The sequence below is a fragment of the Acidovorax sp. SUPP1855 genome, from assembly GCF_030158955.1.
Lineage (GTDB): Bacteria > Pseudomonadota > Gammaproteobacteria > Burkholderiales > Burkholderiaceae_C > Paracidovorax.
Genome location: NZ_BQXI01000016.1, coordinates 56,068 through 110,097, shown reverse-complemented (window position 1 = coordinate 110,097; position 54,030 = coordinate 56,068). Strand labels below are relative to the sequence as shown.

At 63.0% G+C, this 54,030-nt stretch carries 60 protein-coding genes and 3 tRNA genes (2 of these 63 cut by a window edge); 21 read left to right on the top strand and 42 right to left on the bottom strand.

Annotation, left to right across the window (positions count from 1 at the left end):
- From infB to AVMA1855_RS15425, 6 genes are all read right to left on the bottom strand, one after another.
- On the bottom strand, nt 1–921 hold the beginning of the coding sequence (gene infB, locus AVMA1855_RS15450) for a translation initiation factor IF-2 (protein WP_272568710.1). Its footprint begins 1,929 nt before the window's first position; only the first 921 of its 2,850 coding nucleotides appear in the window; it begins with the start codon at nt 919–921; its stop codon lies off the left edge, out of view.
- 23 nt (nt 922–944) lie between these two features.
- Nucleotides 945–2,429 carry a transcription termination factor NusA gene (nusA, locus tag AVMA1855_RS15445; RefSeq protein WP_272568708.1) on the bottom strand — a complete coding sequence of 495 codons (1,485 nt, stop codon included), beginning with the start codon at nt 2,427–2,429 and terminating at the stop codon, nt 945–947.
- Nucleotides 2,430–2,505: 76 nt separating this feature from the next.
- Nucleotides 2,506–3,096, bottom strand: a complete 591-nt coding sequence (gene rimP, locus AVMA1855_RS15440; RefSeq protein WP_272568705.1) for a ribosome maturation factor RimP — start codon at nt 3,094–3,096, stop codon at nt 2,506–2,508.
- Nucleotides 3,097–3,348: 252 nt separating this feature from the next.
- Complete coding sequence (locus AVMA1855_RS15435) at nt 3,349–3,729, bottom strand: thioredoxin family protein (protein WP_284426378.1); 381 nt, start codon at nt 3,727–3,729, stop codon at nt 3,349–3,351.
- 17 nt (nt 3,730–3,746) lie between these two features.
- A complete protein-coding gene (locus AVMA1855_RS15430) occupies nt 3,747–5,030 on the bottom strand; it encodes a c-type cytochrome (RefSeq protein WP_284426377.1) in 1,284 nt (427 codons plus the stop codon).
- Nucleotides 5,027–5,794: a c-type cytochrome gene (locus AVMA1855_RS15425; protein ID WP_284426376.1), complete on the bottom strand. Its 768-nt coding sequence runs from the start codon at nt 5,792–5,794 to the stop codon at nt 5,027–5,029. The genes AVMA1855_RS15430 and AVMA1855_RS15425 overlap by 4 nt, the downstream gene beginning before the upstream one ends.
- Before the next feature lie 184 nt (nt 5,795–5,978).
- On the opposite strand from AVMA1855_RS15425, the gene AVMA1855_RS15420 reads away from it, so the two are divergent.
- The gene (locus AVMA1855_RS15420; protein WP_284426375.1) at nt 5,979–7,439 is read left to right on the top strand and encodes an aminotransferase-like domain-containing protein; all 1,461 of its coding nucleotides are present in this window, start codon (nt 5,979–5,981) and stop codon (nt 7,437–7,439) included.
- A 78-nt stretch (nt 7,440–7,517) separates the two neighbouring features.
- On the opposite strand, the gene AVMA1855_RS15415 is transcribed toward AVMA1855_RS15420, so the two are convergent.
- From AVMA1855_RS15415 to AVMA1855_RS15400, 4 genes are all read right to left on the bottom strand, one after another.
- A complete protein-coding gene (locus AVMA1855_RS15415) occupies nt 7,518–9,611 on the bottom strand; it encodes an alpha/beta hydrolase domain-containing protein (RefSeq protein WP_284426384.1) in 2,094 nt (697 codons plus the stop codon).
- A gap of 186 nt (nt 9,612–9,797) precedes the next feature.
- Nucleotides 9,798–10,838 carry a Bug family tripartite tricarboxylate transporter substrate binding protein gene (locus AVMA1855_RS15410; protein WP_284426374.1) on the bottom strand — a complete coding sequence of 347 codons (1,041 nt, stop codon included), beginning with the start codon at nt 10,836–10,838 and terminating at the stop codon, nt 9,798–9,800.
- A gap of 80 nt (nt 10,839–10,918) precedes the next feature.
- Nucleotides 10,919–11,347 carry an AtuA-related protein gene (locus AVMA1855_RS15405; protein ID WP_284426373.1) on the bottom strand — a complete coding sequence of 143 codons (429 nt, stop codon included), beginning with the start codon at nt 11,345–11,347 and terminating at the stop codon, nt 10,919–10,921.
- A gap of 23 nt (nt 11,348–11,370) precedes the next feature.
- Complete coding sequence (locus AVMA1855_RS15400) at nt 11,371–12,723, bottom strand: acyclic terpene utilization AtuA family protein (protein ID WP_284426372.1); 1,353 nt, start codon at nt 12,721–12,723, stop codon at nt 11,371–11,373.
- Between the two features lie 81 nt (nt 12,724–12,804).
- Here AVMA1855_RS15400 and AVMA1855_RS15395 point away from each other — a divergent pair, with 81 nt between their 5' ends.
- A complete protein-coding gene (locus AVMA1855_RS15395; RefSeq protein ID WP_284412133.1) occupies nt 12,805–13,707 on the top strand; it encodes a LysR family transcriptional regulator in 903 nt (300 codons plus the stop codon).
- Between the two features lie 348 nt (nt 13,708–14,055).
- Here the strand turns inward: AVMA1855_RS15395 and AVMA1855_RS15390 are convergent, their stop codons facing one another.
- Complete coding sequence (locus tag AVMA1855_RS15390; protein WP_284426371.1) at nt 14,056–14,415, bottom strand: hypothetical protein; 360 nt, start codon at nt 14,413–14,415, stop codon at nt 14,056–14,058.
- Nucleotides 14,416–14,569: 154 nt separating this feature from the next.
- Here AVMA1855_RS15390 and AVMA1855_RS15385 point away from each other — a divergent pair, with 154 nt between their 5' ends.
- From AVMA1855_RS15385 to AVMA1855_RS15370, 4 genes are all read left to right on the top strand, one after another.
- The gene (locus AVMA1855_RS15385; protein ID WP_284406272.1) at nt 14,570–14,881 is read left to right on the top strand and encodes a hypothetical protein; all 312 of its coding nucleotides are present in this window, start codon (nt 14,570–14,572) and stop codon (nt 14,879–14,881) included.
- A 43-nt stretch (nt 14,882–14,924) separates the two neighbouring features.
- Entirely contained in the window at nt 14,925–15,206 is a 282-nt protein-coding gene (locus AVMA1855_RS15380) for a hypothetical protein (RefSeq protein ID WP_272568689.1), read from the top strand.
- A gap of 111 nt (nt 15,207–15,317) precedes the next feature.
- Entirely contained in the window at nt 15,318–15,494 is a 177-nt protein-coding gene (locus AVMA1855_RS15375) for a DUF3606 domain-containing protein (protein ID WP_284402243.1), read from the top strand.
- 8 nt (nt 15,495–15,502) lie between these two features.
- The gene (locus AVMA1855_RS15370; RefSeq protein WP_284406270.1) at nt 15,503–15,676 is read left to right on the top strand and encodes a hypothetical protein; all 174 of its coding nucleotides are present in this window, start codon (nt 15,503–15,505) and stop codon (nt 15,674–15,676) included.
- A 425-nt stretch (nt 15,677–16,101) separates the two neighbouring features.
- On the opposite strand, the gene AVMA1855_RS15365 is transcribed toward AVMA1855_RS15370, so the two are convergent.
- The 6 genes from AVMA1855_RS15365 to tolB all read right to left on the bottom strand — a co-directional run bounded on the left by AVMA1855_RS15365 (nt 16,102) and on the right by tolB (nt 20,625).
- On the bottom strand, nt 16,102–16,719 hold the full coding sequence (locus AVMA1855_RS15365) for a DUF4124 domain-containing protein (protein ID WP_284426370.1): 618 nt from the start codon (nt 16,717–16,719) through the stop codon (nt 16,102–16,104).
- A 221-nt stretch (nt 16,720–16,940) separates the two neighbouring features.
- Nucleotides 16,941–17,016, bottom strand: a tRNA-Lys gene (locus AVMA1855_RS15360).
- A gap of 69 nt (nt 17,017–17,085) precedes the next feature.
- Entirely contained in the window at nt 17,086–17,865 is a 780-nt protein-coding gene (locus AVMA1855_RS15355; RefSeq protein WP_284426383.1) for a tRNA threonylcarbamoyladenosine dehydratase, read from the bottom strand.
- A 47-nt stretch (nt 17,866–17,912) separates the two neighbouring features.
- Nucleotides 17,913–18,707 carry a tol-pal system protein YbgF gene (ybgF, locus tag AVMA1855_RS15350; RefSeq protein ID WP_284426369.1) on the bottom strand — a complete coding sequence of 265 codons (795 nt, stop codon included), beginning with the start codon at nt 18,705–18,707 and terminating at the stop codon, nt 17,913–17,915.
- Nucleotides 18,707–19,258 (bottom strand): peptidoglycan-associated lipoprotein Pal, encoded by a 552-nt coding sequence (gene pal, locus AVMA1855_RS15345; RefSeq protein WP_284402253.1) that lies wholly within the window; start codon nt 19,256–19,258, stop codon nt 18,707–18,709. Before pal ends, ybgF begins: the two co-directional genes overlap by 1 nt.
- 47 nt (nt 19,259–19,305) lie before the next feature.
- Nucleotides 19,306–20,625, bottom strand: a complete 1,320-nt coding sequence (gene tolB / locus AVMA1855_RS15340) for a Tol-Pal system beta propeller repeat protein TolB (protein WP_272569667.1) — start codon at nt 20,623–20,625, stop codon at nt 19,306–19,308.
- Between the two features lie 122 nt (nt 20,626–20,747).
- Here tolB and msbA point away from each other — a divergent pair, with 122 nt between their 5' ends.
- The gene (msbA, locus tag AVMA1855_RS15335; protein WP_284426368.1) at nt 20,748–22,529 is read left to right on the top strand and encodes a lipid A export permease/ATP-binding protein MsbA; all 1,782 of its coding nucleotides are present in this window, start codon (nt 20,748–20,750) and stop codon (nt 22,527–22,529) included.
- A 48-nt stretch (nt 22,530–22,577) separates the two neighbouring features.
- Here the strand turns inward: msbA and AVMA1855_RS15330 are convergent, their stop codons facing one another.
- From AVMA1855_RS15330 to mltG, 6 genes are read right to left on the bottom strand one after another with little or no spacing between them, the layout of a single operon-like run.
- Entirely contained in the window at nt 22,578–23,258 is a 681-nt protein-coding gene (locus AVMA1855_RS15330) for an ankyrin repeat domain-containing protein (protein WP_284406266.1), read from the bottom strand.
- Nucleotides 23,255–24,067, bottom strand: coding sequence for a TatD family hydrolase (locus AVMA1855_RS15325; RefSeq protein ID WP_284426367.1), 813 nt, complete (start codon nt 24,065–24,067; stop codon nt 23,255–23,257). Before AVMA1855_RS15325 ends, AVMA1855_RS15330 begins: the two co-directional genes overlap by 4 nt.
- 60 nt (nt 24,068–24,127) lie before the next feature.
- The gene (locus AVMA1855_RS15320; protein ID WP_272568678.1) at nt 24,128–24,487 is read right to left on the bottom strand and encodes a PilZ domain-containing protein; all 360 of its coding nucleotides are present in this window, start codon (nt 24,485–24,487) and stop codon (nt 24,128–24,130) included.
- A 19-nt stretch (nt 24,488–24,506) separates the two neighbouring features.
- Nucleotides 24,507–25,514 (bottom strand): DNA polymerase III delta subunit-related protein, encoded by a 1,008-nt coding sequence (locus tag AVMA1855_RS15315; RefSeq protein ID WP_284426366.1) that lies wholly within the window; start codon nt 25,512–25,514, stop codon nt 24,507–24,509.
- Complete coding sequence (gene tmk, locus AVMA1855_RS15310; RefSeq protein ID WP_284426382.1) at nt 25,511–26,191, bottom strand: dTMP kinase; 681 nt, start codon at nt 26,189–26,191, stop codon at nt 25,511–25,513. Before tmk ends, AVMA1855_RS15315 begins: the two co-directional genes overlap by 4 nt.
- Nucleotides 26,192–26,220: 29 nt before the next feature.
- Nucleotides 26,221–27,222: an endolytic transglycosylase MltG gene (gene mltG / locus AVMA1855_RS15305; protein ID WP_284426365.1), complete on the bottom strand. Its 1,002-nt coding sequence runs from the start codon at nt 27,220–27,222 to the stop codon at nt 26,221–26,223.
- Nucleotides 27,223–27,268: 46 nt separating this feature from the next.
- Between mltG and ygfZ the strand changes: the two genes are divergently transcribed.
- Nucleotides 27,269–28,186, top strand: coding sequence for a CAF17-like 4Fe-4S cluster assembly/insertion protein YgfZ (gene ygfZ / locus AVMA1855_RS15300; protein WP_284426364.1), 918 nt, complete (start codon nt 27,269–27,271; stop codon nt 28,184–28,186).
- A gap of 70 nt (nt 28,187–28,256) precedes the next feature.
- Here the strand turns inward: ygfZ and AVMA1855_RS15295 are convergent, their stop codons facing one another.
- Nucleotides 28,257–28,502: a hypothetical protein gene (locus tag AVMA1855_RS15295; protein WP_284426363.1), complete on the bottom strand. Its 246-nt coding sequence runs from the start codon at nt 28,500–28,502 to the stop codon at nt 28,257–28,259.
- Nucleotides 28,503–29,135: 633 nt separating this feature from the next.
- Between AVMA1855_RS15295 and AVMA1855_RS15290 the strand changes: the two genes are divergently transcribed.
- The 5 genes from AVMA1855_RS15290 (at nt 29,136) to AVMA1855_RS15270 (ending at nt 31,798) form a co-directional block, all read left to right on the top strand.
- Entirely contained in the window at nt 29,136–29,813 is a 678-nt protein-coding gene (locus AVMA1855_RS15290; RefSeq protein WP_284426362.1) for a hypothetical protein, read from the top strand.
- Nucleotides 29,814–29,818: 5 nt separating this feature from the next.
- Complete coding sequence (locus tag AVMA1855_RS15285; RefSeq protein WP_284426361.1) at nt 29,819–30,442, top strand: RES family NAD+ phosphorylase; 624 nt, start codon at nt 29,819–29,821, stop codon at nt 30,440–30,442.
- A gap of 33 nt (nt 30,443–30,475) precedes the next feature.
- Complete coding sequence (locus AVMA1855_RS15280) at nt 30,476–30,688, top strand: hypothetical protein (RefSeq protein ID WP_284426360.1); 213 nt, start codon at nt 30,476–30,478, stop codon at nt 30,686–30,688.
- A gap of 124 nt (nt 30,689–30,812) precedes the next feature.
- Nucleotides 30,813–31,136, top strand: coding sequence for a hypothetical protein (locus tag AVMA1855_RS15275; protein ID WP_284426359.1), 324 nt, complete (start codon nt 30,813–30,815; stop codon nt 31,134–31,136).
- The gene (locus tag AVMA1855_RS15270; RefSeq protein WP_284426358.1) at nt 31,133–31,798 is read left to right on the top strand and encodes a relaxase/mobilization nuclease domain-containing protein; all 666 of its coding nucleotides are present in this window, start codon (nt 31,133–31,135) and stop codon (nt 31,796–31,798) included. The genes AVMA1855_RS15275 and AVMA1855_RS15270 overlap by 4 nt, the downstream gene beginning before the upstream one ends.
- A gap of 98 nt (nt 31,799–31,896) precedes the next feature.
- Here the strand turns inward: AVMA1855_RS15270 and AVMA1855_RS15265 are convergent, their stop codons facing one another.
- Together AVMA1855_RS15265 and AVMA1855_RS15260 are read right to left on the bottom strand one after the other, a co-directional pair.
- Nucleotides 31,897–32,361, bottom strand: a complete 465-nt coding sequence (locus tag AVMA1855_RS15265) for a hypothetical protein (RefSeq protein ID WP_284426357.1) — start codon at nt 32,359–32,361, stop codon at nt 31,897–31,899.
- Entirely contained in the window at nt 32,358–32,756 is a 399-nt protein-coding gene (locus tag AVMA1855_RS15260) for a hypothetical protein (protein ID WP_284426356.1), read from the bottom strand. The genes AVMA1855_RS15265 and AVMA1855_RS15260 overlap by 4 nt, the downstream gene beginning before the upstream one ends.
- A gap of 46 nt (nt 32,757–32,802) precedes the next feature.
- On the opposite strand from AVMA1855_RS15260, the gene AVMA1855_RS15255 reads away from it, so the two are divergent.
- Entirely contained in the window at nt 32,803–33,063 is a 261-nt protein-coding gene (locus tag AVMA1855_RS15255) for a hypothetical protein (protein ID WP_284426355.1), read from the top strand.
- A gap of 31 nt (nt 33,064–33,094) precedes the next feature.
- Nucleotides 33,095–34,129, top strand: coding sequence for a DUF6236 family protein (locus AVMA1855_RS15250; protein WP_284426354.1), 1,035 nt, complete (start codon nt 33,095–33,097; stop codon nt 34,127–34,129).
- A 205-nt stretch (nt 34,130–34,334) separates the two neighbouring features.
- On the opposite strand, the gene AVMA1855_RS15245 is transcribed toward AVMA1855_RS15250, so the two are convergent.
- Nucleotides 34,335–34,577, bottom strand: coding sequence for a hypothetical protein (locus AVMA1855_RS15245; RefSeq protein WP_284426353.1), 243 nt, complete (start codon nt 34,575–34,577; stop codon nt 34,335–34,337).
- A 279-nt stretch (nt 34,578–34,856) separates the two neighbouring features.
- Between AVMA1855_RS15245 and AVMA1855_RS15240 the strand changes: the two genes are divergently transcribed.
- The 4 genes from AVMA1855_RS15240 to AVMA1855_RS15225 all read left to right on the top strand — a co-directional run bounded on the left by AVMA1855_RS15240 (nt 34,857) and on the right by AVMA1855_RS15225 (nt 38,310).
- Nucleotides 34,857–36,599 (top strand): sigma factor, encoded by a 1,743-nt coding sequence (locus tag AVMA1855_RS15240; RefSeq protein ID WP_284426352.1) that lies wholly within the window; start codon nt 34,857–34,859, stop codon nt 36,597–36,599.
- 272 nt (nt 36,600–36,871) lie between these two features.
- Nucleotides 36,872–37,354: a hypothetical protein gene (locus tag AVMA1855_RS15235; protein WP_284426351.1), complete on the top strand. Its 483-nt coding sequence runs from the start codon at nt 36,872–36,874 to the stop codon at nt 37,352–37,354.
- Nucleotides 37,351–37,641 (top strand): hypothetical protein, encoded by a 291-nt coding sequence (locus AVMA1855_RS15230; protein WP_284426350.1) that lies wholly within the window; start codon nt 37,351–37,353, stop codon nt 37,639–37,641. Before AVMA1855_RS15235 ends, AVMA1855_RS15230 begins: the two co-directional genes overlap by 4 nt.
- Nucleotides 37,642–37,974: 333 nt before the next feature.
- Nucleotides 37,975–38,310 carry a hypothetical protein gene (locus AVMA1855_RS15225; protein WP_284426349.1) on the top strand — a complete coding sequence of 112 codons (336 nt, stop codon included), beginning with the start codon at nt 37,975–37,977 and terminating at the stop codon, nt 38,308–38,310.
- Nucleotides 38,311–38,461: 151 nt separating this feature from the next.
- Here the strand turns inward: AVMA1855_RS15225 and AVMA1855_RS15220 are convergent, their stop codons facing one another.
- On the bottom strand, nt 38,462–39,256 hold the full coding sequence (locus AVMA1855_RS15220; RefSeq protein WP_284426348.1) for a hypothetical protein: 795 nt from the start codon (nt 39,254–39,256) through the stop codon (nt 38,462–38,464).
- A 52-nt stretch (nt 39,257–39,308) separates the two neighbouring features.
- Complete coding sequence (locus tag AVMA1855_RS15215; RefSeq protein WP_284426347.1) at nt 39,309–39,584, bottom strand: hypothetical protein; 276 nt, start codon at nt 39,582–39,584, stop codon at nt 39,309–39,311.
- Nucleotides 39,585–39,734: 150 nt separating this feature from the next.
- Here AVMA1855_RS15215 and AVMA1855_RS15210 point away from each other — a divergent pair, with 150 nt between their 5' ends.
- Nucleotides 39,735–39,983, top strand: coding sequence for a helix-turn-helix transcriptional regulator (locus AVMA1855_RS15210; RefSeq protein ID WP_284426346.1), 249 nt, complete (start codon nt 39,735–39,737; stop codon nt 39,981–39,983).
- A gap of 80 nt (nt 39,984–40,063) precedes the next feature.
- A complete protein-coding gene (locus AVMA1855_RS15205) occupies nt 40,064–42,208 on the top strand; it encodes a KAP family P-loop NTPase fold protein (RefSeq protein WP_284426345.1) in 2,145 nt (714 codons plus the stop codon).
- Between the two features lie 39 nt (nt 42,209–42,247).
- On the opposite strand, the gene AVMA1855_RS15200 is transcribed toward AVMA1855_RS15205, so the two are convergent.
- The 13 genes from AVMA1855_RS15200 to AVMA1855_RS15140 form a co-directional block, all read right to left on the bottom strand.
- Nucleotides 42,248–43,708, bottom strand: coding sequence for a hypothetical protein (locus AVMA1855_RS15200; protein ID WP_284426344.1), 1,461 nt, complete (start codon nt 43,706–43,708; stop codon nt 42,248–42,250).
- On the bottom strand, nt 43,708–44,673 hold the full coding sequence (locus AVMA1855_RS15195) for an MvdC/MvdD family ATP grasp protein (protein WP_284426343.1): 966 nt from the start codon (nt 44,671–44,673) through the stop codon (nt 43,708–43,710). The genes AVMA1855_RS15200 and AVMA1855_RS15195 overlap by 1 nt, the downstream gene beginning before the upstream one ends.
- The gene (locus AVMA1855_RS15190; RefSeq protein ID WP_284426342.1) at nt 44,663–44,887 is read right to left on the bottom strand and encodes a hypothetical protein; all 225 of its coding nucleotides are present in this window, start codon (nt 44,885–44,887) and stop codon (nt 44,663–44,665) included. Before AVMA1855_RS15190 ends, AVMA1855_RS15195 begins: the two co-directional genes overlap by 11 nt.
- A gap of 429 nt (nt 44,888–45,316) precedes the next feature.
- On the bottom strand, nt 45,317–45,892 hold the full coding sequence (locus AVMA1855_RS15185; RefSeq protein WP_284426341.1) for a hypothetical protein: 576 nt from the start codon (nt 45,890–45,892) through the stop codon (nt 45,317–45,319).
- Between the two features lie 49 nt (nt 45,893–45,941).
- Nucleotides 45,942–47,567, bottom strand: a complete 1,626-nt coding sequence (locus AVMA1855_RS15180; RefSeq protein WP_284426340.1) for a site-specific integrase — start codon at nt 47,565–47,567, stop codon at nt 45,942–45,944.
- 74 nt (nt 47,568–47,641) lie between these two features.
- Nucleotides 47,642–47,717, bottom strand: a tRNA-His gene (locus AVMA1855_RS15175).
- Between the two features lie 51 nt (nt 47,718–47,768).
- Nucleotides 47,769–49,691 carry a SurA N-terminal domain-containing protein gene (locus AVMA1855_RS15170; RefSeq protein WP_284426339.1) on the bottom strand — a complete coding sequence of 641 codons (1,923 nt, stop codon included), beginning with the start codon at nt 49,689–49,691 and terminating at the stop codon, nt 47,769–47,771.
- 59 nt (nt 49,692–49,750) lie between these two features.
- Nucleotides 49,751–49,826 (bottom strand) — tRNA-Val (locus AVMA1855_RS15165).
- Between the two features lie 18 nt (nt 49,827–49,844).
- The gene (locus tag AVMA1855_RS15160) at nt 49,845–50,117 is read right to left on the bottom strand and encodes an HU family DNA-binding protein (RefSeq protein WP_007858657.1); all 273 of its coding nucleotides are present in this window, start codon (nt 50,115–50,117) and stop codon (nt 49,845–49,847) included.
- Nucleotides 50,118–50,465: 348 nt separating this feature from the next.
- On the bottom strand, nt 50,466–51,035 hold the full coding sequence (gene pgsA / locus AVMA1855_RS15155) for a CDP-diacylglycerol--glycerol-3-phosphate 3-phosphatidyltransferase (RefSeq protein WP_284406258.1): 570 nt from the start codon (nt 51,033–51,035) through the stop codon (nt 50,466–50,468).
- Between the two features lie 54 nt (nt 51,036–51,089).
- Nucleotides 51,090–53,138, bottom strand: coding sequence for an excinuclease ABC subunit UvrC (uvrC, locus tag AVMA1855_RS15150; protein ID WP_284426338.1), 2,049 nt, complete (start codon nt 53,136–53,138; stop codon nt 51,090–51,092).
- Nucleotides 53,139–53,199: 61 nt separating this feature from the next.
- A complete protein-coding gene (locus AVMA1855_RS15145) occupies nt 53,200–53,970 on the bottom strand; it encodes an aspartate/glutamate racemase family protein (RefSeq protein ID WP_284426337.1) in 771 nt (256 codons plus the stop codon).
- On the bottom strand, nt 53,967–54,030 hold the 3' end of the coding sequence (locus tag AVMA1855_RS15140; RefSeq protein ID WP_284426336.1) for a M55 family metallopeptidase. It continues 755 nt past the right edge of the window; the window shows 64 of its 819 coding nt (coding positions 756–819); the start codon falls outside the window, past its right edge — the gene reads right to left on this strand; it ends in the stop codon at nt 53,967–53,969. Before AVMA1855_RS15140 ends, AVMA1855_RS15145 begins: the two co-directional genes overlap by 4 nt.

The following is a 54,030-nucleotide window of genomic DNA, read 5'->3' as shown; positions in this document are numbered from 1 at the left end:
CTTGACCTCCTTGTTGCCGCCTGCGGGCGCGGCCGGTGCACGGGCACCGGGCGCAGCGGCCGGCTTGTGCAGCGTGCCCTTCTTGGCATCGGCACCGGCGGGCTTGGCGGCCGCGGGAGCCGGCTTGGGCTCCTCGGGCTTCTTGGCCACGAGCACCTTCTTGGGCGCAGCCATCATGGCTCGGATCGCCTCGGCTTCGGCCAGGGCCTTGCGGCGGCGTTCGTCCAGATCGACGGCGCGCGCGGTTTCCTCGGCCGCACGGGCCTTGGACTCCTCTTCGGCCTTGGCGCGGGCTTCGGCCTGGGCGGCCTGGCGTGCACTGGCTTCCGCCGCCTGCTCGCGAGAGGCCTCCTGCTTTTCCGCCTGCATCTGGGCCTTGCGGCTTTGCTCTTGCGCGGCGTAGGCGGCAGCACGCTCTTCGGCTTCGCGCTCGCGCTGTTCGCGGGCTTCCCGCTCGCGGCGCTTTTCGTTCAGCTCGGCTTCCTGGTGACCGATCAGCTCGGCCTGGCGGCGCGCTTCCTCTTCGCGGCGCACGAGGTCCTGCGATTCCGGAGACATCACGGTTTCCGCGGCTTCGGCAGCCTCGTCGGAGCCGGCGTCGGAGGCGCCCTCGCCTCCTTCGTCGCGCTTGATGAAAGTGCGCTTCTTGCGCACTTCCACCTGGATCGTGCGCGCCTTGCCGGTGGCGTCGGCCTGCTTGATCTCGCTGGTGGATTTTTTCGTCAAGGTGATCTTCTTGCGATCGGCCGAGGCGGTGCCGTGGCTGGCCTGCAGGAAGGCCAGCAGCTTTTGCTTGTCCGTTTCGGTCAAGGCATCGGTCGGGGCGGCCTTGGCCACCCCGGCAGACTTGAGCTGGTCGAGCAGGGTTTCTGGCGATTTCTTGAGTTCAGTGGCGAACTCGGCGACTGTGTTACTGGACATATTTGGTTCGTACCTCCCCTGACCTACTCTTGCCCCGCGAACCAATGTTCGCGCGCCTTCATGATCAAGGCTTTGGCATCTTCTTCAGACTGGCCGGTCAGGGCGGTCAGTTCGTCAAGGCCTAAGTCGGCCAGATCATCCCGGGTGTTCACGCCGCCTTCGGCGAGCTTGCCGATCAACTCGGGCGTGAGGCCCTCGAGATCGCGCAGGTTCTGCGAAACGCCGTCCACGCTTTCCTCTCGGGCAATTTCCATGGTGAGCAGCGCATCCTTGGCGCGGGCACGCAGCTCGTTCACGGTTTCTTCGTCGAAGCTTTCGATCTCCAGCATTTCCTGCAGCGGCACGTAGGCCACCTCTTCGAGGCTGGCGAAGCCTTCCTCGATCAGGATGTTGGCGATTTCCTCGTCCACATCGAGCTTTTCCATGAACAGCTTGCGGGCCGTGTCGGTCTCGTTGGCCTGCTTTTGCGCACTTTCAGCCGCGTCCATGATGTTGATCTTCCAGCCCGTCAGGTCGGAAGCCAAGCGCACATTCTGGCCACCGCGGCCGATGGCGATGGCGAGGTTTTCCTCGTCCACCACCACGTCCATGGCGTGTTTCTCTTCGTCCACCACGATGGACGACACGTTGGCCGGCGCCAGCGCGCCGATCACGAACTGGGCGGGGTCTTCCGACCACAGCACGATGTCCACCCGCTCGCCGGCCAGCTCGTTGGTGACGGCGTTGACACGCGTGCCACGCACGCCCACGCAGGTGCCGATGGGATCGACGCGCTTGTCGTGCGACAGCACCGCGATCTTGGCGCGGCTGCCGGCATCGCGTGCGCAGCTCTTGATCTCCAGCAGGCCCTGCTCGATCTCGGGCACTTCGTTGCGGAACAGCTCGATCATGAACTCTGGCGCCGAGCGCGAGAGGATGATGGGCGCACCGCGCAGCGTGAGGTCGACTTCCATGATCATGGCGCGCACACGGTCGCCATTGCGAAGGTTTTCCTTGGGGATCATCTCGGAGCGGCGCAGGCGGCCTTCCACCCGGCCCGACTCGACGATGATGTCGCCCTTGTCCATGCGCTTGACGGTGCCGGTGAAGATCTTTTCGCCGCGCGACATGAAGTCGTTGAGCAGCATCTCGCGCTCGGCGTCGCGGATCTTCTGCAGGATGACCTGCTTGGCCGCCATGGCGCCGATGCGGCCGATGGGCACGGAATCGACGCCTTCTTCGATGAATTCACCCACTTCGATGTCGGCGATGCGCTCGCGGGCATCCATCAGCAACTCTTCGGCTTCGGGGTTCTGCAGACCGGCGTCGTCGGGCACGACGAGCCAGCGACGGAAAGTCTCGTAGTTGCCGCTGTCACGGTCGATGGCGACACGGATGTCCACTTCGCCTTGGTACAGCTTCTTCGTGGCCTGGGCAAGGGCCAATTCGACGGCGCCAAAGACCACATCGCGTTCCACGTTCTTCTCACGCGAAATGGCTTCGACCAACATCAACAGTTCGCGATTCATGCGACGACTCTCCTATTTTTCAATCTCTTGAAGGCCGCCGCGCCGCGCGCGCCAACCTTTGTATTCGTTCGGTGTGTCAGGCCTGGACCGGCCCGTCTTTGGACCCCCGCCCCTTGAAATCGACGATGGACGCCAGGCGCGCATCGCGCAGCTCGTCCAGCGTGAAACCCAGCGCTTGCAGCGGCGCCGGTACGCGTTTCTTGCTGACTCGCTGGCCAGGCTTCACGGGCGGCTCTTCGCTCCAGACGACCTGCCATCCACCGGCTTCGGTACGCTCCAGCGTGCCGCGGAATTTCTTGCGGTTGGCATTGACCTGACCGCCGCCAGCCTCGCCGATGGGCGCCTTGAGCGTGAGGTCCACCATGTGCCCGGTGAAACGGATGAAATCCTGCTCGTGGCGCAGAGGGCGATCGATGCCGGGCGAGGAGATCTCCAGCCGCTTGTACTCGACGCCATCCACTTCCAGCGCGAACTGCAGTTGCCGCGTGACCTTTTCGCAGTCTTCCACGGTGACGAACTGCTCGGGCAGCACGGGCTCGCCCTCCACGGGCGCCTGCCAGGGCAAATCGATGGTGATGCGCAGCAGGCCGCCGGCGGAGCGTTCGATCTCCACCAGGTCATAGCCCAGCCCGGTCACTGTTTGTTCAACGATCTGCTGCAATGCCACGTGTTGTTCTGTTCAGTATCCAGAAGTACAAAAAACCCGATAACCACCTAGGACCTTCCAGGGCAGCTTCGAGCTCCAAAAGCGAACGGCCAAAAAAAACGGGCGGTAGGTACCCGCCCGTTTGGTCGTGAAGATGCAATTGTAGCCTGTCGCGCGCCGCTTTGCAAAGGCGGCGGCATGCAATTTGCATTGGCGCCACAGGCGTCATGGCCGACCCTGCGGCGAGCGGGCAAAAAGCCCGGCGGCTCTCCGTTATCCACGGGCTGCGCGCACCCGTTCGATCAGCGCCTGGGCCTGCGGGTCCCGCGCTGCCGGAGGCTGGGATGCCAGGCTGTCGAGCAGCCGCGCCAGCACCCCGGACTGGGGCAGCAGCGGGCCGAGAAAGCGCGCGCCGGCCGGATCGGCGATGAGCAGGGTCGGAAAGGTTTCCACATCCAGATCGCCGGCCAGGTCTTCCTCGTCTTCGATGTCCACCCACACGAAGCGGGCCTGCGGATGGGCTTGCGCCACGGTGTCGAACACCGCACTGTACTCGCGGCACGCACCGCACCAGCCGGCGCACAGGCAGACGACCCACCAGCCGGCGTTCGCACTGGGGAAGAAGGTGTCGGGAGAGGCAGCCGGTGCGTGCATGGAAGGAAGGATGTGGCTCAGGGATGGCGCCCCTCGCGGGCGCGGTAGATCTCCATCGTACCCACACTGGCCGCCCTATTGCCCCAGGCGTTGCGAACATAGGTCGACACCGCCGCCACGTCGTCGTCGCCCAGCACGTGCCGGAACGGCGGCATGCCGTAGGGACGCGGGTTGCCGGCCGTGGTGGGCGGGTAGCCGCCCAGGAGCACCATGCGCACCAGATTGGTCGGGTTTTCCATGGTCGCGGCGCGGTTTCCCGCCAGTGCGGGAAAGGCCCCTGGCCGACCCTCGCCGCGGTCTCCGTGGCATTGCGCGCATTGTTGCGAATACACGGCGGCGCCGCGCTCCATGGCCGAAGCGGACGGGGGTGCCACCGCCGGCGCCGGGCGTTCGTGTGCGGGCAGCGCGCGCAGGTAGACCGCCATGGCGCCCAGATCGGCGTCGTTCAGGTACTGGGTGCTGCGGAACACCACCTCGGCCATGGGGCCGGTGAACGACCCGCGCGGCGCCACGCCGGTGCGCAGCAGCGCCACCACGTCTTCCTGCGGCCAGCCAGCCACACCCGCCTCGGCGGCGTGGTTGAGGGCCGGTGCATACCAGTTCTGCACGGGGATGAGCCCGCCGCGGAATGCCTGCGATTCGCTCGTCGCGCCGAAGGCGTTGCGCGGGCTGTGGCAGGCCGCGCAATGGCCCAGCCCCTGCACGAGGTAGGCCCCGCGGTTCCACTCGGCCGACTGCTGCGGATCGGGCACCAGCGTGCCGGGCCGGAAGAACAGCGCGCGCCAGCCGGCCAGCGCCGCCTGCGTGCTGAACGGGAATGCCAGCGCATGCGGCGTGTTGGTGCGCTGCACGGCCGGCAGGCTGCGCAGGTAGGCGTAGATAGCGTCGGAATCCTCGCGCGTGACGTGGGTGTAGTTGGGGTAGGGAAACGCGGGGTACAGCAGCCGGCCGTCCCGAGACCGGCCGTGGTGCATCGCGCGCCAGAACTCCGCCGCTGTCCAGTGCCCCAGGCCGGTTTCGGCGTCGGGCGTGAGGTTGCTGGCGAACACCACGCCGAACGGCGTCTCCACGCCCCGGCCTCCGGCGAACGGCGCCCCGCCCTGTGTGGTGTGGCACGACATGCAATTGCCCGCACGCGCCAGGTATTCGCCGCGCTGCACGGCCTGCGGCGCGGGCTGGGCCAGGGGCACGTCCTGCGGCGGCAAGGGCGTTTCGCCGCGCAGGTTCAGGTGCACCACCAAGGCGCACGCCAAGGCGCCCAGCAGCACCAGGCCGGCCAGCCCTTTCAGCGCGCGCTTCATCGCAAGCCCCCCGATGCGCCCGTGCCGGCAGCGGCCACGCCGCCGCAGGGCATCGGCAGCCGGCCGGGCAAGGCAGCGGCAGGCCGAGCATCGGCGGGCACGGCCTGTGCGGACAGCCAGGCAGTGACCGCGCTCACGTCTTCAGGTGCGAGCTGGCGGGCCACATGGGCCATGCAATCGGGCGCCTGGGCACGCCGCTGGCCGGTCTGCCAGGCGCCAATCTGGCTGTTGAGGTAGTCGCGCGGCAATCCCAGCAGGCCCGGAATCGCCGGTGCCACGCCGGTCATGGCGGCCCCATGGCACTGCACGCAGGCCGGAATGCCCAGCGCCGCATCCCCCTGGCGCACCAGCGTGCGCCCGCGCTCCAGGGCCGCAGGAGTCGCCTGGGTCGGGGGCGGCGGCGTGTAGGGCAGGTCCAGCGCGGCGAAATGCGCGGCGATCTCGCGCAGGTAGTCGTCGGTCATGTGCTCCAGCAGGTAGGCCATTTGCGGATAGCTGCGGCGGCCGTCCCGAAAATTGAGCAGTTGGTGGTAGAGGTAGCCCGCCGGCTTGCCGGCGATGCGCGGAAAGTAGCCCTCCTGGGTGGCGCGCCCTTCCCGGCCGTGGCAGGCGGTGCAGGCCAGCACGCGGTCGCCCAGGGCAGGAGCGGCCGGCCCGTCGGCAGGGGCCGCCGCGGTGGACGGCCCCGCCGCCGTCAGCAGCGCCAGCAGCGACACAAGGGTCGGCAAGGCCAGGCGCCCGGCCCGGCGTGCGGTTTCATTCATGGGGGATCCGTTCGGACGTGGGAATGCAGCGGGTCTGCCATGGTGCGACTCTACGCACCCCGTGCAAAACAGTACAGATTCAGTTTGCCGCTAAAAATACGGATCAGTTGCATGCCGTCCACGCCGCCACGGTCCGTCCACGCCGCCACGGTCCATCCACCCCCTCCCCGGTTCGCTCCCGTCCATGAAACGCTACGAACGCCACGCCGACGCCCTCGCCCAGTTGATCCACAGCGGCGCCCTGCGCGCGGGCGACCGCATGCCTTCGGTGCGGGAAACCAGCCGGGCCCGGGGCATCAGCCCATCGACCGTGTTCGCGGCCTACGACCTGCTGGAAGCGCAGGGCCTGGTGCATGCACGGCCGCGCTCGGGCTACTACGTGAGCCACCGGCAGCCGTCCGCCACGGACCGCGTCCCGGCCGAGCCCCAGCCTTCGGCGCCGCACGACGGCTCGCGCGGCGTGGAGATCAGCGACTTGGTGTTCGATGTGCTGGGATCGGCGCGCGACCCGCACCTGGTGCCGCTCGGGTCGGCGTTTCCGGGCCCTGAACTCTTTCCGCTGGCGCGCCTGGCGCGCTGCCTGTCCAGCGGCATGCGCCGGCTGGACCCGGCCGCCATCGTGCAGAACCTGGCGCCGGGCGACGAGCGGCTGCGCCAGCAAATCGCGCTGCGCTACGGCCTGCACGGCATGGCGGTGGATGCGGCCGAGATCGTGACCACCAACGGCGCGATGGAGGCGCTCAACCTGTGCCTGGAGGCCATCACGCAGCCGGGCGACATCGTGGTGCTGGAGTCGCCCACCTTCTACGCGGCGCTGCAGGCGCTGGAGCGGCTGCGGCTGCGCGCGGTGGAGATCACCACCCACCCGCGCGAAGGCATCGACCTGGGCGCCCTGGAACGCGCGCTGCGCGCGCACCCCGTCAAGGCCTGCTGGCTGATGCCCACGTTCCAGAACCCGCTGGGCAGCACCCTGCCCGAGGAGCGCAAAGCGGCGCTGGTGGCGCTGCTGGCCCGCCACGGCGTGCCGCTGATCGAGGACGACGTGTATGGCGAGCTGCACTTCGCCCCGCGCCGCCCGCCGCCGGCCAAGGCCTTCGACACCGGGGGCCAGGTGCTGCACTGCAGCTCGTTCAGCAAATGCCTGGCGCCCGGCTACCGCGTGGGCTGGGTGGCCGCGGGCCGCTTTGCCGGCGCGGTGCAGCGGTTGAAGCTGATGACCACGCTCTCGACCGCCACGCCGTCGCAGCAGGCGCTGTCGGAATATCTGGACCAGGGCGGCTACGACCGGCACCTGCGCCAGTTGCGCGGCACGCTGGCGCGCCAGCAGGCGCGCGCACGGGCGCTGATCGCCGCGCACTTTCCGCCGGGCACGCGCGTGTCGCGGCCGGACGGCGGGTATTTCCTGTGGGTGGAGCTGCCCCAGTCCGTGGATGCCCTGGCCCTGCACCGCGCGGCGCTGAGCCGGGGCATCAGCCTGGCACCGGGGCACCTCTTTTCCACCGACCGGCGCTTCTCGCACTGCGTGCGCATCAACTGCGGCCACCCGGCCGTGGCGCGCTTCGACGAGGCCCTGCGCACCGTGGGCGCACTGGCCGGCGCGCTGTGCCGGGGCGGGTCCCCCGACGCCGCTACCGATTGCTATTAAATCAATAGCAATGGAGGCAATGATGACTAGGGCATCGGCACTTTTTCTTTCAAACCGCCGCCCCGCCATCCTTCCGCGTCAGGGAAGCACGGAAGACGCTCTGGCCCTGGACACCAGCGCATCCGCATCGCGCCGCAGCAGCAGGCGCCCCGCCACCAGTGCATCGGCCGCCTGGGTAACAGCAGCCACGTAGCCGGCCTGCGTGCCGTACAGCTCTTCCAACGACGGCCGCGCATCGCCCGCCGCCAGCCGCGCGGCGCGCGTCTTGTGGAAGGGAATGAAGCTGCCGGTGAGGTTGGACAGATCGGTGATGCCCGGCGTGGCCACGTAGTTGAACTCGATGCTCGTGCCCAGCGGGGCGCGCGCTTCCACGCTCTGGATGCCGGCGCGGGCCAGGCCGGTGGACGGGTCCACCTGCGGCACCAGGATGGCGTAGTCGCGGCCCACGGCGCGCGGCGGCTGCAGCGTGGCGATGCCGGACTCGTCCTGCGGCACGTACTGCGGCCCGAAGTCCAGCAGCGAGAAGCCGTTGTAGCGCGCCAGGTAGTCGAACGCCGGGATGGCGGTCGGCGTGCCGCCCACGCTCCAAGTCAATCCCCGCATGGCCGGATACACGAGCTTCGCGGGCGGCACCAGCGTGCCGTCGGCGACCTTGGGCACCTGGCTGGCTGGCGGCTCGGTGCCGCGCACCACCCAGTCTTCCAGCGCGATGAACAGCGCGCGGAAGGTGTCGGTGAAGTGCACCACCGTGCCGGCCGGATAGACATTGCGCGTGGGCGTGTAGCTGATGCTCTCGGTGCCGCCCGTGCCGCCGTGCTGCGTGCTGGCGTAGTAGTAGATGCGCGCATTGGCGGGCTGGGCGAGGTCGCGCAGGCCGTTGGCATCCGTCAGCACCGGCGAGCCCTGCAGTTGCCAGAACTCGGTGCCCGACAGGCCCAGGAAGAACTTCGGGCAGGTGTCGGTGGCCGCGCAGCGCTTCATCACGCCGCCTTGCCGGCCGCTCACCTCGTCGCGGTAGTCCTTGTCCAGCCCGCGCGGCGCCGTCTGGCCGAAGGCCGTGTGGTCGGTGCGCAGCCCACCGCCGCCGCCCGGCACGGCAAAGCGCGTGTTGATGTGGGTCTGGCGCGCGGCCACGTGGGCGAACATGCCGTCGAACACCTTGCCGCCGCGCAGCGACTGGTTGAAGCCCAGGTGCAGGAAGGTCTTCATCGCGTTGCCCGACTGCGAGGTTCCCTGCCCCAGCGTGGACTGGATGCGGCCGGCGACCGGGTTGGCCCGGCCGTCGGCATCGGCCGCCGCGCTGCGGAAAAAGCTCACCGTGTCGCGCAGCGCCGCCAGGCCCACGCCCATGACCTTGGGGTCTTTCGCCACATAGACCAGCTCATACAGGTACTGCGGATCGAAGCCGCCCTGCAGGCACACGCTGGCCGGGCTGGGCGTGCCCGGGAACGGGTTGGCGGCCGCATCGCAGGTGGCGAACTTCCACTGGCCCGCGGGCACGGGCTCGCGCGCATCGGTTTCGTTGCGCCGGCGGGTGAGCGAATAGCCGGGCTGGGTGTTGTCCAGGCTGGCGGGCTCGTACGGAATCATGGTGCCGTTGAACACGCCGCCCGGCAGCGCCATGGCGGGCACGGCGGCCGTGGGCACGAGTTCGGTGCGATACGGGCCGGTGATAGTGCTGCCGTCCTTGTTCCGGGCCACGGGCACCGTCACGGTCAGGCGTGCGGGTGTGCTCTTGGGCACATCGCCCTGCCAGGCCGAATACAGCATCACGTAGCCCCGCTCGAAGTACACCGCATCGCCCGGCGTCGCGGCCGGGTTGGGCTGCGTGAGGATGTTGCCGCGGTTGGGCGCGTCGTAGCGCAGCACGCCGCTGGCGCGGGCCATGTCCTTGGGCTTGAGCATCACGAAGTCGGCGCTGTACTCCACCATGCCGCGCGCATTGACGGGGGCCAGCTGCAGGTCCTGGATCACCGCATTGCGCGGGTCGGCGGGATCGACCTCGCCGCGCAGGGTGCCGGTCAGTTTCTCGTAGGCGCCCACGCTGCCGTAGGTGCCCGCCACATCCTCGGTGGCCGTGATGGACAGGCGCATCTGCGGGGCGGAGGCCGCGGGCGGGGAATCGCTGCCGCCGCAGGCGGCCAGCAGCGCCGCGGCCAGCACGGGCGCCATGGCGCGCAGCCGGGGGCGACCCAGCGGGGAAATCGCGAAGGACGGGAATGTCATGGTCTTGTCTCCGGAAGGTTCTTGGGTGTTGTCGTCGGTACAGGGCAAGGCTGCGCCCACCCCGCCGTGCGCTGCGGCGGGGACGTGCGCGCCTTCAGGGCGCGGCCCGATGGGCCGTGAGGGGGCTAAAACCTATTCGGGCTGAATGCCCGCGGCCTTGATGACCTGGCCCCATTTCTGAGTTTCGGCGGCCTGGAACTTCGCGAGTTCGTCGGAGGTGGTGGTCCAGGCCTCGGAGCCCGCCATGTCGTAGAACGACTGGGCCGCCGCGCTCTTGGTGGCCTGCCAGAGCAGTTCGTTGAGCCGCGCCACCACGGGGGCCGGCGTGCCCGCCGGCACATAGGCGGCGAACCAGTAGCCCATGTCGTAGCCCTTCACGCCGGCCTCCTCAATGGTGGGCACGTCGGGCAGTTGCGCACCGCGCTTTTTCGTCGAATAGCCCAGCGCGCGCAGCTTGCCGGCCTTGATCTGCGGCACGCCCGTGGAGGTGTCGGTGATCATCAGATCGATCTGCCCGCCCAGCAGGTCGGTGATGGCCAGGGGATTGCTCTTGTAGGGCACATGCAGGATGTCCACGCCGGCCAGTTGCTTGAGCATCTCCCCCGCGACGCGGCTGGACGAACTGCCGCTGCCGAAGCTGAGCTTGCCCGGGCTCTTCTTGGCCGCCGCGATCAGCTCGCCCACGTTCTTGTAGGGCGCCGCGGCGTTCACCACCAGCACCTGGCCGCCCTTGCCCAGGCCGGTGACCGGCACGAAATCCTTCACCGGGTCATAGGACAGCTTTTTGTACAGGTGCTCGTTGGCGGCGTGCGTGGTGTTGGTGGTGATGAGCACCGTGTAGCCGTCCGGCGCGGCCTTGGCCACGGCCTGCGCGGCGATCATGCCGCTGGCGCCGGCCTTGTTGTCCACCACCACCGCCTGCTTGGTGTCGGTGGTGACGGACTGGCCGATGGCGCGCGCGAGCTGGTCGGTAGCACTGCCCGCCGCGAACGGCACGACGAAGGTGATGGGCTTGGACGGATAGGCCGGGGCCTGGGCAGCGGCCGGCCCGGCCACTGCCAGGCCCAGAACCGCCGCCACGATGGCGGCAAGCGCATGGCAGCGCGAGGCATGCCGGTGCGAGACATGCCGGTGCGGCTCGGGGCGAGGCTGGGGTTGGAAAAAGGGGTTCATGTCGTCTCCTGTGTGGTTATGGAAAAAGCGATGCAGGACCGCAGGCCCAGCGCATGGCCGGCTGCGGCATTCGAAAGGCGTCACCCGGGCGGTCCCGCCAGGTGCGCGGCCAGGGCGGCAGGCACCTCGACGGGCAGGTCGAGCAGCAGGAATGACAGCGCCTTGCCGTGGCTGTCGAGGTTGAGCGCATCGTTCACGCCGCCGTCCAGCACGTCGTCAATGACGAAGTTCATGGCGTGCAGGTTCGGCAGCAGGTAGCGCGCAACGCGGCTGGGCCGGCGCAGCGCGAACTGGCGCGCCACGGCAGCCTCGGTGACCTGCGCGATCAGCACCTCCCACAGTGCGGGATGCCAGGCGATCACGCTGATGTTGGAGCGGTTGCCTTTGTCGCCCGTGCGGCTGTGAGCGAGGCGGTACAGGGGCACGGTCAAGGGCGCGGCGGTGGCGGAGGTCAAAGCGGACGATGGCGCGGCAGCCGATGCGGGGATCGAAGGGGTGGCGGTGGTCATGGCGGGTTCCTTGGGGCTCGGCGTCAATCCAGCATCACGTGGCCCACGGCCACGGACTCGCGCGGCACCAGGCACGACACCGTGCCCAGGCGTGGTCGCATCGCGGTGCGCACGCCGCCGCCGCCCGCCGGGCCGCAGCAGTACAGGGCCGTCACCTCGCGCACCAGGCGCTGGGCACTGGCGTGCTCCCGGTGCTGCAGCGCCACGCGCAGGCGCACATCGCGGGCATCGCCGGCCGCAGCCGCGTCCCGCCAGTGCCCGGCGTCGTCGCCGAACACGCTGGTCACCCCGATCAGGTCGATGCGCAACGGCGCGACGCCGGCCAGGCGCTCGCGCAGGACCTCGCCCGCCAGCCGCGCGCGCGCTTCGGCACGGGCCCCGGCATAGGAAATCTCGCCCTCGGCGAACCAGCCTGATTCAAAGCAAACATTCACCTTGAGCGACGGCGGCCGCGCATGGCCGCTCACCCCTTCCAGCCGCACACGGTCGGTGCCGGCCGGCAGCACACGCGCGGTGGTGATGTCGGCCACCACATCGGGCGTGAGGTAGGCGGCCGGGTCGTGCAGCTCGTACAACAGCTGCTCCTTCACCGTGCGCTCGTCGATGCGCCCGCCTGTGCCCGTGGGCTTGGCGATGGTGCAGTGGCCATCGGCGTCGATCTCGGCGATGGGGTAGCCCAGTTGCGCCATGCCCGGCACGTCCTTGTAGCCCGGGTCGGCGAAATACCCGCCGGTGACCTGCGAGCCGCATTCCAGCAGATGCCCGGCCATGGTGGCGCGCGCCAGCCGGTCCCAGTCGTCCGAGGCCCAGCCGAAGTGCGCCAGGGCCGGCCCCAGAACCAGTGAGGGGTCCGCCACGCGGCCGCACACCACGATGTCGGCGCCTGCGCGCAGCGCGTCGGCGATCGGCTGCGCGCCGATGTAAGCATTGGCGCTCACGATGGGGTCGGTGGGCAGGGCCGCGCCCAGCGCCTGGGCCAGCACGGCACGGTGCCCGCCCCCGCTCAGGTCGTCGCCCTGCACCACGGCGATGCGGGGGCGGCGCGCGCCCAGCGCTTGGGCCAATTGCTGGATGCGGTGCGCGGCACCCAGCGGATTGGCCGCGCCGAAATTGCTCACGATGCGAATGCCATGCTGCAGGCACTGCGCCAGCACGGGGCGCAGCAGGTCGTCGAGCAGCGGCTCGTAGCCGGCATCCGGATCGGCACGTCGCGCCAGTTGGGCCAGGGCCAGGGTGCGCTCGGCCAGGGTTTCGAAAATCAGTACCGCAGGCTGGCCGCTGTCGATGAGGGCCTGCACCACGGGTGCGGCGGCATCGGTGCGGTCGCCCGAGAAGCCGGCGGCGCAGCCGACCAGCAGGTTTTTTGGGGGGGCCATGGTTGTCTCCTGCCGGCCAATGTAGGCCCCGCGCGTTATTCTGTGAAATAGATAATCAGGATCAATTCATCCAAATCTTCAATGAATATCTCCACACGGCAGATCGATGCCTTTCTCGCCCTGGCCGGCCAGCGCAGCTTCACGCGGGCGGCTGCGCACTGCCACCTGTCGCAGCCCGCCTTCAGCGCCCTCATCCGCACGCTGGAAGATGCGATGGGACTGCGGTTGTTCGACCGCAGCACGCGCCATGTTGCCCTGACGGCGGAAGGTGAGGATTTTCTGGAGTCCGCGCGCCGCATCCGGGCCGAAGTCGACAACGCCTTCGCTGCGGTGCACGACACCGCCACGCTGCGCCGGGGGCGCGTGGCGATCGCCCTGCTGCCCTCGCTCGCGGCGGGCTGGCTGCCCGGCGTGCTGGCGGCGTATCGCGCGGCCCATCCCGGCATCGAACTGGACATCGCCGACGTGCTGTCGGAACCCTGCATCGAGCGGGTGGCCACGGGCAAGGCCGATTTTGCGTTGGCCGCCATCCGGGCCGATACGCCGGAACTGCAGGCCGAGCCGTTCAGCAGCGACGGCTTTCACCTGGTGTGCCGCGCCGACCATCCGCTCGCGCGTCGCCGGCGCCATGGCGGCAAGGTCGTTGCGCTGCAACCCGCCGACCTGGCAGCATTCCCGTTCGTGCATCTGGCGCGAACCAGCAGCGTGCGCCAGTACCTGGAGGCAGCGTTGCACCCGCAGGCGATGAACACGCTCATGGAAGTGGAACAGCTCGCCACCGTGATGGGCATGGTGCGCGCGGGCCTGGGCATCAGCGTGGTGCCCACCCTCACGCTGTTCCACTTCGACCAACCCGGGCTGGTGACGCGGCCGCTGGCATTGCCAGGGCTGACACGCCAGATCTACCTGGTGCGGCGCCGGGACCGCAGCCTGTCGGTCGCAGCCCAGGCGATGTATTCCCTGGTCATGGAACACCGGCCTTGAGCGCCATCAGGCGCTACTTTTTTCATAGCAAATCATGGCGTGGATAAAGCGGTAAAGGCCGATCGGGCTCAAGACTTGCACTCGGCTGCTGCCCTCGCCGTACCGGCTCAGTGGTGAGGCGGCGGCTCCTGCACGGGCGGCCCATCGCCTCCGGGGGGGTCTTCGAAGGGGGGCACAGGCGTCCAGGCGGGCTGGGGCGGCGTATCCAGCGGAGGCTGCGGGGTGGTCGGGGTCGGAATGGGGATGGAGGACGCGTGCATCGATGGCCTTTCAAGGGACGGTGAAACGTGGGGGTCGGCGGGGCCGCTGCAGCGGGCGAAACAGGCGCCTGGCGGCATGCGGCAAGCCCTATTCCGTCTTCTTTCGGTCATCGAGCTCGCCGATCAGCGCCGCCCCCTGGCGTGAGGACAACCGGGGCTCCTTGTGCGCATCGCCCCCGTAGTCCAGACCCAGGCCGCGTGCCGAGCCGGAGGCATCGACGGCGGCGATCGGGCCGGTGGGATGCTCATGCACCGCGTCTTCCGGCGAGCGGTTGGCGTACGTGGATTCGTCACCGCTGGCTCCGAAGCGCCGGGGACCTTCGCCATCGCCGGGGTTCTCGCCGTCCACTTCGCCACGGCCGCGCGCGTCGTCGCGCATTCCATAGAGGTTGAAATGGCCCTGATCGCGCTGGCGATCCTGCTCGGGCGTCAATTTGTCGTGTGCCATTTTTTTCGCTCCTGAAAAGGAAGCTGCCAGCGTATGCCGCACATGGCCGGGCAGGTGTAGGACCAGCGCTTCCAAGGGTCGGGCACTAAAAACCCGGATGAAAGTTGCGTCAAAATACTGTAAATTCATACAGCATCAACCCAAGGAGCACGCCATGGAAACGGAAGAACTCACCTACACGGTCACCCTGCGCGACTATCCGGAAAACCTGCCCGAACGCGAGCGCACCAACGCGGAACGCCGCTATGCCAAGGCGATGGAAAAGGCCTTCGGCTCCGCCGCTCAGGTCGCCGCGGCACTGGACACGCTGCGCAGCCTGGAAGAGTCGCCGCCCGAAGTGGTGCCACCCGCCGATCTCGCCTTGCTGCGGCAATGGGGCAAAGCCAGTACCGCGGCGCGCCAAGCCGCGTTCCAGGGTTTGGGCGAGGCGGAAAGCGCGTACTTCGACGTCCATCTGGCGGGATGAACCGGCGTTGTTGCCCATCCTTTCCCCACCCATTCCCACACCCATGGGCTTCGACCAAATCGCCATCGCGTTGCTGGGCGCCGCCGCGGCGTGGCTCTCTCAATCGCGCCACGAGGAACGACGGCGCTGGGCCTGCATCTTCGGCATGCTGGGCCAGCCCTTCTGGTTCTATGCCAGCTGGACGGCGGGCCAATGGGGCATCTTCGCCGTCAGCGTCCTCTACATGGGGGCGTGGCTTCGCGGCCTGTGGATCCATTGGCTGACCGCCCGCGAGGCACCACAGGGCATTGGTACCATTCAACTGACCCCGCAACGCAGGCCTTGACCGCCGCCCATGGCCATCGGGGTCTATGGCATTGTCCTGCGGCAATCGTCCTACGCGAAGCCCGGGAGCGGCAGACCTAGCATGGCGCTCTCATTCCATCAGGAGCCACGCATGTCGGACGACGCCACGAAAACTGCGCAAGACCGCAAGCTCATCAGCCTGGCCGAGGACTATGAGGTGCGCGACTGGGCCCGGTCTCTGAATTGCACCGAGGAAGAGTTGCGCATCGCGGTGAAAGCCGTGGGCAATTCTGCGCAAGCGGTGCGTTCCTATCTGGCGAATCGGTAGGTGACACCATGTGGGAAGAACCGGTTGGAAAATTGGCGGATCTCCGGCAAGTGTGCATGCCGGATGCGCCGGATGATGTGCAGGGTGCCAATCCCGCGCTGCTGCCGCAGCAGGTACATCAGGCACACGAGGCCCGCGTGCAAATGAGCCATTCGGACGCGCCATCACGCCAATTTTCTTGAGGGCTCGGTGTGGCAGTAACTGGACTGGCAAGGGTAGATCGACACTCGGCAAGCACGCGGCTTTTGCGCATCGGTGCCGTGCGCCGTCGAGGGGAACCTGCCATTTTGCACCAATCCACCACTTTCCATGCAGTGGGACAACATGGAGGCCAACAGCGCCTAATATTGACCTGTCGACACTCCCTGTCGACACCTCCCTTTCTTGCTCTTGAGCAAGTTTCAGCCCGCCTTGTGCGGGCTGCCTTTTTTGTGCCGCCGCTTTCATTCGCACCGTGGCGATTCGATGCGCGAACGATTCACTTCAAGGCCAAAGGAAAGCGCTTAATGCGATCGCACCCGCACTCATGCAGGGCATCGCAAACGCCGTGCAATGAATGGTCAACCGGCGTGGCGCCCCCCCCTCCGTCAAACCGGACGACGCATCTTCATTGGCATGTCCAGGCCATGCCGGCCCCGGTACACGTCTGTCCATCCGGCGCCGTCAGCACACCGTTCCCGCTTCGGCCATAAGCGGCACCCCGATCGTCGTAGCAGAACTTGGTGTCGCAGTGCGTCATGACGATCTGCCGGATCACAGGGGGTGGTGGTTCCTGAATGAGCGGTGTCTGCGTACCGCATGAGGCATTCACTCCGCTGATCGCGGCGTTCATGCGTGAACGCTTTTCTGCACCAGACAGGGTGCGGATACTGGAGACGAACTCCAACTCCTTTTGCGCGGCACGGCACTCGGCGGTGGGCTGCGTTTGCGCCATGACAGTCGGCGCTGGTGAAGTCGTTGGAGTGGGACGGCGTTGCGCGCCCTGTTCGGCGCGCTGCTGTTGCGCCTTCAGCTGATGGGCCCGAGCCGCCTCCGCCCGTTCCTGCTGCAACACTTCCGCCGTTTTACGCTGTTCGATCTGTGCACCCGCCTGGCCTGCCTGGCAGGGCTGATCGGAATACGTGAGCTTGCCTGTGGCATCTGCGCACCGATGAACCTGCGCTGTACTCGATAGCGTCCAGCCGCACAGCACCATGGTCACCATGGCGAGTCCCTTGGTATTCATATATGACCTCCGTGCCGAGACTCTAGCAGGCGAAACGCAGCAACGTCGCGCACTAAAGGCTGAGTTCAGCACGACATTGCAACAGCAGGTTCGAGCGCGAAACGCGCAGTTTCAGTAGCCGCTATAAAGCGCACTGGTCGCCCGCTGCAGAAGAAAGCACATCACGGCCACACAAAGCAAAAAGCGCTGCAACTGGAACAGCTGCAGCGCTTCGCATGATCTGGTGGGACGTGCGGGGGTCGAACCCACGACAAACGGATTAAAAGTCCGCTGCTCTACCAACTGAGCTAACGTCCCAACCTTTGCCACATCGGCCTGGAACCCATGCAGCAAAGCCTCGGATTATAGCGTCTTTTCTATGTGGATCTACCGCTTTGGCACGGTTGCCAGCATGTCCAAGACCCATCCGGCAGCGCATTGGCCAAACGTGGCGGTCACCGCCACCACCGAGCCATAGCCATGGCAATTGAGTGAACCGTCACCATCGCCCGCGATATCACAGGACGCATGGGGAGGTGCCACCGCTTCCCGGCTGAACACGCACTGGACACCGATGCGGCGCCCTTCTTTCGCAGCACCATAGTGTTTGCGCAGCCGGTAACGCATCTGGGCGAGCAGCGGATCGTGCGTGGTGTTGGACAGATCGTCGATATCCACCTTGTGCGCCAGCCGTTTGCCGCCTGCAGCACCCACCACCACCAGCCGATGCTTACCGCGAATCGCCCAGTCAGCGATCAGCGCCTTGGTCTTGACCTGGTCGCAGGCGTCCACCACCGCATCGACTCCATGCGGCAACAAGGCCGGCCAGTTGTCGGCATCCGCAAACTCCTCGATGCACGTCACCTGGCACTCTGGATTGATCTGGCCAATGCGGTCTCGCATGGCTTCGACCTTGGCCTGGCCCACCGTGCTGGAAAGGGCATGGATTTGGCGGTTGATATTGGACTCCGCCACCTGATCCAGGTCGATCAACGTGAGGTGCCCGATACCGCTGCGCGCCAGCGCTTCCGCAGTCCAGGAACCCACGCCGCCAATGCCCACCACGGCCACATGCGCGTTGCGAATGCGCGCGGCGCCGTCCACGCCATACAGCCGCTCCAGGCCGCCGAAGCGGCGCTGGAGATCGGCGGTGCCGGCATCCTGCATCGCGTGGGCCAGCGAATGGGGTTTTGCCGAAGGCTCTACCGCGCCGCTCACTTCAGGCGCGACAAGCGTTCTTTGGCCGCTCCAGCCGCTTCGGACTGGGGATAGACGCGGATCAGATCTTCCAGCGTCTTGCGGGCGGCGCGAGTATCCTTCAACTCGATCTGGCAGTTGGCGATCGACAACGCGGCCTCCGGGGCACGCGCATGGTCAGGTGCAGCAGCCAGCAAGGCCTTGAAGTTGTTGATGGCTTCCTTGTAATCGCGCGTAGCGTATTGGGCATTGCCCAGCCAGAACCTGGCGGAAGGCGCATAGCCGCTGCGGGGGTATTGCTTCAGGAAATTTCCGAATGCGCTCACGGCATCCGGAAACTTGCCAGTACGAAAGACCGCCAATGCCGCATCGAAATCCCGCTTTTCGGCGGGGTCGGCCTGGAACTCCTGACCATCCATCGTGACCTTGGCAGGTTCGAACTGGCGCAGCCGTTCGTCAACGCCTTGGACGATGTCTTTCTGACGGCGCTGCAACTCCGAGACATCCCGCAGCAGCTGCTCGTTCTGCCCACGCAGATTGGCCTGCTCGGTCCGCAGGGTTTCGATCTGCGTTTGCAGATCGAGCAGGCTTCGGCGCATCTGGGAAGTCTCGTCGCCAGAGCGGCGAAGATCGTCACCCGCACGCTGGTTGGCCTGTTGCAGCGTGTCCACACGCTGGCGCAATTCCAGAATGGCGCGGCGTGCTTCTTCATCCTCGAACAGCGCGGCGTGGCTTGCCGGAGCGAAAGCCGCCGACAGGGCCAAGGCCAGCAGGGCAAGTGCCTTGCGGGGAACAACCATCTGCGCGCTCATCAACGGTAAGACAGCTCAACGCGGCGATTCTGGGCGTACACGTCTTCCGTGCTGCCCTGTGCCGCAGGCTTTTCCTTGCCGAAGCTCACGGCTTCCATTTGCGCTTCCGACACGCCGAGCAAGGCGAGCGAACGGCGCACCGCTTCTGCGCGCTTTTGGCCAAGGGCCAAGTTGTATTCACGGCCGCCACGCTCGTCGGTATGGCCTTCGATCATGACCTTGCGGTTCTGGCCTGCCTTGATAAAACGGGCATGCTGCTCGATCAGCGACTGGAACTCCGGCTTGACCGCATAGCTGTCATAGTCGAAGTACACGATGCGGCTCACGCCGACCGGGCCCGCGCCGTCGCGCGCCGACTGGCTCAGGTCCACGGGAGCGACGCCGCTTTGCGAAGCGCCGTTCGGGTTGGCGCCGGCATTGCCTGGCATCGTCGACGTGGCGCCCTTGTCCTCGACAGGCACGTCTTCCAGCTTTACGCCTGAGCTGCAGCCAGCAACGATGGCTGCAGCGATGAAGATGGCGGAAATGCGTTTGAAGGGAAAGCGGTTCATTGAAATACTCCTCAAGTCCAAATGATCAAAAAATCGAAAGATGACGGTCACTGTTTTTGGAACGGGCCCCAGTCGGGCTCGCGGATATCACCGCCCTGCCCGGCCAAGCGGGCCTTGATCTTGCCGTCCAGCGTGGTCGTCATGAGCGCTTCACGGCCTTGTTGCTGCGTCGCGTAGACGATCAGGCGGCTGTTGGGCGCAAAGCTGGGGTTTTCATCCGCAGTGGTGTCGGTCACGGCCGTGGCCGTACCCGTCGCCAGATCCATGACGTGCAGCTTGAACGCACCGCCGATGCGCGAGACGTAAGCCAACCACTTGCCGTCAGGGCTGATGCTGGGGGAAATGTTGTACGAGCCAGTGAACGTCACACGCTCGGCATTGCCGCCCGAAGCGCCGACCTTGTAGATCTGCGGTGCGCCGCCCCGATCGCTGACGAAGTAGATGCTCCGGCCATCGCTCGAGAACATGGGCTCGGTATCGATGCCGGTGCTCTGCATGAGCCGACGCGGCTCGCCGCCATTGGCATCGATGGTGTAAAGCTGCGAGCCACCGTCACGGCTCAGGGTTACGGCGAGCGTACGGCCGTCGGGAGACCATGCGGGCGCACTGTTGGAGCCCCTGAAGTTGGCGATCAGGCGGCGCCGGCCTGAGGCCACATCGTGTACATAGACGACCGGCTTGCGCGACTCGAAAGACACATAGGCCAATTGCCCACCGCTGGGAGACCAGGCCGGCGAAATGATGGGTTCCGGGCTGGACAACGCCGATTGCGCGTTCTCTCCGTCCGCATCGGCCACCCAGAGGCTGTAGCGCGGGCCGGACTTGGTGACATACGCGATGCGGGTCGAGAACACCCCGCGCTGGCCCGTGAGCTTTTCGTAGATGAAATCAGCGATGCGGTGGGCCACCAGACGCAGGTCGCCCTGCGTGACCACGAAGCTCTGGCCACCGAGGTCCTGACCGCGCACCACGTCCCACAGGCGAAAGCGGATGTCGAAGCGACCATCGGGCAAGCGCGTGATGCTGCCGGTCGTGAGCGATTCCGCCCCCTTTTGTTTCCACAGGGCGACGTCGGGGCGCGACGTTTCGTCGAGCGCCGGTCCGGAAGAATCGACCGCCCGGAACTGGCCACTGCGCTCAAGGTCGGCCTGGATGATGGCCGAGATCTTTTGCGGGGACTGCGCCTCGCCACGGAACGGCGAGATCGCAAAGGGAAGCTGGGTCAAACCCACGCCGGTGATCTCGACCCTGAATTGGGCCAGTGCGGGCAGTGCGGAGGAAGAAACCAGCGCGGTGATAGCGTGCCGGCGAGAGAGGTGCGGCAGGGCCGCAGCGAGAATGGAGGATGGATTTCGGTCAATAGTCATTGGCAGCCATCGGATACCGAGCAAATGCCGGTGGACAGACCGTGGATGTTACACACTGGTGGGATACCCCTGTGACAAACTGTGCGAGGTTTGGATGCGGTCCTACGTAGAATCCGCGCCTCATGCACGCCCCAGACCCCCGCCCCCTTCCGGCTTCCGAGCAAACCGCCCGCCTCACCTTGGCGGCCAGGCTCCGGCGGCTTTCCGTTTACTTCGGCAACCAGCGCTCCGCATGGACCCTCGCCGTGCTGGCCACGCTGGTCGGAGCGGTCACCGAGCCCCTCATTCCCGCCCTGCTCAAGCCCTTGCTCGACCAGGGATTCACCGAAGGCTCCTTGAAACTCTGGATGGTCCCGCTGGCCATCATGGGTGTGTTTCTGGTACGGGGATTGGCGCAGTTCGCGGGTCAATACGCTCTCGCCCGCATTGCCAACGAAGGCATGATGAAGCTGCGCGAGGCGCTCTTCGACCGCCTGCTCGCAGCCGAAATGGCCCTGTTCACGCGGCAGTCGGCCAGCACCCTGTCCAACACCGTGGTGTACGAAGTGCAGACCGGTGCCACGCTGCTCGTGCAGGCGCTGATGGGGCTGTCTCGCGACGGATTCACCCTGATTGCGCTGCTGGGTTACCTGCTCTACCTCAATTGGCAGCTCACGCTCATCGTCGCCATCGTGGTGCCGGGCGTGGCCTGGATCATGAAGACGCTGTCCCGGCGGCTTTATCGCATCACCAAAAGCAGCCAGGAAGCGACCGACCAGTTGGCCTATGTGGTGGAAGAAAACGTGCTGGCCCATCGCATGGTTCGGCTGCACGGAGCACAACCCAGCCAATCGCGGCGCTTCGGTGTTCTGAGCCAGAGCCTGCGCCGGCTGGCCATCAAGGCCACCATCGCCTCGGCGGCGATGACCCCCCTCACCCAATTGCTCGCCGCTGCTGCCCTGTCGGGCGTTATTTGCGTGGCGCTCTGGCAAAGCCATGCCAGCGGCGACCGCGATGTGACCGTGGGCGGCTTTGCGGCATTCATCACCGCGATGCTCATGCTAATCGCGCCGATCCGCCGCCTGGCGGACGTGGCCAATCCCGTAACCCGGGGAGTCGCGGCCCTCGAACGCGGATTGGCCCTGCTGGGGGACACCCGGGCAGAGGGCGGAGGCAACCACGCGCCCGCGCGCACCTCGGGAGCCATTACCCTGGAAGACGTCACCGTGGCGTTCGGCGAAGAGCAGGCCATGGCCCTGGACCGTGTGAACCTGACCGTGCACCCCGGAGAAACCGTGGCGCTCGTAGGCCCGTCCGGCGCCGGCAAAACCACTTTGGTAAACCTGTTGCCCCGCTTCATCGCGCCGAGCGCCGGCCAGGTCCTCCTGGATGGCCAGCCCGTGTCGCACTGGAACCTGCAAGCCCTGCGGTCGCAATTTGCCATGGTCAGCCAGGACGTGGTGATGTTCAACGACACGGTGGCAGCCAACGTGGCGTTGGGCGGCGAAATCGATGAGCAGCGCGTGCAGGACTGTCTGGCCGCCGCGAACCTGGCCGAGCATGTGGCGGCCCTGCCTTGCGGCATGCACACCGTGGTGGGCCACAACGCGACGCAGCTGTCGGGCGGGCAACGCCAGCGCCTGGCCATCGCCCGAGCGCTTTACAAGGATGCGCCGATCCTCATCCTGGACGAAGCCACATCGGCACTGGATACCGAATCAGAGCGTCTGGTGCAAGACGCGCTGCAGCGCCTCATGCAGGGGCGTACCACGCTCGTGATCGCTCACCGCCTGTCCACCATCGAGCATGCCGACCGGGTGGTGGTGATGGAGCGGGGACGCATTGCCGAACAAGGCACGCACGCCGAATTGATCGCCCAAGGCGGCCTCTACGCCCGACTCCAGGCCCGCCCTGCGGGGCACTGACCCTCCGCTGTGCTCGAGGCCTGACCGAAGGCGAAACGCTCCGCCGCCCTACCACTGTCCGCGGCGGGGTTGCCGCCGGCGCACGGCCTCTGCCACAAGTTCCTCCATGTCCTTGCGGTCGGCACGCCGCGCGAAGTCAGCGGCACCCAGACCGATCTGATTGCGCAGCGTGGGGTCCGCTCCTTCGTCCAGCAGCAGCTTGGCCACGTCGGCCGTGCCGTAGCTCACTGCCATCATCAAGGGCGTGGTGCCATTGGGCGACGCCGCGTCGATGTAAGCATGGTTTTCCAACAGCAGCGTGGTGATGGCCGCTTGCTGCGGCGTGGTGCCGGAGGCTGCATAGTGCAGAGGCGTCCACCCCGTCTTGTTGACATCGGCATCCTTGGCAATGAGCGCGCGAGCCGCCTCGACATTGCCCTTGATCGCGGCCAGCATCAACGGGCTTTCATCCTTGACGTTCCGCTCTTCCACCTTGATGCCTTTGGCCGCCATCAGCGCCGCGAAGGCGCGCATGGAGCCTTCTTTCAACGCAAGCGTGAGCGCGACCTCGCCCTTCGGATTGCGCGTATTCGGATCGAATCCCCGGCGTACCAGCGAGTTGATGCCGGAGTCGTCATCGCGCAGCACGGCGGTAAAGAAATCCTCGTACGCACCGGCGTGGGCGCATGCGCCGCACAGCGCCGCGGCGGCCAAAGCGAGGGAAGCGAGCACTCGGCGACGAACCATCATGATGGGTTGGCTCCAGAAAAGAACAGTGTGTCGAAATTGCGGCTCGTGGCCAGCGCCACCTCCTGCACGGGCATCCCTCTGACGTCGGCCAGTTGCTGCGCCACGAAGGGAACGTAGGACGGGTTGTTGGTCTTGCCACGGTAGGGCACCGGCGCAAGGTAGGGGCTGTCCGTTTCGATGAGCATCCGGTCCAAGGGCACGAAAGCCGCCACATCCCGCAAATGCTGAGCGCTCTTGAACGTCACGATGCCGGAAAACGAAATGTAGTAGCCCAGATCGAGGGCTGCGCGAGCCACTTCGGCGGTCTCGGTGAAACAGTGGAACACCCCGCCCGCACGGTTACCGACTCCGTTCTCGCCCTCTTCGCGCAGGATGGCCAGGGTATCGTCCGAGGCGCTTCTCGTGTGGATGACCAAGGGCTTGCCGCATGCGCGGGCAGCACGGATGTGCGTTCGGAAACGATCACGCTGCCATTCCAGATCGGCGATGCTGCGTCCCCCCTTGCGGTCTTCCATGCCGTAGTAATCGAGGCCGGTCTCGCCGATGGCAATCACCCTCGGCAAGGCAGCACGATCGAGCAGATCCTGCTCGGAAGGTTCGGCAACGCCCTCGTTGTCGGGATGCACGCCCACACTGCTCCAGAAGTTGTCGTAGGCCATGGCCAGCCCATGCACATCGGAGAACTCCTCCAGGGTGGTGCAGATGCAGAGCGCACGATCCACGCTGGCATCGGCCATGGCCTGGCGAATGGCTGGCAGTTGGGAGACCAAATCCGGAAAGGTGAGATGGCAGTGGGAATCTGTGAACATGCGCAATCCAAACAAAAATGCCGACCGGCAGTCGGTCGGCATGGCAACGGCGCCGGGCGCTCAGAGGGTCTGCGTCGGCCGATCCGATCCCAGGCTGGTCCCCAGCAACTCTTCGATCTTGAGCTTGAGAATGCGGGATTTTTCGTCCCTCGGAAACTGAATGCCGACACCCTGTGTCCGATTCCCGGCCGCCCGAGCGGGGGTCACCCAGGCCACTCGCCCCGCGACCGGATAACGCTGCGTGTCTTCCGGCAAAGTCAGCAGCACGTAGACATCATCGCCCAGCTTGTATTCGCGCTGCGTGGGTACGAAGATGCCGCCTTCGGCGAACAAGGGGATGTAGGCTGCATACAGAGCCGCCTTCTCCTTGATGGCCAGCTGCATGACGCTGGGACGGGGCGCGGTAGAGGGGCTGCTCATGGTCTTGGGGACGTCTTCTTCAATGGCGCGAGTGTAGGGTGTTTCGCGCCTGGGCAACAAGCGCTTCCAGCATGAGCCCCGCATTGAAGGGGTGATCGGCGGTACGTGCCTCTTTTGCCAAAGCCTTCGCCCAGCGGCTCAATGGCCCGAGGCCCGGCGGCGTCGGTAGGTCCGCCACTGCAAAGTAGCGTGGCGCCGCGCCGACCCGGCACGCCATCAGGTCATGGCAAAGTTTCTGCAACGCGTCCACCGCCTGGGCAGGAGACGCATCGGCCAACACCGTGACATCACCCCTGGCGACCGCCTTGGGCAGTTGCGACCACGATTGCGGGCTGCGCCCGGCACGGGCCAAGCTCAGTGCGTCATCGGGACGACCACCACACGCCCGCAAAAATGCGCTGGCGGCTTCGGATTCCAAACCTTGATGAACCAGCCAATTCACCATGTCGGATTCGGTGGGCCATTGCATCGTGTGCCCCAGGCAGCGGCTTCGGATGGTGGGCAGCAATTGGTGCGCCGCCTCGGTGGCCAGCACAAATCGCACGTCGCCTGCCGGCTCCTCCAGCGTCTTGAGCAACGCATTGGCCGTGACGTTGTTCATCTGCTCAGCGGGGTACACGAGCACAGCCTTGCCACGCCCGCGGGCAGAAGTACGCTGCGCGAACTGCACGGCGTCCCGCATGGCATCCACTCGGATCTCGCGGCTGGCCTTGCGCTTCTTGTCGTCGATTTCAGACTGCGCCTTCTCCGGCAATGGCCAGCCGCGCTCCATCATCTGCGTTTCGGGCATGAGTACGCAAAGATCCGCATGCGTTCTCACCTCGACCGCATGGCAACTGCCGCAGTGACCACATGCGCCATCTTTTGTGGGCGTATCGCACAACCAGGCCCGTACCAATTCCATGGCCAACGCGTATTGACCTAGTCCGGAGGGGCCACTCAGCAGCCACGCATGACCCCGCTGCGCCAGCAGCGTCTGGCGTTGTGCGGCGATCCACGGGGCGGCGATCAATGAAGGATGGCTCATGGTGCACCAGCGACAACGTCTGAAGGGCCCGCCTGCAGCCAGCCTCGCTGAACAAGCGAGCCCGTCAATTGCGACCACACCGCATCCCGGGGCTGTCCTGCGTCCAGGCGCACGAAGCGCTGCGGCGCCGCCAAGGCGCGCTCGGCATAACCCTGCCGCACCCGGCCAAAAAACTCAGCAGGCTGCGATTCGAAGCGATCGGGAGCACGTGCATCGGCCAGGCGTGCAGCGGCCATCTCCGGAGGAAGATCGAACCAGATCGTCAGATCAGGATCGCGCATTTTTTCAGGCTCCAGCACAATACCTGATTGAGTGATGCGCTCCAAAATAGATAGCACCTTCGCATCGAAGCCGCGTCCGCCGCCCTGATACGCGAAAGTGGCATCCGTGAAGCGGTCGCACAGCACCACCTCGCCCCTTGCCAATGCAGGCTCGATCACGCAGCGCAGGTGGTCGCGGCGACCCGCGAACACCAGCAGCGACTCCGTGAGAGCGTCCATGGCGTCATTCAGCAAAAGCGCGCGAATCTTTTCCGCCAGCGGCGTGCCACCGGGTTCCCGGGTGACCGTGACGGTCTCGCCCTGGCGCCGAAAGGCAGCAGCCAAGGTGTCGATGTGCGATGACTTGCCCGCACCGTCGATGCCTTCGAATGTGATAAACCGGCCCGCGGGCTCCATGGTGGACTTTCTGCCGTGTTGGGGCATGGTCAAGGCTGCCCCCGCTGGTAGCGGTTGACGGCACGGTTGTGCTCATCGAGGGTCGGGCTGAACTGGCTGGTCCCGTCGCCTCGGGCTACGAAATACAAGGCGTTGGTCTTCTCGGGCTGGACTGCAGCGATGAGCGAGGCTTTGCCCGGCATCGCGATGGGCGTCGGGGGGAGGCCGGGACGGGTGTAGGTGTTCCAGGGCGTGTCCGCAAGCAGGTCACGCCGGCGCAGATTGCCGTCGAATTTTTCACCCAGACCGTAAATCACGGAGGGATCGGTTTGAAGCAGCATGCCCGCCTTCAATCGGTTGCTGAAGACGCCCGCGATCTGTGCGCGGTCGGAAGAACGGCCCGTTTCCTTTTCCACGATGCTCGCCAGGGTGAGGGCTTCGTCGGCGCTTCGCAAAGGCGTGTCCGACGCACGCTGCGCCCACGCCGCCTCCAGGCGCCGGTCCATGGCATGCATCGCCCGGCGAAGCACGGACAAATCGCTGCTGCCTTTGGCATAGGTGTAGGTATCGGGGAAAAAGCGGCCCTCCGCCGGCACGCCCGGGCGCTCGAGGCGCGCCATGATGGCGTCGTCAGCGAGGCCTTTGGTATCTGGCTTCAACTGGTCTTCCCGCGCCAGCGCCTGGCGGACCTGCCGAAAGGTCCATCCCTCTACCAGGGTGACGGCGCGCAGAGCCTCTTCCCCACGCACGAGTTTTTGCAGCAACTCGCGTGGGGTGGTGCCTGGCGGAATTTCGTAGTTCCCGGCTTTGATCAGGCGATCCTGGCCGGACAAGCGAAACCAGGCGTAGAGCAGACGGGGATCGGAGTCGACACCGGCAGCGACCACATCACGCGCGACACCGCGGGGCGTGGTGCCCGGCTCGATCGCCAACTCCAGCGGTTGCGCGGAGGACACGCCGCTGCGAACGGGCATGGGCTGGTGCAACCACCACACCGCTGCCGCAGTCGCGGAGCAAACAATGACTAGCAACAACGCGAAAAAACGACGCACAACCTTGGCAGCCTGTAGGGAAGGAACCGGGCATCATAATTCAGCCATGACTTATCCCTTGAATGGCATAGCCCCCCTGCCCCACCTCGGCGTGATTCGCGTGGAAGGGGAAGATGCAGCGAAATTCCTGCATGGCCAGCTCACCCAGGATTTCGCGCTGCTGGGCATGGATCAGGCCCGATTGGCCGCATTCCTTACCGCCAAGGGACGGGTGCAGGCCAGCTTCATCGGCTTCAAGCGCAGCGCCACGGAAGTGCTGTTGATTTGCAGTGGCGACTTGCTCGCTCCCACGCTCAAACGGCTGTCCATGTTCGTGCTGCGTGCCAAGGCCCGGTTGAGCGATGCCACGGCAGATTTCGCCCTGTATGGCTTGGCAGGGGATGCGGTGACCGCGCTGACAGCGGGTGAGCCACCCTTACCGTGGTCCAAAGCCGATCGGGACGTTGCCACTGTGGTGCATCTGTATCCGGCAGTGGGTCAGCCGCGCGCACTGTGGGTGGCACCGTCCACCGCACCTGCGCCGGTCGGGAATTTTCTCGCGCCCGGATTGTGGGAGTGGAGCGAAGTCCAGAGCGGCGTGACAACCCTGACAGCGCCCCTAGTGGATTTGTTCGTGCCTCAAATGTTGAACTACGAATCCATCGGGGGCGTGAATTTCAAGAAGGGCTGCTATCCCGGCCAGGAGATCGTGGCTCGCAGTCAATTCCGTGGCACGTTGAAACGACGCACGTATCTCGCCCACGCAGCCCAACCCATTGCCGTCGGATTGGAGGTGTTCGCCGCCAGCGACAGCGAACAACCTTGCGGTGTGGTGGTGCAAACAGCAGCGTCTCCAGATGGAGGCGTGGATGCCCTGGTGTCCCTCCAAATCGCCTCCACAGGCGAATCGCTGCGCGCAGGCGGCGCTGAGGGAGTGCCCCTTGCGTTAGGCACGCTGCCTTATGCTTTGCTGGAAGACATCTGAACTGAAGAACCTGCATGAAGATTCGTGCAGGCCTCTTGCATGCTTGATTTCGCCCCTTTGGCGAGCTAAATCACTTTCTCGTAGCACTTTCCACTTGCGGTTCATCCGGCTTGCGCGCACCGGAAGCAAAATCGGAGAGTGCGACCATGGCTTCGTCGCGGTTAGGCCAATGGCCATCGGGTAGAGGCAAGTTATGGCCGTCTACCTGGATCTGTGCGAAGTAGTAACGCCCTGCCTTGCTCAGGCACAACTCGGCCGTGTAAGTGGCTCCGTCGGCCACCCCAAAAACTGTCTCTTGCGCGTGCTTCTCATGCATTTCCAGCCCTTTCAGAATTTCCCCATTCTGCTCAGGTGACCTCACTGTTCTTGTAGGCGGCTTGGCCTTGTACAAGGCCAAGACGTGAACAATTCATGATCTAACTGAAATTGGTAAACACCACGCGCATAAGAAAAAAGCGCTGCAATCTTTCGATTGCAGCGCTTTTGATGACTTGGGGTGGCTGATGGGGCTCACAGCCCACGACACTAACCAATTGATTTTCAAAGACTTTTTTGGCGACGCGGTGGAATTCGACGAAAAAACGTGACACCTACTCGTGACACCGTCACGGAATTTGGGACACCTGTTCCTCTGGCCTTGATGATTATGGCAGTTCATCACCAAGCACAACATCCGCCCAAGATTGCCAGCCGACCTTTTTAAGGCCCCTGCGCAGGGCTCGCACTCGGATCAGCTTCCTGGCCCACAGAGCGACCCCAGGATGTCGGGTCGGTTCGAAGCAATTCAGCGGACAAACCTAGCCGGCCAGCGATATCTCGACACCACCAACCCGACCGAGTAATGCAGCTCGCTCCTTATGAGCGGTCCTGAGCAACTGGATTACTCAGACGACATGGTTGACACATTTGACGAAGTTCGCTATATTGAAAACTCGAAAAGGAGTTGCCCATGCCTACCACCGCCCGAGCTCTTGCCAAGAGAAAGATCGATATTCCTGCATTTGTCGACCACATTCGTGAGGTCAACAAGGAGGCTGCTCGCATCTTCAACGCGCCTTTGGGTAACGACAAGGGTGCAAAGTTGTACTTTGGCCAAGATCTGGCGAATGTTTTGGACGAGTTGGAGCAAACCATCAAAGTCTTGCGCGTGGCGACCGTCAGCGCTCCTTCGGCATCCAGCCGGATGCAGACATCCGAAGTTCGCAAACCTGCTGCCAAAGCTGCAACCCAACAGAATGATGCTCGAGATGCCTTGGTTCTGGATACTACCGAAGCCATGATTGACAAGGGGCAGTTGCTGACGCCCGTCGAATTCCAGAAGTTGATGGGCTGGGCCACCAGACAGGCGGTTTGGAAGGCTGCGGAAAGCAATCGCGTCTTCTATCTCACATACAAATCGGAGCGTTACTTCCCCGCGTTCTACGGTGATCCGAGCTACGACCGCAAGCACCTGGAAGCTGTGACCAAAGTGCTGGGTGACCTGCCAGGAGGCTCCAAGCTGCAGTTTTTCCTGACACGCAAGGGATCCCTGGGCGGAGACACACCGCTGCAGGCTCTGGCCGCCGGCCGCGTTGCCAAGGTTAAGGATGTCGCCGCCGCCTTCGCTGAAGTACCGACGGAGGCCTGAGTTTCATGCCGCTTCAACCACCAGCCACGGACTTCTCTGACCTCCCCCTGCACACCAAGGAAGTCTCGGTCACGTCGCTCAAGCGAGTCGGCCGACGCAACAGCGGTGAACCTTACTTCGGTCGACACGCCGCCTACCGCTTCGATGACCCTGACAAACAGTTCGGGACCTGCTATTGCGGCCAGCAGTTAGACACGGCCATCGCAGAAACCATCCTGCACGATGAGATCCCGGAGAAGGGGGAGTTCAAAATTCGGCAGGAAGAGATCGACACGCGCTATCTGGTGACCTTTGCGGCTGGCACTGATAACGGCACGCTGAAGCTCGCAGACCTTACGGGACAACATCTCAAGCGCCTTGGCGGCGACAACAGCCTGTCGGCCGAACATCCCTACGACATGACCCAACGATGGAGCGTTGCCGTCTATGCACATCCTGAGGCCGTGGATGGTTTCATCTTCATCTCCAAACAACTTAACGACAAACGAGCCATCGTTGTGTTCGACAGGGCAAAAGCGAAGTTTGGCGCCCCCACCTACACCCCCCTGGCCAAGGCCTCCGGACTGACTCAAGCCAAGAACCGGCTGGGCATCGTGAGTATCGGCACCGGGGCTGCCGCCAGCTCCTGAGCTTTGTCCGGCTTGTGGTTGGCGATCAGGTCCATGCATGCCGTCAACACCGCACGACAAACGCGGTATCACAACGCCCAGGCAGAAAACTTCGGCTTCTGCGCGCTGGCGTTCGTCACCGCCTGCCATGCAGCATATGGTGTGCTGCTCCCACTCCAAAGCCAAGCCGCCACGTTACACGAGGCAGCGGTAGTTGCGCAAGAACTGGGCGGCTCTCGGTTTGTGGAATTCATCAAGGATGATTAGTGGAGTATGGAATACAAGAGATAGATGTCAGATGTTCAATAGAAAACCAGCGACCAATCCCAAAGAGCGATCTGTCAGGATCGTGTCCGGTCGCCGTGCGGCAGGTGCAACAACGCCTACCAGCGTGAGCCTGACTTTGGAGGAAAAGTCTGCTTTGACGGCGCTGGCCAAGAAGCGAAACGTGAGCCTGTCGCATCTGCTCCGGGCCATGGCACAGAAGGCCTTGGCCGAGGACGGGTCAATCCCGCCCACCGTCGGCATCGTGGATGGCATTTACCCTGCAACGATCCACGACGACGTGGTCACGCTCTCAAACCTGGTAATCGCACTCGGCTTCGTCGTCGAGACCCTGGATGGATATGCGTCGCGCAATCGAAAACTCGAAGCCCGTGCGCAGCTCAAAGACGTTTTGGAACAGCTGCAAAAAATAACTGGCCGGCCACGATGATGATCAAGGTCATGTCATATACGGCAATGGAGCCGCAACGACCAGGCGATTTGGCGCGTCTCATTCGTTACATGCTTGATGCCAAGGTCGGAGCGCCCGAAGTGGATGCAATTCTCAGGCTGGCAGGGCCTCCGTTCGTGCGCCGTTTGGTACAGCGCACCCTCCCCTGGGGGACAGACAGCCGGCTGTCTGCGGATGATCTAGCTCACCAAATGTTTCAACACATAAGGGCGGGGTGCCAAGGCCAAGAACTGCCCAGACATGTCTATTCGCACGTGGTGCTGAGCTTTTCTCCTCGGCTCAGCAGAAGGGCTGCTCTGGATTCCAAAGTTCGGCCCGGCCTAGGAAGGCATTCCGTCTACGCCAAAGCCCTACGCATCGCGCTGGACGCGCTTGAGAACCTCGGCGTGGGCGAACACTTCCCTTTGATTGCCGTGCTGCATGGAGATCGCAGCCATCTCCACAGCCATGTCGTCGTCGCGCACCATGTGGCCGGCTCGCCACCATGCCGTATTCATGCCCGCAATCCGTCGACCTTGCGATCCATTGCCCGAAATCTCGCACAGGTCCATGGTTTACCCATGGCATCTTCGACGCTCGGCAAGAAGCACAAGGCCTTGTTGCATGCAACGCGTAATCGTGACTCGCACAGAACCGTGTAACTGTACCGGTGTATTACACATGTAATACACCCGGACGGCAGGAAGATTCCGCGCAGCGCGCCGCGATCAAGCTCGCGCGATCATGGGCATCGAGCAGATCACCTCTTGGCCAGCCCCAGGCCAATCTCGCCAATCGCTTCGATCGCGTACTTCTTCGCCAACGCAGCACGTGCGACGTCCTGTGCCCGTCGGATACGTTCGTTGAGGTACTCATCAACTGAGGTCGCTGGCAGCGCCAGCACGTAGTCGCATGCGGCTGGGAAGCCTTGCAGGTTGCGGGCCACGTGACCGGACATGTCGTACCCAACGAAGAAATCGATGGCCGCTGTGCATGACATTTCATCAGCGCCGATCTTGTCGAGGACACCATACACTTCGTCCTCATACCCGCGCATGTGCAGCACGAGCAATGCTAGGTCCAGGCCCTGTCCGCTAGCGGCCACACCGATGCCGCTGGGGCTGGTGGCCCACAGTTCGAAACGCGCCTTTGGGTCGCGCGGTACCTCAGGGTCTAGTAGTTCGTGAGGCTCAAGCGGGCGCCAAGTTGACGAATTCCACGTCATTTCAAGTTCTCGATGATTTCACGTGCTGCTCGTTTCGCGCGCACGGACAGCGCCAGATCTCTCGACCGAACGATCCGATCCGCCAGCTCAGGCACGCCATTGATGGGCATCTGGATCACGTAGAAAAGTAGGTCATCTGTGCACAGCTCAAGCAGTGCAATCAAGCGCTGGTGCATGTCGTAAAAGATCAGCAGCTCAACTAAAACCCGTTGATTGACTTGGTAATCCCGTAGGCCTTCAAGCGTTCCCACAACGGCCGCCCGGCACTGTTGAACGTGCAGCATCAGTAGAGCGGCTGTGATCGAGAAGCGCGGCACTTCGACTAAATTTAGCAGCGGTGTCGGCAGTTGGATGCTCACCCGATCGTCAACCAGCTCAATTTGTTCTGCGCTCAAGTGTCTCTCTGTGTACATCCCGTAATAGTAAAAACCACCCAAGCAAATGTCCAAGGAATATCACATCCTGGACAGACTCAGTGGATATGCCGCCACAGCCTTTTTTGCAGGCTGGGAGATTTATGGAGTCGGCTCGCCCGCTGACACCTTCAGAATTGACGTCACGCAGGCCTGCGCTTTGGACGCAGGCAAATTCATCTGTCAATTACCGTGCTTTTCGCTTGCCGCTTTTGAAGGACGTCAAGAAGAGTCGCCATTGCCTCCCAGTGGGAAGACCAGCCCATTTACGCCAGAACTGAAGCGATAGACTGTTTCTCAAACAATGTCCGGGCTCCGTCATGAGAAGCAACGCGCTGTACTTCCCCTATATCTCCCTTCCACCGGACGCATGGACGGCCCGGACTTTGCTCTACTGGGACAAACTCTCGTCCATCGTCCCGATGGACCATCTGCACGACCCCGAGCAACTGCCGGAGCGCATGCGCAGGCTGCTCGCGGAGGGCTTGGTGGAGCCGATCATTCCTGCGCAATTCGTCTACCAGATCAGGGAATTCGATGAACGGTTCATCGACATGCTGGATAAGCACAGGTCATTGCCGAAGCACGCCCTCAAGACCAAAGATGCCCCCTTCAAAACAACGCGAATTCACGCCGAAAAGCTTGGCCGCATCCCGGAATACCTGATAGACGTCGGCTTGGCCAGGCAGGACGGGTACCCGTGGTACGACGTGGAGGAATCTACGGCTCACCTTTTCATGTCCTACCTTGCGGTCTGCCTGGGTGCCTTACCGGAAGTGGATGCCGCACCGGTGACCAATCACACCAGAGTCATGTCGATGATGATGCCTCCGCGCGGAATCACGAACGCTCATGCACTGCACAGACGCAAGGCACGCGAGGTTGCGCTAAACCATCTGCTGCCGATGCCTACCCAACCTGTGAGCATCGATCAGTTGGTGCGCTTCAAGCAACGGCATGGTCACCTGCTGCCCGATCTGCGCGCCAAGGTCGAAGCACACTGCATCGAAGTATCAACCCACGTGAACCCTGATGATCGCATGGCACTCAATGAAGCGTTCATCCGGGAAGTCCAGCAGCAAGTGCGAGAGATCGACGCCGCCATGCAGCAGAAACTCGGACCAACGACATTGGGATCGCTGCTCCCGGTCTTTGGCGCAGGACTGGCGCTGCAAGGAACAGATCCATCCTCACCCGTTGCCTACGCCGGGGCTGCGCTGTCCTTTGCCGGCACGGCATACGCTGCCATCAACAGCATTCGTGGGCCTCGGCTGGGCGCTGCAGCAAAACCGCTTGCCTACTTTGCGATGGCGCAGCGCACGTTTTCGGGGCAGCAACCTGGTCTTCGAGGCTGATCCGAGATCGGGGAAGCGTACTGCTGGAACGCCCCGCCCAAGGGTAAGGAAGTGCACGCGAAGCTTCGGCGGCGAAGAAACAACGGCACCGGAGCCCTCCAAAAAAGAAGAATCCGCTTCCGAAGATGACTCAACGGCTCCACGAAGGACATCGGCATCGAAACCGAAATCGCAACGTCAACGGTACCCTTTCGATCACGAAGATTCATCGGCCACACAGCTTGCGGAAAAGATTGATTTCGATGCGCACCGAAAACGCAGTTCCTTCGTAACCGCGGATGGCATGGCGATGAGCCATTCCGGTTTCGACGAAATCATCGGCGCAAGAATCCAACTTGAATCGATTGCCGTAATCGAGGATCAATTCCACAAAGGGAACTGCGGGAACCATGGATCGAGCATCTTGTGGCGCACGCCCGAGGCGGCGTGAATACAGCAGTGCGTTCAAGGCGACGGTGCTGGAGCAAACGCGCCTGCCAGGCGCTGCGATGGCGGCGCAGAACTCCCCCTATGCTGCCCTGTAGAATTTGTAACAGTTCAAACTCAATAGAGCCTCAATGGCCGCAGAGACGACTACGCTATTCGGCCACGGCCAGCGCTTTGAACCGAGGGGGAGAGGATACCTTCGGCCAAACACGAAAATCGCCGTTCAGGCGATCCGGGAAGGTGTGCGCGCGTGACGGACATATCTGTCCAAGGTGCTCCTCCCCTGAGCCGATTCTTCAGAATGGCCGTCGTGGCGGGTGTCGAAAGCGCAGTCCAAATCCACATCGACCGCGGCGATGACCTCAACGCCCGCGACGACAAAGGCCAGACCCCCCTCATGCTGTCGGCGGCCCGCAATAAAGCCGCCATCTGCAAACTCCTCCTTGCGGCCGGCGCCGATGCAGCCCTGCTCGATCCCTCAGGGCGCAATGCCCTGGGCATCGCGCAGGCTGCAGGCGCCGGCGAAGCGGCCTCGGCCATCGAGGCCACCTGCACATCACCGACGAGTTCGTGCGACAGCGATGCCCTTTGTGAGCCCGCGCATGTCGCGCTCGACGGGCACTGGGTGCAGGTTGCCACCGCACCACCAACCATCCTCCTTGTCGATGCTGCCCCCACGCAAACCACTGAGCAGCCCCCTTCCGTCTTAGGATTTGGGACAGCCGCCGCGCCCACCATTGAATGGGCCTCTGACGAGGATCGCCACTCGTTCGACTTGACTGGATGGGAAGCCGAAGAAGACCAGTTGCCGCCCGAGGGCGACCCCACCCTCTTCGCGGCTGCGTCTGGAATCCAAAGCGCAATCACCGAGCACCAGCCCATCGACACGTCTGCCGATTGGGACGATTTTGAGGCGTTTCTGCCTGATCGGGCGACGCCGCTGCTGCGCGCCGACGACGCCGAGTCCCGCGAGCGGCTACGCCTGGTTTTACTTCGCGCCATCCGCGAGGGCAGCGTCCCGTATGCTGCGGTTGAGGATTTGACGCGCGACGATGACGGCAAGCCCAACGATGAGGCGGGGGCGCTCTTGGGCATGGTCATCAATGACCTGGGCGCCGAGACTGACGAGCGATTCGAGTATTCGGCACCCGGCGAAAACTTTGAAGTTTTCATCGTCCCTGAGGGGAAGCCTGACGAGGAAGACGCGGTCGCCGAAGCCCTGGCGTTCGTGGACGAACTGGCTGACCATCGCAATGAGCCCCTGCGTATTTACCAACGGGAGTTCCAGCGCGAAGCGCTTCTCACGGCCGAGGCCGAGGTCGCCCTGGGTCAAGCCATGGAGCGCGGCGTGGAGACGGCGCTGGACGCGCTGGCCGCGTGGCCTTCTGGCATCGGCGCAGTGCTGGACGCGGCCAGGAAGGTGGAGACGGGCGCGAAGCCGCTGCGCTGGCTGTCGTCCGGCCCGCAGGGCGAACTCCAAGATTCTGAACCCGTTCCAAACGCCGAGCCCGACGCCGAGTCTGATCTACCGACCGAGGCCATTGGCGTTGAAGACGAAGGCAATTCCCAATTTGGCCTCAACGCCAAGGAGTTCATCGACGAACTGGCGGAGTTCTGTGCCAACGCGAAGGTCCTATCAGGACTTGTCGTCGGTGCCGGCCAAGACGATACCGAATGGAGCGCTTGCCGAGCTGCCCTCGCCTCGCTGGGCTTGACTCGAGGCTTTCTCATGGAGCTGGCCGATTCAGGGTTGGCCAGAGAACCCGAGCCTGCGCCTGTGTTCGCTCAGGCGATGAGTGCCTATCGATGCGCGCGTGACCAAATGGCCGTCGCCAACTTGAAGCTCGTTTTCTCCATCGCGAAGAAATATCTCTTCAGCGGCCAACCCTTGGACGACCTGCTGCAGGAGGGGAACATTGGCCTCATCAAGGCGGTGGACCGCTATGACTGGCGCCTGGGCCGCTCACCGCGTATCCAGTCTGGTCCCATACACGGTCGCTGCAGCGGCCAAGGAGGCATGGGGTGGCTGCATGAAGGACGGTGAGCACTTGCTCGACTGGCTCGCCCGCTGGGCAGACACGCAGGATCCGTGTGGTGTCCGCCATCGATGCCTAACTTATGGCGCGATGGCCAAGAGCGTCGCAGCAACGCTGTGTCACATTCAAACAGCCGGTCGGCCGACCGGCACATGACAGGGCCTTCGATCATTAGAGATCACCCCACATCATCAATCAAAGCTCTACAGTGAAGGTATTCAATAGAGGACTGCCCCGCCTCGCAAATATGCACCGGGCGCGTCCACACAGGAGCCATAGCATGAGCGTTTCCCCAGGGCAGATGACAGCGCTTTTGCTGCAGCACCGTGACGCCCAAGGTTTCGACAGGGCCAAAGCTGGCGAAACCCCCGCCGACCTGCTCAAAAGGCTGGGCCTCAAGGGCGCAGAAGAGTTGCCAGAATTCAGAAGCTCATTTCCTCCGGCCGCCACTCCATCAAACGACGAAGATATCTCGAGGTGGGCGGCACGGTTCATCCGCCAGCACCTGCTTCCTCGGTTTATGGGAGGCGGCTACAGCCAACTCGAACTCGACGCGCTGGTGGGCCCGCAGGCCACGACCGTCGAAGTCAACCAAAAAGACAACCGCCAGCTCAAGAAACAGCTTCTGCGCCGCCTCACCACCTTTGCCGATCGCTGGGATCCTCAGCACGACGAGAACTGGTTGGGACGGATGGATCACATCGAACGCCTGCGCGAACGACTGGAAAACCGCCCACCGGACACGGAGGGTTTGAGGCCATGAGCGTCTGTTTCTCCGCCATGACACCGCAACGCGCAGCCGCCTGGCTGGGCACAAAGTCGATGGCGCACATTCGTGCGACGGGTGTCGTTCCGGGGCTGGTGATCACCGGCGCTTGGATCAACCGTCGCTTCGTCATCGCCGCCGCTACGGCGGCGAAGGCATCAGTCGCGAAAGCGCAGCTCGACATCGAAGCCGGCACCCTTTCGTTTCCGCTGAACATCGATCCTGGAGAGTTCGCTAACCGCTTGCCGCTCGCTTGGCGCCAGTGTGGAACGGCTGCAACGTGACCGAAGCAACCACTTCGAAACCGTAGGAGATTTCGCGGGCGTAGAACACACTGTGCATGCGTATCACCACGTTTCAATCTGCGGCTCAAGGGGGCCATGGAACACCGACCAGATGCGTTCGTCACCGTGTCCCGCCTGCGCTTTGGCTGCGGCAACGAAACCGACGCATCGGGCACGATACCACCCCACGCAGGCCAGCGGTTGATCCAATGGCAGAGCCAAAAAACGGTGTATCCGATCTTTAACTCTCTGGTGAGGTTACTGTGATGTAGCGCAGGTACAGGATATGGGTACAAATGTGGGTACAAGTTGTACCTGGAAAGGCAGCAAGTAGTGTTTCCTCAAACTGGCGACAGGTCCAACTTCATCAACGCACGTGAGGGCGTGGATGCGTTGCTGGGCGGCTTCGAAGCCTGCTTAGGTGGGGCGGTGAGTGCCGCCCGGGAATACGCCATGGGGTCGGCTTACGAGGCGACAGTGCGCGGTTTCCTGGAGCTGCAGAGCGACTACCGGGAAGTGCTGTCTGCAGCCCACCAGCTGGCAGACGAGAGAGATCGGCTGCTCGCCGCAAACAGGAAACTGCGCGACCTTCGAATCTTGAATGCTCAGGCCATGGCACGGATTGCACTGCTGGAACGTGAGGTTTCGGTACTCAAGTCCAGCAAGTAAACCGCCGCCTCTGTCGGCGGCAAGCGGCTGGGATGGCCCCTTCCGGGCTGTAGGAATACGCCATCACCTTTTGCGAAGGCAATCATCAAGGATGCGCCTGTTGGTAGGGAAGAAGCAACTGCACCGATCGAAGCTCCCCCCGCCTTCGGCTTCAGAGCTTGGCGTCGCTGGTTTTCGGCTTTTCGCCGTTGATGTTGCCAGTACCGGAACTCATGTACCGCATGAACGCACGTCCGGCGTCCAGATCAACAAGCTGGCCAAACCCGGAAGCCAGGATCTTGACGCCGTTTTTGTGCTGGGGCTGATACGACACTCCGAAGGCTTTCTTGCATGCCGGATCGAGCCTGATGCTGTCGTTGTCTCCCTTGCGGACGAACGGGAAGTCCAGGCACTGGCCTTCAAACAGCTCAGCGCCGTGGATCGCGGGGTCACCCTGCTGCGGCGCGATGGTGCCGCCGTTGACGATCATGAAGGCGCTTTTGATCTCCGCAGCACCTGCATACTTGGCCTGGATGTCCGAGACCATTTTTTGGTACTCATAGCGACCGCTCGAATCGTCGCGCCAGATCGCCCAGACCCTGCCTTCGTGCACAAAGATCTTCACAAAATCAAAGTTGCTCTTCGTCTCCGGGTGGAGATCAAACCGGATGCCTGCCTTCACCCTTGCCCGCGTTGCCGGACTTGTAAGCACATAGTCCGACTGCTGCAGGTTGATCGGTCGATCGTTCGAATCCTTGCTGCCAGACGGAAAGCGCCTTTTGATGGCGGCAATGGCATCGGCCTCGCTCATGCCGAGCTTGACGCCGAGGAGTTCGTAGGTGCTGATGGCTCCTTTGGTGTCCTCTGGCTTGTAGACCGAGGCCGCGTGGACCGGCGCCAGGGTGGTGAGGATCAACGCAGCGGCTGCAAAGCGGGCTGCTGCTTTCAGGTTCTTGATGATGCGCATGGATTTCGGTGATCGAGGGTTAAGAGTTGAGCAGGTCGCCTGACTGGAGGGATCAGCGCAGCAAGGAAGCCGCCGGGACCTGCGCCGGGATCGGGTGCTTTACCGAGCCATTGAGATCCGGGTCTTGGTCGCGGCGCGAGGCCACCGCTGCGCGCTCGATCTCTGCGTCAGTCTGGGATGACCCTACGGCCGAAACTGTCACGGGCTTCGTTGCCACTGCGGCGGACGAAGGTTTCTCCCCGCTGTTGGTGGCTGGTGCGGCAGAGACGCCTTGCGCAATTGCATAGAGCACGACTGCGGCTGCAAGGCCGCGGGGTTTGGTCTTCATTCAAGGTCTCCCTGGTGCTTCAAAAAATTCGTTCCGTGCCTTGCAGCGATCAGATAGGTCTTTTCTTGAATCTTATTGATCCACAAAGATCACTAAATGTACATCATACGATGTAGAACACAAAGACACTGAGCTTGATGCTGTTGAGTTATGCCCAACACCAAGCCTCAACCCACAGCCAGAGAGGTGTTCGCCAGGAATCTGCGCCGAGCCCGACGTTTGAAAGACCTGACTCAGGAGGGTCTCGCCCTGGATGCGGGGGTGCCGCGTGCGTACCTAAGCCGGGTCGAGCGCGCCACGATCAATATCTCGATCGACAATGCAGACGCGCTGGCACGCGCGCTCGGCGTGCCATTGCATGATCTCGTCGATCCAGGGAAATTTGTGGGGCTCGACTAGATAATCAAACTGATCTACCAGCCGTGGATATCCACCACGTAAATCCTGGAAATGTCCTGAGCACCAAAAGAATTAATGACATGACCGCTGGCATCAATTTCGACGTTTCCCTGCAAGTCAAAAACGCGCTGCAAAGTGACAAGCTCAATCGCGTGGGTTTTGCAGAGTCCGCCGCTGCCGCGTTGCGCAAGGTGCCCTCTTCCACAGGGCTGGTCGTTTCCGTAGAAGGCGCCTGGGGCAGCGGAAAAACATCGGCGTTGGCCATGATCGAGGCCATCCTGAGTCAGCCGGGCGCAGCCCATCAGCCATTGATCGTGCACTTCAATCCATGGCTGGTCGGCGAGAAGGATGCGTTGCTGCGGCACTTTCTTTCGCGCATCGCTGGAGCCATCAACCTGAGCGATCGCAGTCGTGATGGCAAGAAGGTCGCGAAGGAGATCAAGGCCTATTCGAAGGCCTTCGACCTGGTCAAACTCATCCCGGGCGCGGAGCCTTGGACTTCGCTGATCAAGTCCGTGTTTGACGCCGTGGGAGACACCGCCGACTCCGTATCCGAGTACAAAACACCCGACATTGAAGCCTACAAGCAGAAGGTCGAGCAAGCGCTGCTCGATTTCAAGCGCCCCATCATCGTTTTCATCGACGACATTGATCGACTTTTCCCGAGCGAAGTCTTCGAGATGGTCCGCATCATCAAGGCAGTTGGCGCGCTGCCCAATGTGGGGTACGTCCTGGCGTGGGATTCGGCGTATGTCAGCAGCGCCCTGGACAAACTGGGCGTGCCTTATGCCGGCAGTTACCTGGACAAGGTGGTCCAGATACGCATGCCATTGCCGAGCCTGTCGCTTTCGGCGCGCAGAAAGCTCATCAACGACGCATTAGATGAACTTCCTCCGGAAGCGCTTGCCCCCCGCTTCAGGGACCATGACCAGCGCATTGCAGGCCTTTATTACTCCGGCTTGCGTGAACTGCTGGACCAGCCGCGCGATATGGCCCGGGTTTTCAACTCCGTGCGCATGATGGAGCCTCCGCTTAGAGGAGAAATTGTCTTCTCAGACATCCTTGGACTCGCAGCGCTTTCAGTGAAGGCAGCATCGGTCTTCGAATTGCTCCGCAGCAATCCAAGATTGTTCGTAGGCAGGCTCGTTGATGATCACGGACTTCTCGAGAAATCTGAGGACGTGATAAAGGACGGAATACAGCACCGCAGGCGTGCATACGACGCTTGCAGTTCTCCGTCGGGTGTCCAAGGAATTGTCCACTATCTTTTTCCGTCGGTGGCCGAAGCTGAGGAGTCCTATGCGCTTGGCCGGGCTTCCTATGTCGATGGCACCATCGCCCACCCAGCTAGGCTGGCTGTCGCACTTCAACTCAGCGTGACTTCCGGCGATGTAAGCCTGGAGGCTGCCAAACGGTATATGCAGCGGCCGGAACAGCGAATCGCAATCGTCGGATCACTCGTACAAGAGAACTGCTATGCATTCCTCGAACTGCTGGAGGACGTCGCCAAATCGCTCGGCGGCGAGGGTATCACGGATCTAAATGACCTCTGCATGGCGATCGCTGGTCTGCCAGAGCACGCCTTGTTCGTCGAAAAGGCCAACACGGGCAAGGAAGTCATCAGCTTGAATGCTGAGGACCTCGCCTTGCGTGCAGTTGTCGCGCTGCTCCGGCCCATGGAATCCGGCCAGATGGGCGATTTGGCCGAGCGAATTGCCAAGGATCCAATGACGCTGTCCTGCGCCGCGGAAATTGTGACGCAAAGCTACGCGCCTCAACGGCAGCGCTATTCTGAGCAACTCACTGCGCCAGCTGACGCTCGCGAGCGTGTCTTGCAGGCCTTCGCAGCGAACGTGCTGAAGGCAGCAGAAGAGGCTCGGCTGCTCCAGATGAACAACCCAGGCTTCATCCTGTGGACGCTGGCTCGTTCCGTCCCATCGGTCTGCCCGGCCGTCTATGCTGCGGCGAAAGCCGTGCAGCCTTCGCTGGATGGCTTCGCCCTGGAGTTTTTGCGCAGTTCCTGGGACTCGACCAAGGGGCAAACGTACAGCCTACCGCGCGACGACTCGCTTCACTCCGTTTACTGCCCAATCGAAGACTTCAAGGTACACGCCGCGTCACGTCTGGATGACAAGACTCTGGAGAATCCAGCAAAAGCCGCTTGGCGGTCCGTGGTCGAAGGGAAAAATCTCTACGGAATCGATGGCTCAGCAGCAAACCGGTGAAGGCAATGGACACACCGCTACCAAGCAACTTCTGCACTCCTATTGAGGGCAGACAACAGGTACTGAAAGCGGGGACGTATTGGCACCAGGCTTGGGTTCAGCCCTCTGCAAGAAGACATGGATGTCGACCACGCGATCCGACGTCAGGTCACCGTCATCGAATTTTCCGCCGAGGTTGCGAGCACCTCCAACTGAAACGATGGCGCTGGCCGGGTTGAATCCCTCCTGCTTTGCGAGCAAGTGATCGCGGACCCACACGGCTCTCGCCATCGCAAGGGCCTGGTTTGATCCGTAGATAGCAGCGCGATCTGGGCGCAGACCGCGCTTGTCTACTCGCCCGACGATCTGCCATCCGATAATGGATTCATCCGACAGGGGCTTGAGCGCCGCGCGCAGGCAGTTGACGATCGGTGCTTCATCAAGGCGGTGATCGCCGTCAGGAAAAGGTCCTACGGTCGCAAGGCGGGTCAAGTTGATCTTCGTCCCGGGAGCACCTCGCTGTGCGAACAGACTGACCTCCAGGCGGCCAATGAGATTCTCAAATTTTCCACCGACCAGTTCGATCTTGCTGCCGCCCAACAGGCTCAACGCCAATCCCGACACGATCAATGCCAGCCCGGTTTTGCTCCGACGGAGCGGCGGGCCGCTCAACAGCAGAAACAAGCCGAGCACCGCCAATGGGATCCCGGTGGCGACCATAATTACAGGCCAAACAAGATCCGATGTCTGGAAGGATGTGTCGACCGCGGGCAGGGGAAGGTTTGCCTCTGGAACGGGATTCTTTCCCCGGTCGGGGCACACCACTTCTGAATTGGCCACGCATGGCGTCGATGCACGGGGAAGATCGCGCAGAAGAGCAAAAAACGCTGCCGCGAATGCAAGCACAAGCAGACCTGCAAGAAAATTCCGGAGGGCCACTTGTGCCACGGCCATCCGGTCAAGCTTTGCGTTTGTCGAAGTACGTGACTCCGCCAGGTGACCCAGTTTTTTCTCGATTCTGGACCGGAGAAACCGTCGCTCTTGTCCAGAGCGAGCTGGAAACAAGCTAGGCCCGGTCTCGGCCGAGCCGACCTGCTTCGACAACCCCTTCACGGCCTCGGACAGCGCAACATACAGCTGCAGTGCCAAGTAGAGTAATCCCAGCACCAGAACGAATCTGGTCGCCAGCGTGGGCATGAGCATGGTGCCCGTCGCCATCGCCAACAGCCCGCTGAGCACAACGGTTGCTGCGATCGACATGAGACCAATGATGCTGGTCAGCCGGGCTTCCACGCTTTGCCTGCGTGATTGCTCCTTTTCCAGCAGCTTTTCAGCGTCTGCCAGGTAGCCCTTGAGCCCCTCGATATTCGACGGAAGCTTTTCAACTGCGTCTGCAACGACCTCTGCCTCTTTCAGGGCCCTTTTCCTTTCTCTGTCCAGCAATTTTTCTTCATTGCCTTCGAGGCGCGGAAAAACCCAATCTGTCCATTCCGACGGGTTGAAACCGGGTTTGCGGTTCATCATCTGGCCTCGCTGCGCAGCCAGTCAGCGACGGCCTGTGAAATCCCAAAGTTCAGCATGTCGTCAAGCCAGAGCCATTGACCGTTGGGATTGACCTCCAAGAACACGTGATCGCCTTCTGGCGTCTCGACCAGATCGATAGCGGCGAACTTCAGGCCCAGTCGGGCCATGAGTCGCAGCAGGGCTTCCTGTAGACTTTGCGGAAGCGTCACTTGGTGGTGGGGCAGCTTTGGGTTCGCTGTGTGCCTCCAATCTACGGAAGCGTCGGGATCGGACTGCGAGTCGATACGGGCGGCGAAGATCCTGGTTCCGACGATCGTGACGCGGATGTCGAAACGCTTGGGCACAAGTTCCTGGTAAATAGCCGGACTCAACTCAGCGCCCTGCAAATCCTCCAAGTGGGCGGGCAGGAGCTCGGACGTGAAAACGGCATGCTCGACCCCACCATGGAGGATATGCCCGCTGCGCGCCGGCTTCACGATCATGCGGCCGAAATCGGCGGCTGCCCTGCAGATCGCCAAAGGGTTGTTGGTAATCACCGTGCGAGGCACACGGAAGCCGAGTTCTGAGGCCACGGCCAACTGATACGGCTTGTGTTCTGCTTGCCAGATGGCCGCTGGATGGCTGAGCCAGCGCGTGTGAGCGCCTGCGATGCCGCCAACCAAGGCTGACCGGCTTTCGTTCAGGCAAAACTGGTAGATGCCGTGATCCAGGCCTTCCGGTTTGGCCGCAGATCTGAGACGCCGGTACCAGATGGCACTGGGAAGCGGGATGGCTTGCCCGTCGAGCTCAAGCCAGCCCTGCCGTTTCTCTCCATAGGCCAGTGTCAGAGAGCGCGAAAACGGAAGGTCTTCCGTATTGATCCGATGGTAGGGAACCGACGCTGCGGCAAGCCGTCTGATGACATCGTCTGTGGCTACGTCCGCGATCGTGCTGACAACAAGGACAAACGAACTACTGGTCATCGGTGGTTTCGCGGGCAACTCTCGTGATGAGCGTAGAGGGAGGAAATTCACCTTCAGCATCGGGCGTATCGACCCATTGCCCGTTGACCTCGACCTGGGCGATCTGCCGCGCCGGATCGTAACGAAGCCGATGGGAAGCTGCCGGTCCAAGTGGTTTGGCAAAGCGCATGAGAAGAGGCAGAGCCATCGATGCACTTGGCGCTTCAGTTGTCATCGGTGGTCTCCCTGCCAACTTCCGTCAGTCTGGTATCCCGAGCGAGTGCATGCCCGCTCAAAGAGGTCTCTACGACCGCGGGGAGCGGGTCGTCCATGGTCGGGCCATCCCTATCACCAAGAATGCGTCGGCTCGTACCGTCAAGTGCCAACATCAGCGTTATCGGAACAGCAGCCATTTGGAATACCTCCAATGAAATGATTGGCGGTATTTTGCAACATGCTGTTCCAGCCGTGCTTTTGGTTCCACGTCGCCCGTTGCAGCCGGGCCGCGCTATCCCATACGGCGCATGGGCCACCACCGGCGGCTCACCCCTTCAGCGCCTGTCGCTGACGCCTGCGCTGTCCTATGCGCGGAGGCGCCTGGCAGAACTTGCCGACAATTCCAACTTCGATTTGACGGGCTCGGTTAACGTGCAGTCGACCGTGATCACTCCCGTCGGCGTGGGCGTCGAGAAGGCGATATCGGATGGACGGCCACTGTGTCCATGAGCAAGTTGTTCAACCCCACATGCATTGATCTAGCCTCTGCAGTGAGTACAAGCCGTTCCATGTCGAGAAACTCCTGGCAATGCTCGTCGACCGGAAAGGCGCTGCCACCACCTTGCGCCGTGTCGGTAGTCCCGATGCTGTCGACCAGCGTCGACAAAGCGTGCATCGACTCGGCGCTAAACAAGGCGAAACGCAATTCCGCCCGGAATAGGCTTTCGACCACTTCCCGGCGGGAGAGGCTGGGCCGCTGCAATGAAGCAGCGGCAGTGGCTGCTGCATGGGTCTGTGCCGCCTGAATGTCTGCAATCTCCTGAGCGAAGAAATCGCCAAGGTCCCTGCGCCGAAGAAGGACTTGCTTCCCACGGAGCCGGACCTGCATCGGCAACGGATCGGCAATGCACAGTTGCACAACGTGTTCGCGCGCAAAGAAAGCACATGCCGCCACCTGCACTGGTGCCAGTTCGTTACCCTCAGGAAATGCTTCGTTAAGCGCTTGTGATCGTTCAGACATCATGACGTTGCAAACTTTCTGCTAGAGGCTGCGGGAGCCTGGAATGACGCAGTCACTCCTCTGGCCGGCCGGCGGCATCGCCAGATGGGCCGGCCGGCCGGCCAGAGGTCGCACGCTGGCGCCCACGCGCGACACGGGCCTCGCGCTCAGCACGCACCTGCCTATGGCGGGCCAGCCGCTCCTTCTTAGCGATCTCGGCCGGATCAGTTGTCTTTCGGCGGAGGTTTTCTAGTAATTCGCCAAATCCAGGGTCGTCTCGCTTGAGCGCAGCGATATTGACGGTCGGGTGCTGCAGCTTTTCGATCACGTCTTTCAGCAGCTTGAGCTGGATGCCGCGGACGTACTTGCCGTGTGTCCCCTTGATCCCAGCCGTCGCGTGGCCCACGGCCCGGTGGATGCCAGCATGGCTGGCTTCGGCATTGTGAAGGTCAGTAATTGCCGTGCTGCGGAAGGAGTGAAAAACTTTGGCGTCGTCCGTGATGCCACACTCGCTGATCCACTTGCCCCACATCCGGCCGGCCATCTTTTCAGGCTTGTGGGCGGGACGGTGCGGAAGCAGCCGGTCAAAACCGAGGTTGCGCAGGTTCTCGACATAGGTCCAAAGGCCCAGTTCGAGCAGCGCGGAATGGATGGGTACTGTCCGCACGCCCGACGGCGTCTTGGCATCCGCGATCATCATCACCTTCGTGTCTTCCACCACAACGATGTCGCCAAGCTTGAGGTTGGCAATTTCTGCCAGCCTGGCCCCCGAGTACAACGCGATGAGCGGAAGCCAGTACCAATCGGGCTCCGTCATGCGAGCGCGATAGTGGTCGCCGAATAAACGCTTCAGGTCATCCTCGGTGAACTCAGCCCAAGGGCGTTGCTTCGCACGGATTTCCTTTTTGGTCCCCATGAGTTGCCTGGCCGGGTTGGCATGCACGTAGGAACCGCGCGCGATGGCCCATTCGAAGAACTTCGCGAGGTAGCCGCGGCGCTTTTCCAGACGGGCGAGACTGAGGGTCTCGCCCTTGCGCTTCTTGTTGGGCCGCGTGAACTCGGCCTTGCGCCATCTCTCAGAGATGTCGATCTTGGTCAGCTCGTTGAGATGGATGTCGCCGAAGTGCTCTGAGAATTCCTGGAACAGCACCCGTTTCTCCGCGACCGTCTCCGCTTTTTTCAGGCGCGTCGCCTCTTCTTCCAAATGCATGTCCAGGGCTTGACGGAGCTTGAGCCCGACGTCGTTGGGCTTGGGCAAACCCGGCATGGCCTTACCGACCAGTCGGGAAGCCAGAGCTACCAGGTCGGCGTTTGCATCGGAGGAGGCTAAATTGGCGGGGACAACAGGGATCTGGGGCTGCAACTTCGCTTGCAGGGCTAGAACGCTCTGCATGGCCTGCATCGCTTCGAGCATGCGAGCGTGGTCGTCGGGCCCTTCGGATTTGGCTTTCCCCGTGGCCAAGTCGAACTCGTAGCGATCGAGCTTCTTGCGGAAATCAGACACAACATCCCCCGACACCAAGTTCAAGCAGAACTTCAGCGCCAGGACTTTCGCAAGTTGGGGATCTTTGGTGCCCAGGCTTTGCTGGAACACTTTCCGCCTTCCTGTCGCGTCGAGCGATGAAGAGCGGACATAGTAGACGCCGAATCGATTGACCCCGAGTCTCGGGACCTTGATGTTCAGACCTTTGGATCGCATGCGTGACACCTAGAAGTGACACCGCGAACGCTTAAAGTCTGAAAACCTGAATCAGATCAACGTCTTAGATTCATTGGGGTGGCTGATGGGGCTCGAACCCACGACAACAGGAATCACAATCCTGGACTCTACCAACTGAGCTACAGCCACCGCAGACTCAAATTATACCCATAAATCAATCGCTATCTGATGAAACGCCCATCAATTTTCCACAACAGGCGCAGCCACCGGGCGAGGCACCTTGAACTGCACCTTGAAACGGTCTTTCAGCACTTCGTAATAGGCCAAGGCTTCTGCAGAACCGGCCGCCTGCGCATACTGCTGGTGCTGTTGACGGCTTGCTGCTTCATCAGGCGCAGGACGTGGCATCAAGCGGTTGACCTTCACCACGGCATAGCCCTGGGCACCCAGGCTAACGCCAGTCCATGAAGGCAAAGCATCCACATTGGACTGCAGCGCGGCATCGATCACAGACCGAGGCAGATTCTGCGGCTGGTCTCGAGAGATGGTGAGCGCAGGCGCGAGGCCCGTGGCCGATGCAGGCGCAGCCTTCCAAGCGGCAAGCTTGGCTTCGCCTTCCTTGCGAGCCATTTCCGCAGACTTCTCAGCCACGTACAAATCCTTCACGCGGGCACGAACATCTTGCAGCGGCAATGCACGCGCCGGCGTATACGACGTGATTCGCCCTGCCACCAGGGCGCTGGGCCCGGTTTCGATGGCTTCCGTGTTCCGCTTGTGCTCGAGCGAATCCGGGGAAAACAGCGCTTCCAGGAAGCGCTGATTGGCCAAAGGCCCCTGCGCCCCGGGAGCGGGCGTGCGCGTCACGCCGTTGGCGGTCTGCACCTTAAGGTTGAGCTTGTCTGCGACGGATTGCAAACCGTCTGCCTGTTCGTACACCCCGTTGGTGAAGGCTTCGGCCACCTCCGCAAACTTGCGTTGGGCCTGCTGCTGCTTCAGCTCTGTCTCCAGCGTGGGGCGCAATTGATCGAAGCTGGGTTGCTTGGGTGCCTTGATGTCGGTCAACAAAATGATGTGATAGCCGAAGTCAGACTCCACCACGTTGCTGATCTCACCCTTCTTCATGGAGAAGGCGGCATCCTCGAACGGTTTGACCATCGCACCGCGGGCGAAGAAATCCAGATCTCCGCCAGAGGCTGCGGAGCCAGTATCTTGCGAGTATTTCTTGGCCAATTCGGCGAACGTGCCAGGGGCCTTGCGAACCTGCTCCAGCAGTTCGGTGGCACGTGCCTTGGCTTTTTCGCGATCGGCAGCAGGGGCATCCTTGCTCGCATTGATCAGGATGTGGCTGGCGCGGCGCTCTTCCTTGCCAGCCAAGCGTTCCAGATTTTGCTTGTAGTAGGTGCGCAGGTCTTCTTCGTTCACGACGATGCTGGACTGCACTGCATTCGTGTCCAGCACCACATACTCGATGTTGGCCTGCTCGGACTGCTGGAACGATGCTGCGTGCGACGTGTAATAAGCCTCCAGATCGGCATCCGAAGGCGTGACCTTGGTGGCGAAGTCAGCGGCATTGAAGCGCGCGATCTGGATTTCGCGCCGCTGATACAACGCATCCAGCGCCAACTGAGATTGCGCGCTGCTGCTGAAAGCCGAACCCAGCACACCCGACATCACCTGATTCACGGAGATGTCACGGCGCACATTGGCTTCAAAACCTTCCGGCGTCAGTCCCTGCGCTCCCACGATGGCGCGATAGGCCTCCGCATCCAGCGTGCCATCCGGGCGCCTGAGATTCGCGATGGCGGGAATGCCCTGCAAAGTGCGGGCCAGCTGCGCGTCGCTGGCGATCAGGTGCATCTTCTGCGCGGCGGTCTGCAAAACACGATCACGCACCATCCGCTCCAAGGTCGCATAGCGCGCCTGAGGCGTGTCGAGCAGCTTGGCATCCACCGTGGGAGATTGCGCGCGAATGCGGTCCGTTTCAGCGCGGTGGGCGTTGTCCCATTCGTCCTGCGTGATGTCGTGGCCATCGACGCGTGCGACCACTGGGCTCTTGCTGGAAAAGTAGCTGCGGTCGATGCCGACAAGGACAAAAGACGGAATGATCAGCAAGAACAGCAAGAACATCACGATCTTGGAGTGCTTGCGGATGGATTCGAACATGTGCGATCTTTCAGTGGCGACAAAAGAAAAGGCGAACTCGCGTTCGCCTTTTTGTTCGGTGGTGGGTGCTGACGGGGTCGAACCGCCGACCTACGCCTTGTAAGGGCGCCGCTCTACCAACTGAGCTAAGCACCCCACCTTAAACAGAAACCATCAGTTCAGAGCATCCTTCAATGCCTTGCCTGGACGGAACTTCGGGACTTTAGCAGCCTTGATCTTAATCGTATCGCCCGTACGGGGATTACGGCCGGTGCGCGCAGCGCGCTTGCCCACAGCAAAAGTACCAAAACCGACGAGAGACACCGTACCGCCCTTCTTCAGGGTCTTCTTGACCGCCTCGATCGTGGACTCCAGCGCTCGCGCTGCTGCAGCCTTGGAGATGTCGGCGTTGTTAGCAATGTGCTCAATCAGTTCGGTTTTATTCACAAGAAGCCTCTCAGGAAAAGAGTGGATGGAATGTCTTTTGCAAATCTGGCCCTCCAACACGCGCCGTGCCCGACCGCAACGAAACGGCACATCAAGCAGGCGGGGAAGGGCTGACACTGGGGCAGATTCTGCTGTGTCAGATTAAAGCCATCGACTTTCCGGGTGTCAATACAGTGCGCCGTTTTACGGCAGCGTAGCAGCGAATTCTAGACGCATTTGTGAAGCGGGCCGGGGCTTCCAAAGCTTTTTCTCAGGGGCGTTGCGCCCATAGGCACATCCCGTATTGACAATCTGCTGGGCGGAATTTCAATGCTCGCACCACCCGTCAATGCGCGCTGCGATGTCCCATCATTTCTTGACCCGAGCGCGAATTTCCGGAAGCGCCTTTTGAAGGTAATACACCATCGACCACACGGTGAGCACCGCGGCAATCCAGATCAGCCATGTGCCCCAGACGCCCGTGTCCACAACGCCGAACAGCCGCCCGTCGTACAACAGAAAAGGGATCGCGATCATCTGCACCGTGGTCTTGACCTTGCCGAGCATGTGCACGGCCACGCTGCGCGACGCGCCGATTTGTGCCATCCACTCGCGCAGTGCCGAGATCGCGATTTCTCGCCCGATGATGATCATGGCAACGAAGACATCGGCTCGCTGCAGATGCACGAGCACAAGCAAGGAAGCACAGACCAGGAACTTGTCTGCCACCGGGTCAAGGAAGGCGCCAAACGACGAGGTCTGGTTGAGCTTGCGCGCCAGATAGCCATCCAGCCAGTCCGTCGCGGCGAAGATGACGAACATCACCGTCGCGATGAGGTTGCGCGTGGTCGGCTCCAGTGGCGCGTAGAACACCCCCACGATCAAAGGTATCGCGACGATGCGCGTCCAGGTCATGATGGTGGGGATGGTCAGGAACATGCGGCGATTGTGTCATGTCCGTTCGGCCACCATCGCCGAACGAGGCCAATCCAGTCAACGCAGCGCGCGATAGATCTCCTCGGCCAGATCGCGCGAAATGCCCTCCACCGTGATCAGGTCCTCCACGCTGGCCGCTGCGACCCCGCGCACGCCGCCGAACCGCTGCAGCAGCCGCGCCCGCTTCTTCGGCCCCACGCCCGGAATCTCTTCCAGCTGCCCCCCGCCCACACGCACCTTGGCCCGCGCCGCCCGCATGCCGGTAATGGCGAAGCGGTGCGCCTCGTCGCGGATCTGAGCGACCAGCATCAAGGCAGCAGAGTCCCGGCCCAGGAAGACCTTTTCACGCCCATCGGCAAACACCAGCTCTTCCAGCCCCACCTTTCGGCCCTCGCCTTTTTCAACGCCGACGATGCGGCTGAGGTCCAGGCCGAGTTCGGTGAACACCTCGCGCGCCATGCTCACCTGCCCCTTGCCGCCGTCCACCAGCACCAGATCGGGCAGCCGGGCCTGGCCTGGCGCGGGCTCCGCGCCTCCGGCCTCGCGCTGTGCTTCCGCGACCTTGCTGTAGCGGCGCATGAGCACCTGCCGCATGGCCGCATAGTCGTCTCCACCCGTGATACCTTCGATCTTGAAGCGCCGATACTCGCTGCTCTGCATTTTGTGATGGTGGAACACCACGCAAGACGCCTGGGTGGACTCGCCCGCCGTGTGCGAGATGTCGAAGCACTCGATCGTGAGGGTATCGAGGTCCTCTTCGCTCAGGTCCAGCGCCTCGGCAAGGGCCCGGGTGCGTGCCTGCTGCGAGCCCTCTTCGGCGAGCAGGCGGGCCAGCTGGATGTCTGCATTTTTCTGGGCCATGTCCAGCCAGGCGCGGCGCTGCTCCCGCGGCTGGTGCACCGCCGTCACACGCACACCGGTCTGTTGAGACAGCGCATCGATCAGTGCGCGGTCGACCGGCTGGCTCACGATGAGCGCAGGGGGCACCGGCACGCCGATGTAATGCTGCGCGATGAAGGCCTCCAGCACCTGCGCCTCGACGGAACGCGCCGGCGCAGGGCGCACGGCCTGAGCCGACTTTCCTTCATCCACCGCGGCGCCAGCCAATTCACCACCCTGCCCGCCTTCAATGGAGGCGGCCTCACCTGGGGGCTCGGCGTCGTCCGCGCCCTCCTCTGCCTGGAAAACGGCCGCAGCGTCTTCCACGTGCACGGGAAAGTACGCCCGGTCGCCCAGGTGCCGACCTCCCCGCACCATGGCGAGATTCACGCAGGCGCGCCCGCCCAGCACCTTCACGGCCAGAATGTCCACATCCTTGTCGGACACGGTTTCGATGGCCTGCTGGTGCAGCACGCGCGACAGTGCGGTGATCTGGTTGCGTACATCGGCTGCCTGCTCGAATTCGAGACGGCCGGAGTGCTCCATCATGCGGGCCTCCATCGATCGCAGCAGCTCTTGCGTCTCGCCCCGCAGCATGGCTTCCGCATGCGCGACATCGCTCGCGTAGGCCTGGGGCGAGATCAAATCCACGCAGGGCCCTGTACAGCGCTTGATCTGGTACAGCAGGCAGGGCCGGGTGCGGTTGGCAAACACCGTGTCTTCGCAGGTGCGCAGGCGAAACACCTTCTGCAGCAGCAAGATGGTTTCCTTGACCGCCCATGCCCCCGGGTAGGGACCGAAGTAGCGGTGCCGCTTGTCGATGGCGCCGCGGTAGTAGGCCATGCGCGGGAAAAGCTGGCTTGGCGCCTCGCCGGTGCCGTCCTTGCCAGCCACGCCGGTGATCTTGAGATAGGGATAGCTCTTGTCGTCCCGAAACAGAATGTTGTATTTCGGATTCAGCGACTTGATGAGGTTGTTTTCCAGCAGCAGTGCCTCGGCCTCGGAGCGCACCACCGTGGTCTCCAGCCGGACGATCCGGCCCACCATGTGGCCGATCCGCGTACCGCCATGGGTCTTGGTGAAGTAGCTGGAGACACGCTTCTTGAGGTTGCGTGCCTTGCCCACATAGAGCAAGGCGCCTTGCGCATCAAAGTAACGGTAGACACCCGGCAGGGGCGGCAGCGCGGCCACCTGCGCGAGGAGTTCGGGGGAATGCACATCGGACATGGCGCTATTGTGGCCAGTCTCTGCGCCCCATCGCATGCCGCAACGGCCAAGCCCTGCCGGATCAGTGCCCGGCGTGCCCTTCGTAGGCCTTGCGGGCCAGCGCCATGGCCAGGATTTCGGAAGGATCGATCAATGTCCAACCTTGCGCTTGCGGGGCCTGGGGCAAGGCCAGCGGAATTTCGGTGCAGGCCATGATCAGGGCGATGCCATCGCCATGGCGCCCACGCAACTGACTGCCCACGCGCGTGAAACATGCCTGCGCCAACGCCAGGTTACCGGCCTTGACCCCTTGGTAGATGCCCTGCATGAGTTCTTCACGCTCGGAGGGATCGGGAATCACGCATTCGATGCCATGGGCCGCCATGACGGTGTCGTACAGGCCCATGCCGTAGGTGCCTTGCGTGGCCAGCAGCGCCACTTGGCGGATGCCCCGCCGCTGCAATTCGGTGGCAGTCTCCCGCGCGATGTGCAGCAGGTCCACGGACGGCACCCGCTCCTGCAGCGCCGCGTGCCAGGCGTGCGCGGTGTTGCACGAGATGGCCACAGCGCGGGCGCCCACGGCCGAGAGTTGCTGCAGCACCCGCGCCATTTCGTCCAATGGCTGCGGTGCGTTTGCATCGCTGAGCGCGCGGGACCGGTCCGCCACCGGGACCTGTGCCATCCAGTGCTCGGGGAATGCCTGGTCCTGAACCGCCAGGCCATGGTCCTGCAGCCAGCGCTCGGACGCCTTGAGAAACAGGCGGGCGAAATCCAAGCCTGCCGCCGGTCCCATGCCGGCCAGGATGCCGACCTTCGCGGGCGTGCCAAAAGAAGAATGCGGTTCGCCGTTCATCGCAGCATGCTCGACATGGCCGACAGGCAATTGACCATTCGCACGGCCGACTCGGTGTCG

Bases quoted from the DNA above. Each gene is read 5' to 3' on its own strand.
- AVMA1855_RS15410 (WP_284426374.1), bottom strand. From the start codon at position 10,838: ATGAACCCCTTTTTCCAACCCCAGCCTCGCCCCGAGCCGCACCGGCAT.
- AVMA1855_RS15405 (WP_284426373.1), bottom strand. From the start codon at position 11,347: ATGACCACCGCCACCCCTTCGATCCCCGCATCGGCTGCCGCGCCATCG.
- AVMA1855_RS15200 (WP_284426344.1), bottom strand. From the start codon at position 43,708: ATGAACCGCAAACCCGGTTTCAACCCGTCGGAATGGACAGATTGGGTT.
- AVMA1855_RS15215 (WP_284426347.1), bottom strand. From the start codon at position 39,584: ATGAAGACCAAACCCCGCGGCCTTGCAGCCGCAGTCGTGCTCTATGCA.
- AVMA1855_RS15430 (WP_284426377.1), bottom strand. From the start codon at position 5,030: ATGAAGCGCGCGCTGAAAGGGCTGGCCGGCCTGGTGCTGCTGGGCGCC.
- AVMA1855_RS15145 (WP_284426337.1), bottom strand. From the start codon at position 53,970: ATGAACGGCGAACCGCATTCTTCTTTTGGCACGCCCGCGAAGGTCGGC.
- AVMA1855_RS15295 (WP_284426363.1), bottom strand. From the start codon at position 28,502: ATGCATGAGAAGCACGCGCAAGAGACAGTTTTTGGGGTGGCCGACGGA.
- tmk (WP_284426382.1), bottom strand. From the start codon at position 26,191: ATGGAGCCCGCGGGCCGGTTTATCACATTCGAAGGCATCGACGGTGCG.
- AVMA1855_RS15265 (WP_284426357.1), bottom strand. From the start codon at position 32,361: ATGACGTGGAATTCGTCAACTTGGCGCCCGCTTGAGCCTCACGAACTA.
- AVMA1855_RS15170 (WP_284426339.1), bottom strand. From the start codon at position 49,691: ATGTTCGAATCCATCCGCAAGCACTCCAAGATCGTGATGTTCTTGCTG.
- AVMA1855_RS15285 (WP_284426361.1), top strand. From the start codon at position 29,819: ATGCCGCTTCAACCACCAGCCACGGACTTCTCTGACCTCCCCCTGCAC.
- AVMA1855_RS15320 (WP_272568678.1), bottom strand. From the start codon at position 24,487: ATGAGCAGCCCCTCTACCGCGCCCCGTCCCAGCGTCATGCAGCTGGCC.
- AVMA1855_RS15420 (WP_284426375.1), top strand. From the start codon at position 5,979: ATGAAACGCTACGAACGCCACGCCGACGCCCTCGCCCAGTTGATCCAC.
- AVMA1855_RS15240 (WP_284426352.1), top strand. From the start codon at position 34,857: ATGGCCGTCGTGGCGGGTGTCGAAAGCGCAGTCCAAATCCACATCGAC.
- AVMA1855_RS15415 (WP_284426384.1), bottom strand. From the start codon at position 9,611: ATGGCGCCCGTGCTGGCCGCGGCGCTGCTGGCCGCCTGCGGCGGCAGC.
- AVMA1855_RS15255 (WP_284426355.1), top strand. From the start codon at position 32,803: ATGTCCAAGGAATATCACATCCTGGACAGACTCAGTGGATATGCCGCC.
- AVMA1855_RS15280 (WP_284426360.1), top strand. From the start codon at position 30,476: ATGCATGCCGTCAACACCGCACGACAAACGCGGTATCACAACGCCCAG.
- AVMA1855_RS15180 (WP_284426340.1), bottom strand. From the start codon at position 47,567: ATGCGATCCAAAGGTCTGAACATCAAGGTCCCGAGACTCGGGGTCAAT.
- msbA (WP_284426368.1), top strand. From the start codon at position 20,748: ATGCACGCCCCAGACCCCCGCCCCCTTCCGGCTTCCGAGCAAACCGCC.
- pgsA (WP_284406258.1), bottom strand. From the start codon at position 51,035: ATGTTCCTGACCATCCCCACCATCATGACCTGGACGCGCATCGTCGCG.
- AVMA1855_RS15325 (WP_284426367.1), bottom strand. From the start codon at position 24,067: ATGTTCACAGATTCCCACTGCCATCTCACCTTTCCGGATTTGGTCTCC.
- AVMA1855_RS15190 (WP_284426342.1), bottom strand. From the start codon at position 44,887: ATGACAACTGAAGCGCCAAGTGCATCGATGGCTCTGCCTCTTCTCATG.
- AVMA1855_RS15375 (WP_284402243.1), top strand. From the start codon at position 15,318: ATGTCGGACGACGCCACGAAAACTGCGCAAGACCGCAAGCTCATCAGC.
- AVMA1855_RS15365 (WP_284426370.1), bottom strand. From the start codon at position 16,719: ATGAATACCAAGGGACTCGCCATGGTGACCATGGTGCTGTGCGGCTGG.
- AVMA1855_RS15270 (WP_284426358.1), top strand. From the start codon at position 31,133: ATGATGATCAAGGTCATGTCATATACGGCAATGGAGCCGCAACGACCA.
- AVMA1855_RS15290 (WP_284426362.1), top strand. From the start codon at position 29,136: ATGCCTACCACCGCCCGAGCTCTTGCCAAGAGAAAGATCGATATTCCT.
- uvrC (WP_284426338.1), bottom strand. From the start codon at position 53,138: ATGTCCGATGTGCATTCCCCCGAACTCCTCGCGCAGGTGGCCGCGCTG.
- AVMA1855_RS15205 (WP_284426345.1), top strand. From the start codon at position 40,064: ATGACCGCTGGCATCAATTTCGACGTTTCCCTGCAAGTCAAAAACGCG.
- AVMA1855_RS15235 (WP_284426351.1), top strand. From the start codon at position 36,872: ATGAGCGTTTCCCCAGGGCAGATGACAGCGCTTTTGCTGCAGCACCGT.
- AVMA1855_RS15400 (WP_284426372.1), bottom strand. From the start codon at position 12,723: ATGGCCCCCCCAAAAAACCTGCTGGTCGGCTGCGCCGCCGGCTTCTCG.
- AVMA1855_RS15435 (WP_284426378.1), bottom strand. From the start codon at position 3,729: ATGCACGCACCGGCTGCCTCTCCCGACACCTTCTTCCCCAGTGCGAAC.
- AVMA1855_RS15250 (WP_284426354.1), top strand. From the start codon at position 33,095: ATGAGAAGCAACGCGCTGTACTTCCCCTATATCTCCCTTCCACCGGAC.
- AVMA1855_RS15315 (WP_284426366.1), bottom strand. From the start codon at position 25,514: ATGAGCCATCCTTCATTGATCGCCGCCCCGTGGATCGCCGCACAACGC.
- AVMA1855_RS15390 (WP_284426371.1), bottom strand. From the start codon at position 14,415: ATGGCACACGACAAATTGACGCCCGAGCAGGATCGCCAGCGCGATCAG.
- AVMA1855_RS15185 (WP_284426341.1), bottom strand. From the start codon at position 45,892: ATGATGTCTGAACGATCACAAGCGCTTAACGAAGCATTTCCTGAGGGT.
- AVMA1855_RS15385 (WP_284406272.1), top strand. From the start codon at position 14,570: ATGGAAACGGAAGAACTCACCTACACGGTCACCCTGCGCGACTATCCG.
- AVMA1855_RS15330 (WP_284406266.1), bottom strand. From the start codon at position 23,258: ATGATGGTTCGTCGCCGAGTGCTCGCTTCCCTCGCTTTGGCCGCCGCG.
- AVMA1855_RS15425 (WP_284426376.1), bottom strand. From the start codon at position 5,794: ATGAATGAAACCGCACGCCGGGCCGGGCGCCTGGCCTTGCCGACCCTT.
- AVMA1855_RS15395 (WP_284412133.1), top strand. From the start codon at position 12,805: ATGAATATCTCCACACGGCAGATCGATGCCTTTCTCGCCCTGGCCGGC.
- AVMA1855_RS15195 (WP_284426343.1), bottom strand. From the start codon at position 44,673: ATGACCAGTAGTTCGTTTGTCCTTGTTGTCAGCACGATCGCGGACGTA.
- ybgF (WP_284426369.1), bottom strand. From the start codon at position 18,707: ATGAGCGCGCAGATGGTTGTTCCCCGCAAGGCACTTGCCCTGCTGGCC.
- tolB (WP_272569667.1), bottom strand. From the start codon at position 20,625: ATGACTATTGACCGAAATCCATCCTCCATTCTCGCTGCGGCCCTGCCG.
- AVMA1855_RS15370 (WP_284406270.1), top strand. From the start codon at position 15,503: ATGTGGGAAGAACCGGTTGGAAAATTGGCGGATCTCCGGCAAGTGTGC.
- AVMA1855_RS15210 (WP_284426346.1), top strand. From the start codon at position 39,735: ATGCCCAACACCAAGCCTCAACCCACAGCCAGAGAGGTGTTCGCCAGG.
- AVMA1855_RS15220 (WP_284426348.1), bottom strand. From the start codon at position 39,256: ATGCGCATCATCAAGAACCTGAAAGCAGCAGCCCGCTTTGCAGCCGCT.
- AVMA1855_RS15380 (WP_272568689.1), top strand. From the start codon at position 14,925: ATGGGCTTCGACCAAATCGCCATCGCGTTGCTGGGCGCCGCCGCGGCG.
- nusA (WP_272568708.1), bottom strand. From the start codon at position 2,429: ATGAATCGCGAACTGTTGATGTTGGTCGAAGCCATTTCGCGTGAGAAG.
- pal (WP_284402253.1), bottom strand. From the start codon at position 19,258: ATGAACCGCTTTCCCTTCAAACGCATTTCCGCCATCTTCATCGCTGCA.
- AVMA1855_RS15355 (WP_284426383.1), bottom strand. From the start codon at position 17,865: ATGCAGGATGCCGGCACCGCCGATCTCCAGCGCCGCTTCGGCGGCCTG.
- AVMA1855_RS15230 (WP_284426350.1), top strand. From the start codon at position 37,351: ATGAGCGTCTGTTTCTCCGCCATGACACCGCAACGCGCAGCCGCCTGG.
- ygfZ (WP_284426364.1), top strand. From the start codon at position 27,269: ATGACTTATCCCTTGAATGGCATAGCCCCCCTGCCCCACCTCGGCGTG.